The 57,671-nt window shown below is 34.8% G+C and carries 51 protein-coding genes, 1 tRNA gene, 1 other RNA gene, 1 pseudogene and 2 other annotated features (1 of these 56 running past the window's edge); of the genes and pseudogenes, 32 read left to right on the plus strand and 22 right to left on the minus strand.

Translation table 11 applies throughout. The features are described 5' to 3' along the window. The 7 genes from DFR56_RS23080 to DFR56_RS17580 form a co-directional block, all read left to right on the plus strand. A partial coding sequence (locus DFR56_RS23080; protein WP_110396758.1) for a response regulator occupies positions 1 to 512 on the plus strand: 512 nt, incomplete at its 5' end. Positions 513 to 538: 26 nt separating this feature from the next. Then, the gene (locus DFR56_RS17560; RefSeq protein WP_244916571.1) at positions 539 to 1,027 is read left to right on the plus strand and encodes a LuxR C-terminal-related transcriptional regulator; all 489 of its coding nucleotides are present in this window, start codon (positions 539 to 541) and stop codon (positions 1,025 to 1,027) included. Between the two features lie 150 nt (positions 1,028 to 1,177). Further along, positions 1,178 to 1,339, plus strand: coding sequence for a hypothetical protein (locus tag DFR56_RS23085; RefSeq protein WP_158525696.1), 162 nt, complete (start codon positions 1,178 to 1,180; stop codon positions 1,337 to 1,339). A gap of 421 nt (positions 1,340 to 1,760) precedes the next feature. Continuing rightward, on the plus strand, positions 1,761 to 2,606 hold the full coding sequence (locus DFR56_RS17565; RefSeq protein WP_110396759.1) for an ABC transporter ATP-binding protein: 846 nt from the start codon (positions 1,761 to 1,763) through the stop codon (positions 2,604 to 2,606). Next, positions 2,557 to 3,477, plus strand: coding sequence for an iron-hydroxamate ABC transporter substrate-binding protein (locus DFR56_RS17570; RefSeq protein ID WP_110396760.1), 921 nt, complete (start codon positions 2,557 to 2,559; stop codon positions 3,475 to 3,477). The genes DFR56_RS17565 and DFR56_RS17570 overlap by 50 nt, the downstream gene beginning before the upstream one ends. 61 nt (positions 3,478 to 3,538) lie before the next feature. Further along, positions 3,539 to 4,552, plus strand: coding sequence for a FecCD family ABC transporter permease (locus tag DFR56_RS17575; protein ID WP_110396761.1), 1,014 nt, complete (start codon positions 3,539 to 3,541; stop codon positions 4,550 to 4,552). Beyond that, on the plus strand, positions 4,549 to 5,556 hold the full coding sequence (locus DFR56_RS17580) for a FecCD family ABC transporter permease (RefSeq protein ID WP_110396762.1): 1,008 nt from the start codon (positions 4,549 to 4,551) through the stop codon (positions 5,554 to 5,556). The genes DFR56_RS17575 and DFR56_RS17580 overlap by 4 nt, the downstream gene beginning before the upstream one ends. A gap of 273 nt (positions 5,557 to 5,829) precedes the next feature. Here DFR56_RS17580 and DFR56_RS17585 read toward each other — a convergent pair whose 3' ends face one another. Both DFR56_RS17585 and DFR56_RS17590 read right to left on the minus strand, forming a co-directional pair. Further along, positions 5,830 to 7,449, minus strand: coding sequence for a YndJ family protein (locus DFR56_RS17585; RefSeq protein WP_244916578.1), 1,620 nt, complete (start codon positions 7,447 to 7,449; stop codon positions 5,830 to 5,832). Next, positions 7,436 to 8,047: a DUF4166 domain-containing protein gene (locus DFR56_RS17590; protein WP_244916572.1), complete on the minus strand. Its 612-nt coding sequence runs from the start codon at positions 8,045 to 8,047 to the stop codon at positions 7,436 to 7,438. Before DFR56_RS17590 ends, DFR56_RS17585 begins: the two co-directional genes overlap by 14 nt. A 517-nt stretch (positions 8,048 to 8,564) precedes the next feature. Between DFR56_RS17590 and DFR56_RS17595 the strand changes: the two genes are divergently transcribed. Next, entirely contained in the window at positions 8,565 to 9,458 is an 894-nt protein-coding gene (locus DFR56_RS17595; protein ID WP_110396764.1) for a hypothetical protein, read from the plus strand. Positions 9,459 to 9,848: 390 nt separating this feature from the next. Here DFR56_RS17595 and DFR56_RS17600 read toward each other — a convergent pair. The 3 genes and pseudogenes from DFR56_RS17600 to tadA form a co-directional block, all read right to left on the minus strand. Beyond that, a pseudogene (locus DFR56_RS17600) lies at positions 9,849 to 10,100 on the minus strand (hypothetical protein); the annotation flags it as partial. Between the two features lie 147 nt (positions 10,101 to 10,247). Then, positions 10,248 to 10,514: signal recognition particle sRNA large type (gene ffs, locus DFR56_RS17605), an RNA gene on the minus strand. A gap of 126 nt (positions 10,515 to 10,640) precedes the next feature. Further along, complete coding sequence (tadA, locus tag DFR56_RS17610) at positions 10,641 to 11,102, minus strand: tRNA adenosine(34) deaminase TadA (RefSeq protein ID WP_110396766.1); 462 nt, start codon at positions 11,100 to 11,102, stop codon at positions 10,641 to 10,643. 239 nt (positions 11,103 to 11,341) lie between these two features. Here tadA and DFR56_RS17615 point away from each other — a divergent pair, with 239 nt between their 5' ends. Further along, positions 11,342 to 12,631, plus strand: a complete 1,290-nt coding sequence (locus DFR56_RS17615) for a glycoside hydrolase family 18 protein (protein ID WP_110396767.1) — start codon at positions 11,342 to 11,344, stop codon at positions 12,629 to 12,631. Positions 12,632 to 13,575: 944 nt separating this feature from the next. Here DFR56_RS17615 and DFR56_RS17620 read toward each other — a convergent pair. Together DFR56_RS17620 and proC are read right to left on the minus strand one after the other, a co-directional pair. Next, positions 13,576 to 13,863 (minus strand): TIGR04104 family putative zinc finger protein, encoded by a 288-nt coding sequence (locus DFR56_RS17620; protein ID WP_158525698.1) that lies wholly within the window; start codon positions 13,861 to 13,863, stop codon positions 13,576 to 13,578. Between the two features lie 22 nt (positions 13,864 to 13,885). After that, a complete protein-coding gene (gene proC, locus DFR56_RS17625; protein WP_110396769.1) occupies positions 13,886 to 14,701 on the minus strand; it encodes a pyrroline-5-carboxylate reductase in 816 nt (271 codons plus the stop codon). 234 nt (positions 14,702 to 14,935) lie between these two features. Continuing rightward, positions 14,936 to 15,149, minus strand: a binding site (T-box leader). A 273-nt stretch (positions 15,150 to 15,422) separates the two neighbouring features. On the opposite strand from proC, the gene DFR56_RS17630 reads away from it, so the two are divergent. Next, the gene (locus tag DFR56_RS17630) at positions 15,423 to 15,845 is read left to right on the plus strand and encodes a hypothetical protein (protein WP_110396770.1); all 423 of its coding nucleotides are present in this window, start codon (positions 15,423 to 15,425) and stop codon (positions 15,843 to 15,845) included. Between the two features lie 758 nt (positions 15,846 to 16,603). Here the strand turns inward: DFR56_RS17630 and DFR56_RS17635 are convergent. From DFR56_RS17635 to dnaA, 12 genes are all read right to left on the minus strand, one after another. Then, a tRNA-Ser gene (locus DFR56_RS17635) sits at positions 16,604 to 16,696 on the minus strand. Between the two features lie 213 nt (positions 16,697 to 16,909). Next, positions 16,910 to 18,181 carry a serine--tRNA ligase gene (serS, locus tag DFR56_RS17640; protein ID WP_110396771.1) on the minus strand — a complete coding sequence of 424 codons (1,272 nt, stop codon included), beginning with the start codon at positions 18,179 to 18,181 and terminating at the stop codon, positions 16,910 to 16,912. 55 nt (positions 18,182 to 18,236) lie between these two features. Then, positions 18,237 to 18,442 (minus strand) — a binding site (T-box leader). Between the two features lie 196 nt (positions 18,443 to 18,638). After that, entirely contained in the window at positions 18,639 to 19,958 is a 1,320-nt protein-coding gene (locus DFR56_RS17645; RefSeq protein ID WP_242694773.1) for a serine hydrolase, read from the minus strand. A 324-nt stretch (positions 19,959 to 20,282) separates the two neighbouring features. Next, a complete protein-coding gene (gene guaB / locus DFR56_RS17650) occupies positions 20,283 to 21,749 on the minus strand; it encodes an IMP dehydrogenase (RefSeq protein ID WP_110396772.1) in 1,467 nt (488 codons plus the stop codon). Positions 21,750 to 21,886: 137 nt separating this feature from the next. Next, on the minus strand, positions 21,887 to 22,744 hold the full coding sequence (locus DFR56_RS17655; protein ID WP_110396773.1) for an HD-GYP domain-containing protein: 858 nt from the start codon (positions 22,742 to 22,744) through the stop codon (positions 21,887 to 21,889). Positions 22,745 to 22,846: 102 nt separating this feature from the next. Then, entirely contained in the window at positions 22,847 to 25,312 is a 2,466-nt protein-coding gene (gene gyrA, locus DFR56_RS17660; protein ID WP_110396842.1) for a DNA gyrase subunit A, read from the minus strand. A gap of 176 nt (positions 25,313 to 25,488) precedes the next feature. Beyond that, positions 25,489 to 27,408 (minus strand): DNA topoisomerase (ATP-hydrolyzing) subunit B, encoded by a 1,920-nt coding sequence (gene gyrB, locus DFR56_RS17665; RefSeq protein ID WP_110396774.1) that lies wholly within the window; start codon positions 27,406 to 27,408, stop codon positions 25,489 to 25,491. A gap of 96 nt (positions 27,409 to 27,504) precedes the next feature. Continuing rightward, positions 27,505 to 27,762: an extracellular matrix regulator RemB gene (remB, locus tag DFR56_RS17670; RefSeq protein WP_110396775.1), complete on the minus strand. Its 258-nt coding sequence runs from the start codon at positions 27,760 to 27,762 to the stop codon at positions 27,505 to 27,507. A gap of 23 nt (positions 27,763 to 27,785) precedes the next feature. Beyond that, entirely contained in the window at positions 27,786 to 28,904 is a 1,119-nt protein-coding gene (gene recF, locus DFR56_RS17675; protein WP_110396776.1) for a DNA replication/repair protein RecF, read from the minus strand. A 47-nt stretch (positions 28,905 to 28,951) separates the two neighbouring features. Next, positions 28,952 to 29,173 carry an RNA-binding S4 domain-containing protein gene (locus DFR56_RS17680; RefSeq protein WP_110396777.1) on the minus strand — a complete coding sequence of 74 codons (222 nt, stop codon included), beginning with the start codon at positions 29,171 to 29,173 and terminating at the stop codon, positions 28,952 to 28,954. 738 nt (positions 29,174 to 29,911) lie between these two features. Continuing rightward, complete coding sequence (dnaN, locus tag DFR56_RS17685; protein WP_110396778.1) at positions 29,912 to 31,048, minus strand: DNA polymerase III subunit beta; 1,137 nt, start codon at positions 31,046 to 31,048, stop codon at positions 29,912 to 29,914. 300 nt (positions 31,049 to 31,348) lie between these two features. After that, entirely contained in the window at positions 31,349 to 32,692 is a 1,344-nt protein-coding gene (gene dnaA, locus DFR56_RS17690; RefSeq protein WP_110396779.1) for a chromosomal replication initiator protein DnaA, read from the minus strand. A 742-nt stretch (positions 32,693 to 33,434) separates the two neighbouring features. On the opposite strand from dnaA, the gene rpmH reads away from it, so the two are divergent. The 4 genes from rpmH to jag all read left to right on the plus strand — a co-directional run bounded on the left by rpmH (position 33,435) and on the right by jag (position 35,401). Then, positions 33,435 to 33,569, plus strand: coding sequence for a 50S ribosomal protein L34 (gene rpmH, locus DFR56_RS17695; RefSeq protein WP_110396780.1), 135 nt, complete (start codon positions 33,435 to 33,437; stop codon positions 33,567 to 33,569). 78 nt (positions 33,570 to 33,647) lie between these two features. Continuing rightward, complete coding sequence (rnpA, locus tag DFR56_RS17700) at positions 33,648 to 33,986, plus strand: ribonuclease P protein component (protein WP_110396781.1); 339 nt, start codon at positions 33,648 to 33,650, stop codon at positions 33,984 to 33,986. 36 nt (positions 33,987 to 34,022) lie between these two features. Continuing rightward, positions 34,023 to 34,787, plus strand: a complete 765-nt coding sequence (gene spoIIIJ, locus DFR56_RS17705; RefSeq protein WP_110396782.1) for a YidC family membrane integrase SpoIIIJ — start codon at positions 34,023 to 34,025, stop codon at positions 34,785 to 34,787. After that, positions 34,784 to 35,401 carry an RNA-binding cell elongation regulator Jag/EloR gene (gene jag / locus DFR56_RS17710; protein WP_110396783.1) on the plus strand — a complete coding sequence of 206 codons (618 nt, stop codon included), beginning with the start codon at positions 34,784 to 34,786 and terminating at the stop codon, positions 35,399 to 35,401. The genes spoIIIJ and jag overlap by 4 nt, the downstream gene beginning before the upstream one ends. Before the next feature lie 263 nt (positions 35,402 to 35,664). Here the strand turns inward: jag and DFR56_RS23090 are convergent, their stop codons facing one another. Then, a complete protein-coding gene (locus DFR56_RS23090) occupies positions 35,665 to 36,105 on the minus strand; it encodes a hypothetical protein (RefSeq protein ID WP_158525699.1) in 441 nt (146 codons plus the stop codon). A 708-nt stretch (positions 36,106 to 36,813) separates the two neighbouring features. Here DFR56_RS23090 and mnmE point away from each other — a divergent pair. From mnmE to DFR56_RS17755, 7 genes are all read left to right on the plus strand, one after another. Next, positions 36,814 to 38,187, plus strand: a complete 1,374-nt coding sequence (gene mnmE / locus DFR56_RS17725) for a tRNA uridine-5-carboxymethylaminomethyl(34) synthesis GTPase MnmE (RefSeq protein ID WP_110396786.1) — start codon at positions 36,814 to 36,816, stop codon at positions 38,185 to 38,187. Between the two features lie 55 nt (positions 38,188 to 38,242). After that, entirely contained in the window at positions 38,243 to 40,123 is a 1,881-nt protein-coding gene (gene mnmG / locus DFR56_RS17730; protein ID WP_110396787.1) for a tRNA uridine-5-carboxymethylaminomethyl(34) synthesis enzyme MnmG, read from the plus strand. 48 nt (positions 40,124 to 40,171) lie between these two features. Next, positions 40,172 to 40,888 carry a 16S rRNA (guanine(527)-N(7))-methyltransferase RsmG gene (gene rsmG, locus DFR56_RS17735; RefSeq protein WP_110396788.1) on the plus strand — a complete coding sequence of 239 codons (717 nt, stop codon included), beginning with the start codon at positions 40,172 to 40,174 and terminating at the stop codon, positions 40,886 to 40,888. A 163-nt stretch (positions 40,889 to 41,051) separates the two neighbouring features. Beyond that, the gene (noc, locus tag DFR56_RS17740) at positions 41,052 to 41,921 is read left to right on the plus strand and encodes a nucleoid occlusion protein (protein ID WP_110396789.1); all 870 of its coding nucleotides are present in this window, start codon (positions 41,052 to 41,054) and stop codon (positions 41,919 to 41,921) included. 25 nt (positions 41,922 to 41,946) lie between these two features. Next, positions 41,947 to 42,720: a ParA family protein gene (locus tag DFR56_RS17745; RefSeq protein WP_110396790.1), complete on the plus strand. Its 774-nt coding sequence runs from the start codon at positions 41,947 to 41,949 to the stop codon at positions 42,718 to 42,720. Then, entirely contained in the window at positions 42,701 to 43,528 is an 828-nt protein-coding gene (locus DFR56_RS17750) for a ParB/RepB/Spo0J family partition protein (RefSeq protein ID WP_110396791.1), read from the plus strand. Before DFR56_RS17745 ends, DFR56_RS17750 begins: the two co-directional genes overlap by 20 nt. 399 nt (positions 43,529 to 43,927) lie before the next feature. Continuing rightward, positions 43,928 to 44,635, plus strand: coding sequence for a DUF554 domain-containing protein (locus DFR56_RS17755; protein WP_110396792.1), 708 nt, complete (start codon positions 43,928 to 43,930; stop codon positions 44,633 to 44,635). A gap of 5 nt (positions 44,636 to 44,640) precedes the next feature. Here DFR56_RS17755 and yyaC read toward each other — a convergent pair whose 3' ends face one another. Beyond that, complete coding sequence (yyaC, locus tag DFR56_RS17760; protein ID WP_110396793.1) at positions 44,641 to 45,240, minus strand: spore protease YyaC; 600 nt, start codon at positions 45,238 to 45,240, stop codon at positions 44,641 to 44,643. Between the two features lie 976 nt (positions 45,241 to 46,216). Between yyaC and DFR56_RS17765 the strand changes: the two genes are divergently transcribed. The 5 genes from DFR56_RS17765 to rpsR all read left to right on the plus strand — a co-directional run bounded on the left by DFR56_RS17765 (position 46,217) and on the right by rpsR (position 49,071). Further along, on the plus strand, positions 46,217 to 46,417 hold the full coding sequence (locus DFR56_RS17765) for a DUF951 domain-containing protein (RefSeq protein WP_110396794.1): 201 nt from the start codon (positions 46,217 to 46,219) through the stop codon (positions 46,415 to 46,417). Between the two features lie 172 nt (positions 46,418 to 46,589). Further along, complete coding sequence (ychF, locus tag DFR56_RS17770; RefSeq protein WP_110396795.1) at positions 46,590 to 47,690, plus strand: redox-regulated ATPase YchF; 1,101 nt, start codon at positions 46,590 to 46,592, stop codon at positions 47,688 to 47,690. A gap of 316 nt (positions 47,691 to 48,006) precedes the next feature. After that, on the plus strand, positions 48,007 to 48,297 hold the full coding sequence (gene rpsF, locus DFR56_RS17775; RefSeq protein ID WP_110396796.1) for a 30S ribosomal protein S6: 291 nt from the start codon (positions 48,007 to 48,009) through the stop codon (positions 48,295 to 48,297). Positions 48,298 to 48,312: 15 nt separating this feature from the next. Continuing rightward, entirely contained in the window at positions 48,313 to 48,801 is a 489-nt protein-coding gene (gene ssb / locus DFR56_RS17780) for a single-stranded DNA-binding protein (RefSeq protein WP_110396797.1), read from the plus strand. Positions 48,802 to 48,846: 45 nt separating this feature from the next. Further along, complete coding sequence (gene rpsR / locus DFR56_RS17785) at positions 48,847 to 49,071, plus strand: 30S ribosomal protein S18 (RefSeq protein WP_110396798.1); 225 nt, start codon at positions 48,847 to 48,849, stop codon at positions 49,069 to 49,071. 157 nt (positions 49,072 to 49,228) lie between these two features. Here rpsR and DFR56_RS17790 read toward each other — a convergent pair whose 3' ends face one another. After that, entirely contained in the window at positions 49,229 to 49,720 is a 492-nt protein-coding gene (locus tag DFR56_RS17790) for a DUF1189 family protein (protein ID WP_110396799.1), read from the minus strand. A 224-nt stretch (positions 49,721 to 49,944) separates the two neighbouring features. Here DFR56_RS17790 and DFR56_RS17795 point away from each other — a divergent pair, with 224 nt between their 5' ends. From DFR56_RS17795 to DFR56_RS17820, 6 genes are all read left to right on the plus strand, one after another. Next, positions 49,945 to 50,898: a YybS family protein gene (locus tag DFR56_RS17795; RefSeq protein WP_110396800.1), complete on the plus strand. Its 954-nt coding sequence runs from the start codon at positions 49,945 to 49,947 to the stop codon at positions 50,896 to 50,898. Positions 50,899 to 50,923: 25 nt separating this feature from the next. Continuing rightward, a complete protein-coding gene (locus tag DFR56_RS17800; RefSeq protein ID WP_242694772.1) occupies positions 50,924 to 52,894 on the plus strand; it encodes a DHH family phosphoesterase in 1,971 nt (656 codons plus the stop codon). Between the two features lies 1 nt (position 52,895). Beyond that, positions 52,896 to 53,342, plus strand: coding sequence for a 50S ribosomal protein L9 (gene rplI / locus DFR56_RS17805; RefSeq protein WP_110396801.1), 447 nt, complete (start codon positions 52,896 to 52,898; stop codon positions 53,340 to 53,342). Positions 53,343 to 53,960: 618 nt separating this feature from the next. Further along, positions 53,961 to 55,328: a replicative DNA helicase gene (gene dnaB, locus DFR56_RS17810; RefSeq protein ID WP_110396802.1), complete on the plus strand. Its 1,368-nt coding sequence runs from the start codon at positions 53,961 to 53,963 to the stop codon at positions 55,326 to 55,328. A gap of 198 nt (positions 55,329 to 55,526) precedes the next feature. Continuing rightward, positions 55,527 to 56,813: an adenylosuccinate synthase gene (locus DFR56_RS17815; protein ID WP_110396803.1), complete on the plus strand. Its 1,287-nt coding sequence runs from the start codon at positions 55,527 to 55,529 to the stop codon at positions 56,811 to 56,813. Between the two features lie 405 nt (positions 56,814 to 57,218). Next, positions 57,219 to 57,671: the 5' portion of a TetR/AcrR family transcriptional regulator gene (locus DFR56_RS17820; RefSeq protein ID WP_110396804.1), read on the plus strand. Its footprint extends 177 nt past the window's final position; the window shows 453 of its 630 coding nt (coding positions 1–453); it begins with the start codon at positions 57,219 to 57,221; its stop codon lies off the right edge, out of view.

Consider the following 57,671-nt stretch of genomic DNA (forward strand, 5'->3'; position numbering starts at 1 on the left):
CAAATGGTAAAGAGGCACTTGCAAAAATAGAGAAATTAAAACCAGATATCGTGTTAATGGATTTGATGATGCCAGTAATGGACGGAATTGAAGCAACTAGACAAGTAAAAGCAACATTTCCAAATATAAAAGTGATTGTTTTAACGAGCTTTTCTGATCAAGATTATGTTCTACCAGCTCTAAGAGCAGGCGCCATTGGTTATCAATTGAAAGATATTGAACCTAGTGAACTAGTTAAAACAATTCATGCTGCATATCGTGGGGAAAAACAACTTCATCCTACAGCAACAAACACACTTTTATCCCATCTTACCTCAGATGAAGAATCAAGTGAGGCGGAAGCAGGTATTTCAGCATTATCCAATCGGGAGAAGGAAGTGCTTTATCAAATTACGTGTGGAAAAACGAATAAACAAATATCTGCTGAACTTTTTATTACAGAAAAGACTGTAAAAACACATGTTAGTAGTATTTTAAGCAAACTAATGGTAAAGAGGCACTTGCAAAAATAGAGAAATTAAAACCAGATATCGTGTTAATGGATTTGATGATGCCAGTAATGGACGGAATTGAAGCAACTAGACAAGTAAAAGCAACATTTCCAAATATAAAAGTGATTGTTTTAACGAGCTTTTCTGATCAAGATTATGTTCTACCAGCTCTAAGAGCAGGCGCCATTGGTTATCAATTGAAAGATATTGAACCTAGTGAACTAGTTAAAACAATTCATGCTGCATATCGTGGGGAAAAACAACTTCATCCTACAGCAACAAACACACTTTTATCCCATCTTACCTCAGATGAAGAATCAAGTGAGGCGGAAGCAGGTATTTCAGCATTATCCAATCGGGAGAAGGAAGTGCTTTATCAAATTACGTGTGGAAAAACGAATAAACAAATATCTGCTGAACTTTTTATTACAGAAAAGACTGTAAAAACACATGTTAGTAGTATTTTAAGCAAACTACATGTAAATGACCGAACACAAGCAGCAATTTTCGCTATAAAAAATAAACTATTTGAATGAACTACACGCAGATTCAGCCTAAAGTCGTAAAGTTTCTACATGCAAAAGTAGGAACTTTTTTCATCTCCTTTTCATTCCTTCTCCCGAAGACACACCAATTCATTGATTGTATGATAAAAGTAAGATCAAATCGATGGAAGTGGTGAAATCATGAGTAGCTTTCATGAATATGCATTTCGTTATGAAATGGTTAGGAAAAAAGAACAATTAAGACAAATTACGTATGGAGAACCATATATAAGGATTGGAAAACGCCAGAAAAGGAAAAAATTAACGAGAACATTTCTCCGTTTATTACCATTTAAACACTAAAATAATGTACTGGGATTGCCCATATAAAATATTAAATCCTTTTAGATTTAAATCACCTTTACCTATTATCCTATCTTAATAAAGCTAACAAAAAACTCCTAATCAATGATCTCATTCTATCATGATTAGGAGTTTTGTTGAGCCATCAATCACTTTCGTTTATGCTACGAGACCCACTATAAAGTCCTGCAGATCCCCACCAATGGTAGTAACATCAAATACGTTTTGCTGCTCAGTTATTGGTTTCTGTCCCTCTAAATTTATATCTTATCAGTGATTATCTTATTAAACTTATCGTTCTTATAAACGTGAATAGCTACTTGACAATATTAAAATAGGCGATTATATTTAATACTATAGTGAAATTGATAATCATTTTCAATTAAAATAAAGTACATTTCATTTATTTGGAGGTTAAACGATGTCCCGCCTATATACAGATGGCTTACACATTAGTTATGGTGAGCGTTTAATTGTGAAAGACCTTAGCGTAACGATACCAGATAAAAAAATCACTACCATTATTGGTTCAAACGGTTGTGGAAAATCGACGCTCTTAAAAGCAATAACACGTATTATTCCTCACCGTTCTGGTTCCATTATTTTAGATGGAAAAGACATAGGAGAAGAAAATACAAAGCGAATAGCAAAAAAAATGGCTATTCTACCTCAAGCTCCTGAAAGTGCTAGTGGATTAACAGTAGGGGAGCTTGTTTCTTATGGACGTTTTCCGTATCAAACTGGTTTTGGCAGATTAACGAAACAGGATATTGAAGTAATTGATTGGGCATTAGATGTCACAGGCACAATTGATTTTAAGTTTCAGCCAGTAGATGCCTTATCTGGTGGGCAACGCCAACGTGTTTGGATTGCAATGGCATTGGCACAAGAAACAGAGATTATCTTTTTAGATGAACCGACTACTTATTTAGATATGGCTCATCAGCTCGAAATATTGGAACTTTTACAAAAGCTAAATAAGGAACAAGAACGAACAATCGTCATGGTATTACATGATTTAAATCAAGCTGCTCGTTTTGCTGATTATATTATCGCTTTAAAAGTTGGAAAAATCGTTAAAACAGGCACTTGCCATGAAGTGATGAGCCGTGATGTGTTAAGGAAAGTTTTTCAAATAGACGCTGTGATTGGAGAAGATCCACGAACGAACAAACCGATATGTATTACGTATAACTTATTAAAAGGAGAATTCGAAAATGAAAAAGTTAGTCCTATCTATCCTACTACTGCTATTGCTCATCGTTAGTGCTTGTAGCAACAATGATCCTAAAGAAAATACCGCTTCAGATGATACAGAAGACAATGGAACAATTACTTATGAATCAGAAAGTGGTCCTGTTGAAGTTCCAGCAAACCCTGAGCGGGTCATTGTTCTTTCTACATATGCGGGAGACGTCTTGAAACTTGGAGTCAATATTGTTGGGGCAGATTCTTGGTCTCTAGAAAATCCTAATTTTGCGGAAGGGCTAGCAGATGCAGAAGAAGTATCGGATGAAAGCTTAGAAAAGATTATTGAACTTGATCCTGATTTAATTATTGGATTATCAACCATTAAAAATGTTGATAAATTAAATGAAATTGCACCAACGGTTACCTTTACGTATGGTAAAGTAGATTATTTACAACAACATATTGAAATTGGAAAACTATTAAATAAAGAAGCAGAGGCTACAGCTTGGGTAGAAGACTTTGAACAACGTGCCACAGAAGTTGGAGAAAAAATTAAAGAAAAAATCGGTGAAGATGCAACTGTCTCAGTCATTGAAGATTACGATAAACAATTATACGTCTTTGGTGATAATTGGGGGAGAGGGACTGAAATTTTATATCAGGCAATGGGACTTAAAATGCCAAAATCGGTGGAAGAAATGGCATTAAAAGAGGGATACTATGCACTTTCTTTAGAAGTACTTCCTGAATATGCTGGTGACTATATGATTTTTAGCCGTAATAGTGGGGCAGACAATGCTTACCTAGAATCAGACATTTACAAAGATATCCCAGCAGTTAAAAATGATCATGTATTTGAAGTTGAACAACGGTCATTTTATTTTAATGACGCAACAACGTTAGATTTTCAACTCGACTTTTTTGAGGAGAAATTTTTACAAGATTAATGATTGGAGGGATTCACTGTTCTGTAATCCCTCTATTTATATAGAGAAAGATGGAACAATAATGACAAAGCAAATTAATAACAGGAATGATTCATTTATTTATAAACTGATTGTTGCAACGATTGTTTTGCTTTTAATGTTTGTTGCAGCAATTCTTTTTGGTGCTGCTAATACGTCAATGAAAGATATATGGTTGGCTCTCATGACAAACGAGTCTAATGAAGCGATTTCTGTCATTCGTGACATCCGACTACCACGTGAAATCGCTGCTGTCTTTGTTGGAGCTGCTTTAGCAGTATCTGGAGCTATTATGCAAGGGATGACAAGAAATCCATTAGCAGACCCTGGGTTACTTGGGCTTACTGCTGGAGCAAATGCGATGTTGGCAATAACGGTAGCTTTTTTTCCTTCTATTAACTATTTTGGAATTATGATTGCTTGTTTCATCGGAGCATTAATCGGAACTATCATGGTATTTAGCATCGGAGCGATTAAAAAGGGTGGACTTTCTCCGTTTCGTATTGTACTCGCTGGTGCAGCTGTTTCCGCTTTTTTATATGCGATTGAACAAGGTATTGGGATTTATTTTAAAGTTTCGAAAGATGTTTCTATGTGGACAGCTGGAGGGTTAATTGGTACAACTTGGACACAGCTGAAAATGATGGTTCCATTCATTGTACTAGGAATATTTATTGCAATGATTCTCTCCAGACAATTAACGATTCTTAGCTTAAATGAAGAAGTAGCGATCGGACTTGGTCAAAAAATAGCGATCATTAAAACTACTTTATTTGTCGTTATTATCACTTTAGCAGGCACAGCTGTCGCTTTAGTCGGTAATATTGCTTTTATTGGGCTAATGATTCCACATATTGTCCGTGCCATTGTTGGTACAGATTATCGTTATATTATCCCGATGTCAGCGATTATTGGGGCAACTTTTATGCTTTTTGCGGATACGATAGCACGAACAATAAATGCACCATATGAAACGCCTATTATCGCTGTTGTTGCCATCTTAGGTTTACCATTCTTCCTTTTTATTGTTCGTAAAGGAGGAAAAGCATTCATATGATTGATTCACGGTTACTTAAAAAACAACGCATGATTATTCTTATACTTGTTAGTTTAATTGTCAGTACGATATTGATTAGTATGGGGATCGGTTATTCAAGTTTATCATATGATCGAATCATTCCTACTCTATTTGGATCCGGAACATTTAAGGAAGAATTTGTGCTATTTTCTGTTCGTTTACCACGAATTATTATTACGTTATTAGCTGGGATGGCACTTGCTTTATCTGGTGCTATTTTACAAAGTATTACCCGAAATGATTTAGCAGATCCAGGAATCATCGGGATTAATTCAGGAGCTGGAGTCGCGATTGCCATTTTCTTCTTATTTTTTCCAACCGATGTTGGCTCTTTTACTTATTTACTTCCAGTCGTTGCGTTTATTGGGGCTTTTATCACTGTTATATTCATCTATTTATTTTCCTACGATAAACGTACGGGACTACAACCAATCAAGTTAGTACTTACTGGTGTCGGCTTTGCAATGGCATTGTCAGGTTTAATGGTTGTCATTATTTCTTCTACAGAAAGAGCAAAGGTTAACTTTATTGCTAAATGGCTTGCAGGTAATATTTGGGGAACAGATTGGCCGTTTATTTGGGCACTTCTTCCTTGGCTCATCCTCCTTATTCCATTTACACTTTACAAAGCGAATCGATTAAATTTACTCGGCTTAAGTGAACCCGTCGCAATTGGAGTCGGTCTTTCGATTAAGAAAGAAAGAATTATTTTACTCGTAACTGCTGTCGCTTTAGCAGCATCTGCTGTTTCTGTTACAGGTGGGATTGCTTTTATCGGCTTAATGGCACCCCATATGGCCAAGGCTCTCGTTGGTCCAAGAAATCAACTTTTTATACCAATTGCTATTTTAATCGGTGGATGGCTGTTATTACTAGCTGATACAGTTGGTCGTAATTTAGTCGACCCAGATGGAATTCCTGCTGGTATCATGGTTGCTTTAATTGGTGCCCCTTATTTTATGTTTTTATTACTGAGAAAATAAGACCTTTATGCTTTCGTCTAGTTCACTTTTTAAAATTTTACTTTTATGTAACAAGAGGCTGGAACAAAAATATTTCAGCAAAGAAACATCCAACTACGAGTGGATTGTTTTAATAGATGTCCAAGCCTCTTTCTATTTTTCGGGTATTCGGAAAAAAGTGTAGAAAAATAAGCGCCTCTATGCCACCGCAAATAGAATACACTCGCTTTCTACGGGCCAGTGATGAGCCTCACTCGCTTAAATTTCCGCTTGATAATCCCAGTACCCTATTTTTCATCCTGTATAGGCACTTTCATGATAAATCGTATAATGTATCGTTAAAAATGGTATGGAAAAAATCCACATTACATGTCTTGCTTCCAAGTTCCCATTCGCTACTTCACTTACATCAAACTGTTCCTCTATCGGTAATTTAAATAGGCAATCTTTTATTATTAAATAAATACCCGAATCTGCATGGCTACATTGATTATTCTTACTTGAAAGTCTAAGGTTTTGACCAATTTGACTTAATTCCAATATACCGATCATCGATGTCCAAGGTAGCGGCAAGGCAATATTCATATACGTTCTATTTTTCGTTTGATGGGATGAATAAAGGGCGACAAAAGTCGTTTCTCCATCTATTTTACGAATCCATGCCCTCGTTTTATCCCTACCATCAAGTTTTTCTTTTATTGCAACGATATCCCCCGTCATTTCAACCTTTTTCCTTGATAAAGGCAAGTTAATTTGCTTCATCTTGCTACTGATTAGCCGATAAATAAGAGCAAACGGCAGAAACCAAAAATGCCAATTTACATTTGCAAACAAACGGTATTGATTCGTATTTTCATAAAAATCAATAATAGTAGAGGATAATGTTGGACTCCTATTTGGTACATAATTGGATAATTGGTCAACAAGTCCAACATATTTTTTCTTTGTCGTTTTTCCTTTTAAAATCCTCTCATCATTTATCCACTTTCCACGAATTGTACTAATTGGAAATTGGAGCTTTTGTTGATTAGAAGGAGGTAGCTTCATCGCCCACCCAATCATACCGATAAGTGCAAAAAAGACCATATTTGTTATTCCATGAGAACGTAACATGAAGTCAATCGTTATCGAAAATATTCCTGTTACATTACCGAATGCGTACAAGAAAGAAAAAAGAATCGACACCCCTAAGGCAGAAAAAGAGGTACGAATCATCCATTGTTGAATTGTATGTTGAAAAGATGTCTTGAACGATAGAAATATGAGTCCGTAAATGCTAAACATATAAAGAATAACGGATACCAATTCAAGATAGACGGAAAAAGTAATGCCAATCGCTACTATAAATGGCGCTATTAACACACTCATTCCTATCAAATGATATCCTCTTGGTTTATGTAGCCGACCAATAAATCCAGTAAATAACAACAATAGAAATGCGGAATAATGAAAATGAATACTCGTTAGCCAAGTAATGATTGGGGAAAATCCAGTGTTTATGTTTCCTTCATATGCAACATACCAAGCTCCACCAATTGCTAAACAAATGAGCCCCATATCAATTAAAAATTCTTCAAAATGAACAAAACCTCTTTTTAAAAAACGAGAAACCCCGTAAATTGCCACGATTAAAGTAAAAAGAAAATAAATACATGATAAAAGAAAGGGAATCACTTCGGGAACGGTTCCTTTTACAATAGGAATCATAAACAAAGCGATAAATGCTGGGATTGACCAGTAAACCAAACAGGAAGAAATTCGACTTTGATCGTTTTTACAGATGAGATGTAACATAAAGGGGATAAAAACAAATTGAGCAACAGACAACATTAAAAAATACGAAGATGCCTTATTCAATAGTAAAAGGGTGATGATAATAATCATATTAAACATTGCAATGTTACGAAATGTCATCACTTGTAAACTCTCCCTCATACGAAAAAACAAGCCCAATTAACGGATTTTTTACTACAACTTTAATCGTATAAACATCCTTCGTTTCTTCATATTTTTCTAGTACGGTTGCAATTCCTTGTAAAATCATAGGCAACGGGATTTCAATTGATCCCAGTACCATTCGTTGTCTCTTGGATTCAATATACATATATCCTTCCTTTGTCACTGAAAACGATAAATCAGCATATAAAACAGACGGTTCACCTAAATAATCTTTTACAACCTTATTGTCCGAGTCTAATGACATCAGCGCATTAAAATACCTTTCCTTCTTTCCAAAGTAAAAGATTCTTTTCCAATGAATTTGATTCTCCCCATTTATACCGATTCGAGGTGAGTTGATAATCATAAAGGGAATTTGTGTACCTTTTTCAGGAAAAAGTAAGTTATATTTTGTACCTAATAATAAGAATGGGAAAAGCCATTTTGGTCCAGTAATAGTCTTCATTATCCCTTTTCCGATAAACGTTTCTTTATTCAAGGAAGCATATCTTTTTTGTAACATTGGATGAAGTTTGGAAAATTGATCTCCCAAGACTTGTTTATAAATGGACACACGTACCACCTTACCTTTTTCGTCTACAATTTGTAGCTGTGGGGACATCTTTACTATATAAAAGACCAATAATGGAAAGAACAAATAATGCTCCATTGACTATAATTGGATTAAAAGGATGATTCAATGTACTTGGAATCGTATTATTTTAACTGTTCTTCAAAAACTTTAATCATCTGTTCACGTTCTTTTCAATTGCATTAGTAACAATTTCTTCAAGTTCACTCTTAGTTAAATAAACTGTATCAGAATAAGCGCTAGACGTTTTTTTATTCCCTTATCGCCCAAAAGGTTCCGTCTATAATAAATGCGTTGATCTTTATCATTTCATATACTTGATTTAGGGTTATTTAAGTGACTTTAGGTAGGGATGCAAATCGAGTCTATATATTTACTATTATAGCTAAATATTAAAATCCATGCTATAAAGAAATTTGCATGTAAATAGATGGATTATATTGTAATAAAATGTATATATGGTATATAATAGTTATAATCATGAAAAGGGGTTGAAGTCTTGAAGAGAATTATACCTAGAATATTATTAACATCCGCGTTTGTTCTAATGTTTACAAGCATTACAGAACCACTATTAAGTTTGGCTAGCACGCCGATTTCACATGAAGTAGAGCAAGAAGGTTTTGAAGAGGTTTTCTTTGATGATGAAATATCAGATGTAATTGAAGAATTGACTTTGGAAGAGTTTGAGAAAATGACTGATGAAGAGCTAGAAGAGCTTGGATTCATAACTGAACTAAATACTTTTAATGAAGACGTTTTAGCTGATGACTTTGATTTTGAAGCAGCTATAGACAATATGGATCTCTCAAAAATGTCCCCAAAGGAAGAGGAGTTTGCTCTTTTAGTCATTGAGCAGGAAGCTAACTTATCAGGAGCTGAAGATCCTGAATTAATGGAGGATGCACTTATTGATTTTTACGATGGTGATTCTGAAAATTACAACGATCTAGATGCTGTTGAAGAAGAGTTAATTGAAAATTATATTGAAAAGATAGAATCAGAAGAAGTTGCTTGGCTATCTAAAGCAAAGAACATTATATTTGGTTCTGATAAAGTTTATGCAGCTAAAAAGAAAAAAGCTAAATACGCACTCGGTAGAAAATTTGTAGGAGCTATAATCAACACTGCTATAGCTATTGGTTTGGGTGGCGGTACCTATGCTGTTGTACAATTAATTAAAAAGAAAGGTAAAAAAGCTGCTGCACAAGCCATTACTAGACTTGCAGAACATCGAATAAAAAGACTAAGCAAAAGAAACCAGAGAATAGTTGGGTCTTTAGGACATGCTGTCAACTTTGCGATTGCTTACTCAGATATAGGAAACGCTATTACTAGATATATTGATTCAAGAGATAAATATCCTAACAATGGATGGTTAGATGGTTGGTAAGACTCTTAAAAAATAAAAAACTAACTTTAGGTTAGTTTTTTGTTTTTTTCTTTTTTAAAAAAAATCTTATTCCATACCATCCAAAAAAGAATGCAATTAACATATATAAATACCTAAATATAAACTTGATACTAAAAACATTGTCAAAAAAACTACCTAAAAATAAATAATAGTCTATTTTAATCACCCTCCTCTTTAAAGTCTACATATCTAAATATTACCATTTAAACCTTAATAATGAAAATAAAAATTAGGGTGCACTACCATAACATTATGATTTATTATTCTCCAATCAATTTATAAGTAAACGAATTTATATCTTTTTTTATCCATCTACAAGCAGTATTCTGATATAATATTTCAGGAAGAATAAACCATATCTGCATGATGCTGGCCAACACTCTTTCCCCATCCTTCTATCTGAACACCAAACCCAATTTTGGTTTTATACACAAAATGTTGAGGCTCATTTTCTTCTTTAGGTAAATAGGTAATGGATGAAAAGCGTAAATCCCATTTTTCATGTAAATGCGGTTTTTGCGTGTACTCCCAAAGTTTTTCTAAGTTTGTATAAATCGGAACTTCTACATATATTGGCTTATTTTTCAATGGAACCACCCCTGGAAGAACCTTGGATATCATTTAATTAATCATATTGAATGACTTTCTAGATAAAAAGATGATAGCTTTTATACATTATAATACAAATATTATTGGAAAACCTTCTAAAATAAAAAAACCTTTTGCTAGCATGAAAAACTAACAAAAAGTTTTATTTCATATGTAAAGCCATGCACCCACTATCGATGCGACGTCCCTATGCGTTACTTAAGTTCATGGCTCGGCTTAGGAGGCCCCACGGCACACAAGAATAACCACTTACTGCTGCTTCCTTCCGGACCTGACAGGGTTCATGGGTTCCTGTTGCGCAGGATCTAAACGTCAACACCACTCCGTTAAGGCAGACCATAAAATCGCCTCACCTCAAATGGGAATTCAGCCTTGCTATAGCGGATTGCAAGTTACAGGGCACCGCTACCTCCCCACCTAGCACGGCACTCTTCATTATACTTTTATTAGGTTGAAAATGCAATAAATAATCATTTATTGGATGCAATTGACAATTTTTCTATTAAGAAACCAAACCTTTTATAAAAATATCATCATTCTTTTTTAGTTGATTCATTTCTTTTTCTTACGTAAATCACGAAAAAAGTTCGTTAACAAGGTACTACATTCAGACTCAAGAACCCCTTTTTCTATCTGCACTTGATGATTAAACCTATGATCATCTAATAAATTCAGCAATGTTCCAGCACAACCTGCTTTTGGATCAGCTGCACCGTAAACAACTCGTTTTATCCTTGATTGCACAATGGCACCAGCACACATAGGACACGGTTCTAATGTAACATAAAGAGTACAATCTTCTAATCGCCAACTACCAATTTTCCGATTGGCTTCCTCTATTGCAATTAGTTCAGCATGAGATAAAGTTTTCTGTTTCGTTTCACGAATATTAAAGCCCGTTGCAAGGACGTTATTTTCATAAACGATGATTGCACCAATCGGAACTTCACCAATCTTTTCTGCTTTTTTTGCTTCCTCAATTGCTAATATCATATATTTTTCATCTTGATTCATCTTATATCACTTCTAGTCTTTTAGTATATTCTTCTATTTTCTTTCATAAAGTTAATTAACACTACAGGGTAAGCGGAAAATAGTGTGGAAAAAACTTTGCTTTCTCACGACGCAAATGGAATATACACGCTTTCACCAGAGGCACAAGGGCGACAGCTGCTCAGAAGGCACATACCATCAATCCTTTTACTTTTCCACACGATCATCCGAATATCCCACCAAGAAAGGAGGACAATGATTTGCAAATCCATGTTGTTCAAAGTGGGCAAACTTTATTTTCAATCGCCAATACATATAACTCTTCTATTTATGCCATTACGGAAGCGAATGAACTTGAAACTCCAAATTTAGTCGTTGGGCAAGCACTCGTTATTCCGATTGTAGGTCAGTATTATTTTGTTCAACCAGGAGATAGTTTATTTTCCATTGCTCGGCAATTTAATATGTCTGTTGAAGCACTTGCTCGCATTAACAATTTACAAATGAATACTGTTTTACCTGTTGGTCTTCGCTTATATATTCCACCTAGACCACGTAGACCAATTACGGCATTTGGTTATATTGAACCAATTGGTGGTACAGTTTCACCGGTTTTGGAAAATGCTGCAGAAAAAAATAGTCCTTTTTTAACTTTTTTAGCTCCTTTTAGTTACCGAGTAAATCGGGATGGAAGTTTAACAGCTCCACCCTTAAACAGATTCCGAGAAATTGCTGAGAACAACCGAACAAATTTATCTTTTGTCGTTACAAATCTTGAAGGTACTACATTTAATTCAGAATTAGCCCATATCGTATTAACTGTTCAAGCGGTTCAAAATAGAATGATTGATGAAATTATTAATACTGCAACAGCAAACGGCTTTAATGATGTTCATTTTGATTTTGAATTTATCCCTCAAGATGATCGTGAAGCTTATAATGCATTTTTAAGAAAAGTAAAGCCCCGTCTCACCCAAGCAGGTCTACTTTTGTCGACAGCCCTTGCACCTAAAACTAGTTCCACTCAGCGCGGATTATTATATGAAGCCCATGATTATGCGGCCCACGGGGAAATTGTTGATTTTCTTGTACTTATGACTTATGAATGGGGGTATAGTGCTGGCCCACCGCTTCCTGTATCACCAATAAATGAGGTTCAAAGAGTGTTAAACTATGCGATAACTGAAATTCCAGCCAATAAAATTTTAATGGGACAAAATTTATATGGCTATGATTGGACATTACCATTTGTTCGTGGTGAGAGTTTTGCAAGAGCAATAAGTCCGCAACAAGCAATCCGTCTTGCTCGTGAACATCATGTCGCCATTCAATATGATGAAACTGCTCAAGCACCATTTTTTCATTATGTTGATGTTGAAGGTAAAGAACATGTCGTCTGGTTTGAAGACGCTCGATCTATTCAAGCTAAATTTAATCTAATTAAACAATTAGATTTATTAGGGATAGCCTATTGGAAATTAGGTCTTGCCTTTCCGCAAAACTGGCTATTATTAAATGACAATTTTATTATTACCAAAAAGCAAACTTGAAAAGGGTGGGACATAACAAACGTTCACTCCAAAAACGAACGATAAAAGGATAAGGTTAGAATATTCCTTTCGATAGTTTGGCATAAATATGCCGTTATTGAAATAAACTGTGCAGTAATTTAGGGGCTACTGAGCAACTAAAATGTGTTCCACGCTACCGTTGTCTTCCGCGAAGTGTGACATGCTTTCCGCGGGCACGGCTTCAGCCTCCGACGCACAGGACGTGCTAGTGCGGGTGTTGCGACAAGGACGTCGCGAACTTAACCCGCCTCGGAAGAAAACCGCTTCCTGCGGGGTCTTCAGACTCGTGGGACTGGGACTGCGCTTACTCGTCCCATCGAAGACCATTTGCTTTTCCCGCTGGAGTCAGTCACTTTCGCTCCAGACAACTAGAGTAGTTCATTACATATGGCAAAGGTTGTTTGGTAAAACAGTCAAAAGCCCTGCACTTTGGAAAAACGATTATAAACTATTGGTTTAGATGGGATATCTGTTTATTCAGTAGACCCAACGTAGGATGAATAAAAATTATTTTATTACATCCATAACAAATAACAGTAATGATTGACTACACGTTCCTAAGCGAAGGAAATACACGGAGACTCCTGCGGGAGGAAAGGCCTCGGAGAGACCCCGCAATGAGCGTAACGAATGAGGAGGCTCACCAGCCGCCCGCGGTAAAGGAGACACTGTGAAAACAAGCGATAACACAGGTTGAACAGATGTCGCTCTTATGCCCTGTGGTGAAAGCGGAGTGTATTTCCGTAGCGACGGTACGTTCACCACTAAAAGTTACTGCGCAGTTTATTTCTAATCAGCAATATGGTTTTAAAAACACTAAATAAAATCCGAACCAATGTAAGTTTACTTTAAGAAATTTTAATCATCGTTTCTTTATGACCAAAACACTTTTGTCCATCCTCTTCTTCTTTCATCATCACTAGTTAAAAGTAAGGTTCTTCTTCTTTTGTTAATTCCAAGTTAATTGGATATGTTAACAAATAAATAGCAATTAACGATAATCCAATGGCTATCGTACCTATAAAGGGCGTATCGAAAATAGGTAAAATAAATATGACAATAGCCGGAGTTAAAATCATCATCAAAATATCTCTCACTCTAAATTTCCTTATATAATTTTTCTCCCCGCAATATGGACATTTATAACGTAACATATTTTTTAATGAATCTTTATATGTCCATTTCGTGTTACAATGCTTACAAATTGGCAATAAAAGCACCTCCTTCTAGGATTTACTTTTTCTTCCCGAGTTCCATAGAACGCTTTGTTGCATTTTTCACACAATTGACGACTGCCTCTTGAAAGTTATATTCTCCTAAAGTTTGAATCCCTGCTGCTGTCGTTCCATTTGGACTTGTTACATTCTCTCTTAATATTGTAACAGGTTCTTTTGAATATTTTAACATTTCACCTGCTCCAATAATTGTTTGTGTAATCAATTGTTTTGCCGTTTGTTTATCTAAGCCTTCTTCAATCGCAGCTTTTTCCATCGCTTCGACTAAATAATACACATAAGCAGGACCGCTTCCTGAAATCCCTGTTACGATGTGCATTTCTTCTTCCTCGACAACCGAAACTGTTCCAATTGCTTGAAATAGTTGTTCTGCTATTTGAATATGCTCATCTGTCGCATATTCACCTTTTGTAATTGCTGTAGCTGAATATCCGATAGTAGCCGATGTATTTGGCATTGCTCGAATCACCGCTACATCTTTTTCGATATGGGAGGCAATAAATTCAGTCGATATCCCTGCAACGACGGAAATAATTAATTGATTTGGTTGAATATATTTTTTTACGTCTATTATCGCATCTGCCATATCATATGGTTTCGTCGCCAATATAATAATATTTGCATCTTGAATAACTATTTCTTTATTTGTATGTCCAATAATATTATATTTTTCCTTTAATTCATTAAGTCTTGCCTCATTTTCCTTATTAGCTACATATATTTGTTCACTTGGTACATATTTTTTATTTACCATGCCAGCGATGATCGCTTCTGCCATAGAACCTGCACCAATAAAAGAAACCTTGTTTACCATGCCTTATTTACTCCTTTGAACTCAATTTTAATTAGAACACTTGGCATTCGCTAAAGAAAACACACTGATGGACAAGCTATTAGGCGATGTCAGAGACGATGCCTTAGCTTATGTAAATAAGTGATTAACTTATTTACCAATCCTTTAATGGCGAGTGCCATAGTCGCACTTATGCGAGTCAAGAAATTTTTATACTTTCTTGTCTGCAAATGAAAAACCTCATTTCATCCTTTATAAAAGGACGGAAATGAGGTTATTATCCGCGGTACCACCTAATTTGGCTTTTTTAGCCCACTTATCTTTGATAACGCAACAATGCGGTTAGTTTTTTATATGCTAACGACTCCTAGGTAGGTTCAATTATGTCTAATCAAAGGGATCTTTCAGCCGATGAATCCCTATCTCTTTTGGAAGAACAATAATCTACTTGTCTAATCATAGTCTTCAATTATGATTTTAATATTATTTACAAATATATGTTTTTCTGTCTCTTTTGTCAAGTTAAACAAATGGGAATTACCGTAATACGGGGAAGGTGGAAACGAAATACATAAAAGAACTGAAATTATTTTTCTTTGACAGGCTTCTTACACACCACTTTTATTTATATTTTAGGAAAGAGGAAGAAAATTTCAACTATCAAAAGTTATCTTTCGTTCTAATTAAATTATGCTATACTGAAAACAAATGAACTACTATGAGCAGAAAGGGGCATTTTTCTATGAGGTCAGGACCTGCATTAAGACAAATCACATCACATCGTGCTATCCATGACGCGGGGCAAGCACAGGCAAGGGAATTAACAGAAATGATGAAACAATTATTCAATGAAGAACGGGAAGAGGATTGTTTAAAAACAGCCAAAGTACTTATTGAACATTGGGAAGAGAGAATCATTGCCCATGCTGATGCTGAAGATGAAGGTTTTTATCAAGAATTACTTGCAGAAGATAAGATCCCTAAAAAAGATATTTACATGCTAATGCGTGACCATGATTTATTCCGTGAAATTGTTGCCCATATTAAAGAACAAATAATTGTAGAAAAAAAGGTAACAGAACAACATATCCATGAATTTTATGCTTTGTTAACAATCAATCACTTTCATCATAAAGGGGAAGAAGACACATTGTTTCCAGACTAATAAAAGTAAAGTGGCTGGGATAGAAGTGTTTTAGTCATAGAGGAATCCGAACTAAAATTCAAATTTCTTCAATTAGAATTTGTTTATTAGCTCGGTTTTTTCTTTTAACGACTTTTATCAACTTTGTTGCTAATTAGAGATAAACTGTGCAGTAACTGCTAGGTTTTTTTCCGCTACGGACCATTGCTTTCCGTGGGCACGGCCTCAGCCTCCTCGAGAAAACCACTCTGCGGGGTCTTCGGACACGCGCTTTTCCCACAGGAGTCAATGGTCCTTCGCTCCAAACAACCACCAAAATAGTGAAAACAAATGCCTCGTACTATTAACACATCCCAGCGAAGGAAATACACAGAGACTCCTATTGGATAGCAAGGAGACCACCGCAAAGTGATTATCGGAAAAATAATGATTAAGCACATTTATAGCAGCCTGAATATGCGTAGACTCCTGTGGGAGGAAAGGCCTAGATGAGACCCCACAACGAGCAAAGCGAGTGAGGAGGCTCAACAGCCGCCCACGGAAAGCGAAGCATATTCAGGATGCGGTAGTATACGAATCTATCCCAAACTTTTTTATAACCTTTTCATTGGTCTCAAAAGGCGGAGTGCATTTCTGTAGCGATGGTATATTCACTATTTTAAAGTTACTGCGCAGTTTCGTTCAACTAAGTATTAAAGTGCGACAGTTGAAAATAAAAACCCTAGATACGGAACAATTAATCAAGTGTCCTGTATCTAGGGTTGTATTTTAGTTTTAAATGGAGGAGGAAGAGGGATTCGAACCCCCGCGGGCTTTGACACCCCTGTTGGTTTTCAAGACCAATCCCTTCAGCCAGACTTGGGTATTCCTCCGTAGCAACATTATTTAATATACACGAATATTAATAACATGTCAATAAAAAATATCTTTTTTGAATGTGTCTATTTTTTCTCACTCGTGTTATTGTACAACCTTTCATTATCATAACCACTCCTACTACCACATACTATGAGAATACAAACTCTTTTACGAAAACATGTAAAAGCTTCCCACAAATCCATTGGGGGATTTGTGGGACAAATAGTTTAATTAATTACTTCTTTACCACCCATATATGGTTGTAACGCTTTAGGAATAATAACCGATCCATCTGCTTGCTGGTAATTTTCCAAAATAGCTGTAACCGTTCGACCAACAGCAAGTCCTGAACCATTTAATGTGTGAACAAATTCTAATTTCCCATCTCCATTACGATAACGAATTCCTGCTCGACGTGCTTGGAAATCTTCAAAATTAGAACAAGATGATATTTCCCGATACTTATTTTGCGTGGGAATCCATACTTCGATATCGTATTTTTTAGCTGCCGTAAAACCTAAATCACCTGTACACATACTCATTACTCGATACGGTAATTCAAGTAATTGTAAAACTTTTTCAGCTTGATTTGTAAGTTGTTCTAGTGCTTCATAAGATGTTTCTGGCTTTACAAATTGAACAAGCTCTACTTTATTAAATTGATGTTGTCTAATTAATCCACGTGTATCACGACCAGCTGAACCCGCTTCTGATCTGAAACAGGCACTATAAGCAACATATTTTTTAGGCAACTCCGCTTCTGGCAAAATTTCATCACGATAATAATTCGTCACCGATACTTCCGCTGTTGGAATTAAAAAGTAATCCCATTCCTCAATTAAAAAAGCATCCTCCTCAAATTTAGGCAATTGCCCTGTACCAGTCATACTTTGTCTATTCACTAAATATGGAGGAATCATTTCAACATACCCATGTTCATCAGCATGTAAATCCATCATAAAGCTTATTAAAGCGCGCTCAATTCGTGCACCTAATCCTTTATAAAATACGAATCTGCTTCCAGTTACTTTGGCAGCTCGTTCAAAATCAATAATATCTAAATTTGTTGCAATGTCCCAATGTGCTTGAGGTTCAAAAGCAAATTCTGGCTTTTCTCCCCAATGACGTACTTCTATATTATCTTCCTCATCTTCACCAACTGGGACAGATTCATGAGGGATATTAGGAATTGACAACATTAAATGGTCTAATTTTTCATCTACTTCGATAAGTTCCTTATCTAATTCCTTAATCTGCTTGCCCACTTCCTGCATGTCTTCAATCAGATGAGCAGCATCCTTTTTTTCACGCTTGAAAGTTGAAATTTCCTTAGAAGTTTCATTTCGTTTCGCTTTCAATTCTTCAACAGTTGCAATAATTGTTCTACGACGCTTATCTAAATGCCCAAAATTCACAAGTTCAGATAAATCTTCTCCACGCTTTTCTAATCTTTTTGTAATTTCTTCAAATTTAGTACGTAATAACTTACGGTCTAACATTCGAAAACTCCTCCTTCATCATTATTTTCATCAAAAAACTCCCATCCCTAATAAAATTAGGGACGAGAGTTATATTTCCCGCGTTGCCACCCAAATTGAAGATAAAATCTTCCAACTCGCTTGTCTGTAACGGAACATACCGAATTTATTTATCATAAATTTGTTTAAGGATGGATTCATAGTTATTTTTCATCGATTCTCACCAACCATCGACTCTCTTTTAAAAAATATACTATTACTATTTCCTATCATTACATTTAACATATCTTATTCCTTAGAATAACGTTTTCCATAATAAAATGCAAGTATTGTTCAGTAACGATCTGCCTTTTAAGTAACCCCACCGACTGTATGATATATGCAGATGCCCGTTCTGATGTCATTTCACTAACAGCTTCGGCTTGCTTCAGCATTAATGACATTCATAATCATAGTGCCTCTTGAATCCTTCTTAAAATTAGAATAATCCTATAAATTTATCATATAAATTGGTAAAAAACTGTCCGATTGCTCCTAACATGAGACTAAACCAATTTTTCTTAGCTACATCTTGCGTAGTTACGAGATCAACGGAAACTTTTTTCTCATCATCTAGTATATATCCAAAGTCTTCTTCCCCGTCAAATACTAACTCAGCAACTCCAACTTTTTCACCTTTTTTAATCGGTGCTTCTAGTTCTCCATCTTTATTTACCAACTTTTTATCTATCTTATATTCTACTTTGTAATCTTTTTCCGTTCCTTTGACAGTAGGAATGGTAATCCCATCTTTTAAGGCGACTTCTACTTTGTCTTCTTTCCCTTTTGCTACAGGAATAGTTGAGTTATCTTTCACTTTATATCCTGCTGGAAAAACTTCCACATCTTCAAATTGTGAAAAGCCGTAATCTAATAGCTTAGCTGTTTCTTTAAATCGTTCCTCTACACTATTTGTTTTCATAACGACTGTAATAAGACGGCGATCATCTTTTGTTGCAGTAGAAGTGAATGTAAATCCTGCAAGATCAGTGTTCCCTGTTTTTAATCCATCGACACCTTCATAATAATATGGCTTTAAAAATGTTGCATCATGTTTTAACATCCAGTTCCAATTTCGGATCTCTTGTCCATCAAATTTTGTTTCGGGTATACTTGAAATTTCCAGTACTTCTGGATAATCATTCACTAAATGATATGCCAATATTGCTGCAGATTTTGCAGAAAGTAAATTTGTATCATTTGCTTTCGTTCCTTCTGGATGTTTCCCACCAAGTGAATCATTATCTAAACCTGTTGAATTAACAAATTTATAATCGGGTAATTTCAGTTCTTCCGCTTTTTGATTCATCAATTTAACAAATTCGCCTTCTGAACCTGCGACTAATTCAGCAAGTGCTATCGTTGTCGCATTATCTGAATTGATTGCCATCGCTTCGTATAAACTTTTTACCGTGTAATCAACGTTTTGTCTTAATCCTACACCAGAAAAAGCTGTATTTGCAGAAATTGAGTACGCATAATCACTAATTTGTGTCTTCGTATCCCAATTAAGTTCACCTTTGTCGATCATTTCTAAAACGATGTATTCTGTCATCATTTTTGTCATACTTGCTGGAGGTAAAGCTTCATTTTCATCCTTAGCAAAAAGAATTTTCCCTGTATTTACATCAACAATAATCGCAGTCTCTGCTTTCGTCTCCATTGTTTTTGCTTGTATAGAATTCGGTTGTATGAGTAGCAATGCAATGATAGATACTACGAATAAGTATAAGACTTTACTCCTAAAAAAAGTGCCCAATTTCTTTTACCTCCAAGTTTATTTAATAAATAAGCAAGATTATCTTCTATTTTGTTCGTTTTTAGTCTTTTGCTAAGTCTGTAGACCTAACTAGTTAGCCATAGATAATTTTATCATGAAATTATCTATTTTTATATGGTAAATTTATTAAATTATTTTTACATTTGACAATTTCATCATTCAATATTTCAGTTAAACATCTGAACAACGCATTAATTACTAGTTTCCACGCTAGGTGAAAGGTACAATACGCGAATAGTAAGTTTTTTCAGTATCGAATGTTCGGATTTATCCTTGAAAGTAACATGTATGAAATTGACTCAATTAATTAAATGAATAATTAGGTGCTTCCTTCGTTATTTGAACTTCATGGGGATGACTTTCTTTTAATCCTGCATTCGTTATACGAATAAATTGGGCATCTGTTCGTAACGATTCTAAATCAGGTGTTCCACAATAACCCATACCAGCACGTAAACCACCAATTAATTGTTCCATCGTATGAGCTAATGCTCCTTTATAAGCAACTCTTCCTTCGATTCCTTCTGGTACTAATTTTTTCACATCATTATCATCCTGGAAGTAACGATCTTTTGAACCGGATTTCATGGCAGCAATCGACCCCATCCCACGATATACTTTATATTGTCTACCTTGGAAAATTTCCATTTCACCTGGACTTTCTGTCACACCGGCAAACATACTTCCGAGCATGACAGCATGTGCTCCAGCAGCTAAAGCTTTCACTACGTCTCCTGAAAACTTGATTCCACCATCAGCAATTATTGGTACACCATACTTTTTAGCCTCATTTGCACAATCATAAATAGCTGTAATTTGTGGCACTCCAATTCCAGCAATGACACGGGTTGTACAAATAGAGCCTGGCCCAATACCAACCTTTACTATATTTGCACCTGCTTCAATTAAATCTTTTGTTGCTTCAGCAGTAGCAACATTTCCCGCAACAATATTTAAATCTGGATATTTCTCTCTAACTTCTCTTACCTGGTTGATAACACCTATAGAATGTCCATGTGCGGTATCAATTACGATCACATCAACATGGGCTTCAACTAACTTTTCAATTCTTGCCATCGTATCGGATGTAACACCGACAGCCGCTCCCACGATTAAACGTCCCTGGTTATCTTTTGCTGAATGAGGATACTCTGTCACTTTTTCGATATCTTTAATTGTAATTAATCCTCTTAATACATTATCTTCATCAACGAGTGGCAGCTTTTCAATTTTATATTTCTGCAACACTTTTTGTGCTTCCTCTAACGTTGTGCCAACTTCTCCTGTAATTAAATTTTCACTCGTCATTACTTCAGAAATAGCAATCGAATAATCTTCAATAAAACGTAAATCACGGTTCGTTAGTATCCCTACTAACTTTTGTTCTTCCACATTGTTTACGATCGGTACACCTGAGATTCTAAATTTCCCCATTAAATGCTCAGCATCATATACTTGATGTTCGGGAGTTAGGAAAAAAGGATTTGTAATAACTCCACTTTCTGAACGTTTCACCCGATCGACTAGTTCTGCTTGTTCCTCTATCGACATATTTTTATGAATAACTCCAAATCCACCTTGACGAGCCATTGCAATTGCCATATCCGCTTCTGTTACAGTATCCATTCCTGCACTAATAAATGGTGCACTCATATTTAAACTAGGTGATAGTGAAGTACGTACATTCACATCCCTTGGTAATACTTCTGATTTAGCTGGTATCAATAAAACATCATCGAAAGTTAATCCTTCTTTAACAAATTTACTCATTTTCTTCCTCCTCTATAGTCTGTCAAAATAATTTTACCTAATTTACTCTTTCATTGTTATTTAAAATAATAACTTATTTTCGATAAAAGAAAAAGAACTTGCCTATATCGGCTAGCTCTTTCAAAACTATTTACCAATCAACTAACACCATGTAACTCATTCAATAATATATTTGTCATTGTACGATCTAATTTTCCACTTGCTTCTCTCATTAACTGAATTATTTTAGACTTGTCATCCGAATAATGATGATAGAAAAATTCACTTACCGCTATCATTCTTGCATATGGATGTATTTTACTTTCATCAGATTTTGCAGGATATCCACTTCCATCTAAAAATTCATGATGTTGTAAAATTCCCATTTTTGCCTGCTTAGTCAATGTTGGCACATTCTCAACCATCTTATAGGAGTAAATTGGATGTAGTTCCATTTCTTTTATATTATTCGTTACTGTACTCGCATTTAGTTTTGCCATTCCACAATCACTTAACAGGGCAGCAAATCCAATTTGAAGCCAATCTTTCTTTTGGTATTTTAACTTTTTCGCTAAGACGATAGACAGTAAACTAATCGCAACACTTTTATAAAAAAGATTTTCGTGGTTTTTTGTAACATGCATAATCGCCTCAAAAGAGTAGTCGATCGCATGTTCAAAAAGGGAAATACATATTTTTCGAACGGAATACATTTCGACAGGCATACTATTTTCCCATGTAGCAAATAACTTTTTGTATTCCATGACGGCTGTTTCATATTCATCTGCAAGTAATTGACTTCTCTGTTTTTGAATTGGTATAGCAACGTCTGTATTTTCTTTTTCACTTTTGAATAAGGGAGTGACAGAGACCGTTTCAATTAAGAACTTTTCGATAAATTCAATATGCATTTCTGTTAATTCCGTATGTTTAGCAATAATTGGTTTACCTGATTTACCGATAACATCTTGGTCTAATTTCATTCCAGGAGTAAGTCTTTTTGTGGCTATTTCCATCGTAATTCCTCCCTTATCTTTAGAAAACTTGGCTTATCGCCAAGCCTATATGGCGAAAAGCCTTCGTTGCACTTATGCAGTAAATCTTATCTGCTAAAAAAGTTATTCTTCTATACTTTCATCTTCTGCATCTTGGCTATTGTTGTGATGCTCATCATTTGAATCAAGCTCTTCCTCTGATTCATCCTCTTCTTCTGCAATTTTAGCAACTGTCGCTACTTCTTCTTCACCTTGTACGCGAATCAATCGCACTCCTTGTGTATTCCTACCAGTAATCGGAATGCCATCAACTGGAATTCTAATGAGTACTCCATCGACAGTGATAAGCATTAAATCTTCATTACCATTTACAATTTTTACTGTAACGACATGACCTGTTTCATCAGTTAAACGACATACATAATAACCTTTTCCACCACGATTTGTTTTTCGATACTGTGTTTCAAGTGTTCGTTTACCAATTCCTTTATTCGTCACATGTAAAATATAAGCATCTTCTTCCACAATCTCCATGGAAACAACTTCATCATCATTCCTTAGGGAGATACCACGTACACCTGTTGCAACACGTCCCATCGATCTGACGACATTTTCATCAAAACGGATCACATACCCATTCTTTGTCGCAATGACAATATCTTTAGATCCATCTGTTAAACGAACAGATATGAGTTCATCTTCTTCTCGTAAATTAATAGCAATTAATCCACCACGACGAATGTTTGCAAAATGAGGTAAGGATACTCTCTTAGCAAGTCCGGATTTTGTTGTAAAGAATAAAAAGCCATTTTCATCAAATTCACTTATTGTGATGACTGTATTAATCCATTCATCTTTTTCTATTTGTAATAGATTTATTAGTGGTAGTCCTTTAGCGGTCCTACCAAACTCAGGAATTTCATACCCTTTTAAACGATAGACTTTCCCTTTATTCGTGAAAAATAATACGGTATCATGGGTGGAAGTTGAAACTAAATGCTCGACAAAATCGTCCTCATGAGTTCCCATTCCTTGAATTCCACGACCACCACGATGTTGGGTCCGATAAGTCGATGAAGGAAGACGTTTAATATAACCTTTATGGGTTAATGTAATAATGATATTTTCCACTGGAATTAAATCTTCATCTTCAAAGAAGTCTACTCCACCCATAGCTATTTCTGTACGACGTTCATCATTAAATTTCTCTTTTATTTCTATTAACTCTTCGCGAATAATTGCAAGCACTTTTTCTTCATCTGCCAAAATTGCTTTTAATTCTTCAATGAGTTTTAGTAATTCGTTATATTCTTCTTCAATCTTTTCACGTTCGAGCCCTGTTAAACGTTGTAAACGCATATCTAAAATTGCTTGTGCCTGTTTTTCCGATAATTTAAATCGTTCCATTAGACCGGTACGCGCAACTTCTGCTGTTTTTGAATTACGAATAAGTGTAATGACCTCATCAAGATGATCTAAAGCAATTCGTAATCCTTCTAAAATATGAGCACGCGCTTCTGCACGCCTTAATTCAAACTGAGTTCGACGTCTAATAATATTAATTTGGTGATTTAAATAATGTTCTAAACATTGTTTTAATGTTAATACTTTCGGTTTACCATCTACTAAAGCTAACATATTAATACCGAATGTCGTTTGAAGGGCAGTATATTTATATAAATTATTTAATACGACATTTGCATTTACATCACGACGCAAACGCATGACGATTCTCATCCCATTACGATCGGATTCATCATTTAATTCAGTAATCCCATCAATTCGCTTTTCTCGAACTAATTCGGCAATTTTTTCTATTAATTTAGCTTTATTTACTTGATAAGGTAATTCTGTTACTAAAATAGTCGTTGTACCATTACTATTTTCCTCTACTTCTACTTTAGCCCTAAGGGTAATTGATCCACGTCCTGTTTCATATGCTTTACGAATACCACTACGTCCTAAAATAATTCCTGCTGTTGGGAAATCTGGACCATGAACATAATTTTCCATTAATTCATCGACTGTAATAGTTGGATCTTTACTAATCGCGAGCACTGCATCAATTGTTTCACCTAAATTATGGGGCGGAATATTTGTTGCCATCCCGACCGCAATACCTGATGATCCATTAACAAGTAAGTTCGGAAAACGAGCAGGTAAATAAACCGGCTCTTTTTCTGTACTATCATAGTTATCTGTATAATCGATCGTATCTTTATTAATATCACGTAACAATTCCATCGCTAGTTTTGACATTCTAGCCTCTGTATAACGCATTGCAGCTGCCGAGTCCCCATCGACTGAACCGAAGTTTCCATGCCCGTCAATAAGTAAATAACGATGACTAAAATCTTGCGCCATCCGAACCATTGCATCATAAATGGATGAATCACCATGTGGGTGATATTTCCCCATGACATCCCCGACGATACGAGCTGATTTTTTATATGGCTTATCTGCATGCATACCTGACTCATTCATGGCATATAAAATTCGACGATGAACAGGTTTTAAACCATCTCTTACGTCCGGTAATGCACGTGAAACGATCACACTCATCGCGTAGTCAAGAAAGGATGTGCGCATTTCTTCACTTAAATTTATTTGTTCAACATTTAATCGTTCTTCCACTTAACATAAACCTCCCAATCGATGAAATATTAGAAAACTTGGCTTATCGCCCAAAATGGTGAAAGCCTTCGTCGCACTTATGCGAGTCAAGAAATTTTTTACTTTTTTATCTGCGGGAGAAAAATGCTTTTTTATACGTCTAAATTCTTCACATATTCGGCATTCTCTTCAATAAAGTCTCTTCGTGGTTCTACTTTATCACCCATTAAAATATTAAATACTTCATCCGCATCAATCGCATCTTTTAATTCTACTTGTAATAATGTTCTAGAATCGGGATTCATCGTTGTTTCCCACAGTTGATCCGCATTCATTTCCCCAAGACCTTTATATCGTTGTAAATTTGGTTTCGGTGACTCTGGAAGTTCGGCCAAAAGTGATTCTAACTGCTCGTCATTATATACATAATGCAATGATTTTCCTTGCTTTACTTGATATAACGGTGGCTGTGCGATATAAACATAGCCATACTCAATTAATGGTTTCATAAAACGATAGAAAAAGGTTAATAGTAACGTTCGAATATGTGCACCATCCACATCTGCATCCGTCATAATAACGATTTTATGATAACGAGCTTTTGTAATATCAAAGTCTTCTCCTATTCCTGTACCTAGTGCTGTAATCATCATGCGAACTTCATTGTTTGATAAAATACGGTCCAAACGTGCTTTTTCGACGTTTAATATTTTACCTCGTAAAGGCAGAATTGCTTGGAAATGTCTGTCTCGCCCAGACTTTGCAGAACCACCCGCTGAATCTCCCTCCACTATGAATAACTCACTAATCTCGGCGTCTTTTGAGGAGCAATCGGATAATTTCCCGGGTAAATTAGAAATTTCCAAAGCACTTTTTCGACGGGTTAATTCACGTGCTTTTCTAGCTGCGACACGAGCTCGCGAAGCCATCATTCCTTTTTCCACAATAATTCTACCAATGCTTGGATTTTCAAATAAATATTTTGAAAATGCCTCACTAAAAACAGAATCTGTTACAGAGCGGGCATCACTATTTCCTAATTTCGTTTTCGTTTGTCCTTCAAACTGTGGATCAGTATGTTTGACCGAAACAATAGCAGTCATACCTTCTCTAACATCTTCCCCAGTTAAATTTTCATCGTCTTCTTTAAATAAGTTACTTTTCCGTGCATAATCATTGATTACCCGAGTAAGTGCTGTTCTATATCCAGCTTCATGTGTTCCTCCCTCATACGTATGAATATTATTTGCAAACGAAAATAAATTACTGGCGTATCCATCATTGTATTGTAAAGCAATTTCCACAGAGACATCATTCGCTTCACCTTCTGCGTAGATTGGCTCATGTAATACGTCTTTCGTTCTGTTCATAAATTCAACGTATGATTTAATTCCACCTTCATAATAAAATGATTCTTTTTCTTTATCATCGCGTTTATCTTCTAACGTGATCGTAATTTTCCGATTTAAAAATGCTAGTTCACGTAATCGATTTTTTAACGTATCATAATCAAATACAGTTGTTTCTGTAAATATGTCGGGATCTGGTTTAAAATTAATGATTGTCCCTGTTGTATCTGTATCTCCAATAATTTGGATAGCCCCTTGTGGTTCCCCTTTTTCAAAATGTAAAAGGTGAACTTTCCCATCTCGATGCACATACACATCTAAGTGTGTAGATAAAGCATTTACAACAGATGCACCAACCCCGTGTAATCCACCTGATACTTTATAACCGCCTCCACCAAACTTTCCACCAGCATGGAGTACAGTTAAAATTAATTCAACTGCAGGTTTTCCAGACTCTTCATGAATATCAGTCGGTATTCCGCGACCATTATCTTTTACTGTAATGCTGTTATCCTCTTCAATAATGACATCAATTTGATCACAGTACCCAGCCAATGCTTCATCAATACTGTTATCTGTAATTTCCCAAACAAGATGATGCAAGCCCTTTTCATTCGTTGAACCTATATACATACTAGGCCTTTTTCTAACTGCTTCTAGCCCTTCTAATACTTGAATTTGTTCGGCATCGTATGATTGTTCATTCATTAATTTCTCTTCCATTTATAAAATTCACCTACATTCCATAGTTAAAGGTAAAACTTACATACGGTTTTTCTTACTAATCACTCTAACTTCTTAGCAAGCAATTTACTTTATTTATTCTTTTTCTAATTCATTGATTGTTGGATACATTTCTTCTCGATTTTTTAATGTTATTGTTGAAAAAGGACTGTAATAGACAGTATCTTCTGTGAGAATAATTGATTTCGCATCTTCTTGTTTACCAAATACTTGTTTAACTTCTTTTCGTTGCTCAATCATTTTTTTTAGTTCTGAATGAATAAGCTGAAAATCTAAAATAGAAATAATCTGCTTTGATTCAATGACATGATCATTTCCAATATAAATAAACAATCTATTCCACATTCCTTTATTTTTTAATATGGAGTTATCGTACCTTTTTGGACTGAATAAATAGATGCCTGTTTTAATGTATCATGATTAATACCATCTACTGTGGTAGTTGAAACGAAAGTTTGCACTTTTCCTTGAATCGTGCTTAACAAATGAGATTGTCTAAAATCATCTAATTCACTTAGTACATCATCTAAAAGTAAGATGGGATACTCTTTAATTTGCTCATAGATCAAATCTATTTCAGCTAATTTTAAAGATAGGGCGGTCGTTCGTTGTTGCCCTTGTGAACCATACAATTTAACATCTTTATGATTAATATAAAAAATTAAATCATCTCGATGGGGACCAACTAAAGTCGAGCCACGTCTAATTTCGTTTGCTTCTACTTCGGAAAAAGTAGCATAATACTTATTTTCTAGTTTTCCCTCATCGTCATCTTCTAATACTTCAATAGTTGAGGTGTATACAATATCTAATTGTTCTAACTCACGACTAATTTGTAAATGAATCGGAATCGCCCATTTTCTTAGTAACTTTAAAAAGTCAAATCGCTTTTTTACAATGATGGCAGCATGTTTTACTAATTGATCTGTTAGTACATGTAAAAAAGTAATATCTTGTTGTTTTTGATGCTGTAATTGTTTTAATAAATGATTCCGTTGTTTTAGGATTTTTTGATATTGACCTAAATGATAAATATAGATTGGCTCAATTTGTCCAAGTTCCATATCAATAAATCGTCTGCGAACTTGAGGAGATCCCTTTACTAGGGACAAATCTTCAGGTGCAAACATTACGACATTAAGTGCTCCGATATATTCACTTAATCGTTTTTGTTCCAATCGATTTAATTTTGCTTTTTTACCTGTTTTATGAAAAATTAATTCTAAAGGGATTTGTTGATCATTATTTTTACTGATCATTCCCGTTATTTTGGCAAAATCTTTATCCCATAAAATTAACTCTCGATCATTTGCTGTACGGTAAGATTTCGTAAAAGCTAATAAATAAATTGCCTCAAGTAAATTTGTTTTCCCTTGTGCATTTTCTCCAATAATTACATTTACTTTATTATCAAACGAAATATCTAATTGCTCATAATTTCGATAATTTTTAAGCTGTAATTGTTTTATAAACATGCATATTCCTCATTTAATTGCATCTTTTAGTGTGTGTTCATCCTCTTTTAGCCACTTTTTTGAATAACGATGAATGTTTCACCGGTTTTAAGTTTTACGATGTCTTGATGATACAGTTTTCTTCCTCTCCGATGCTCTAATTCCTCATTTACATAAACACCTTCATCATTAATATAAAACTTAATAAATCCGCCTGATTCGAAATGATTTGTTCTTTTTAATAATTGATTTAAAGTAATAAACGTATCATTTATAACAATTTCTTCCATTTAACACATTTCCTTTTCTCTTTATTTTCCTGATTATCGAAATGAGTAATTTACTTTAAATCCCCTTATAACCTATTTTACTATAGTTTTCGTTCGATTGGTAGGAAGACCCCTCTTTTATAGAAAAAACGCTCTAACATACTTAAAAATGATTTTAACGAATTGTATTTTTCTTTCATCATTCATTCCATAAAAAAAATAAAGAGCTTGCCCAGAATAGAAAACTCGTTGAAATGGTGAAACTTTATGACCAGTAAAAATAGTTGGTCATCGGAAAATATTGTGCGAGTATTTTACTTTCTAAATACGAAAATGGAATATGGACACTTTCCATGGGTGGCTGTTAAGGCCTTCTTGAGCTACCGCTCTTGAGGGGTCTCACCGATGCCTTACGTCCCACAGAAGTCTCGCATATTCCATTTGTTAGGTAAGTTTATACCATCTACATTATTATTTTTGCACACGATAATCCGAATACTCATATGATCACATCCGTTTGGCTCTAACGAGACTAGGTTTTATGGATAAACATTAGCCTCACCAAAGGGATTTTTTTCAACGACTTGCCATCTAATGTCAGTAGGGATATCATCTATCATCCTTACTTTTATAGATAACAGTTGGACAGCCTCTTTATAAAAACTATATTAGCAGTTAGGATAACACAAAATTTCCTTCTACATAAGTGTAACATAGGCACTCGTCATGTTTTCTTTTGCGAATGCCAAGTTTTTACTATTAAAATGTTCGAACAGGTAGAATTAGTTGTAAAATTTTATCTTCATCTGGTGTTCGTATGACGAATGGGCGCATAGCACCAGTAAAATCTATTTGTACTCGTTCACTATCGATCGTTCTTAGTGTATCTAACATATACCTAGAACTAAATGAAATTTTTAATTCTTCCCCTTCGATAGACACAGCTCCTAATTGTTCTTTTACATTACCTATTTCAGGTGAATTACCCGAGATTTCAATGATGTTATTTTCTAATGTATCTAAGCGAATAACATTATTTTGGTCCCTACTTGATAAAAGGGCAGCACGTTCAATTGTATGGATCAAGTCTTTCGTAAAAATATGTAATGTCGTTTTACTTTCATTCGGAATTAACCGAGAAGTTTCTGGATAATTTCCGCTTAGCAATCGAGATAAAAAATAAAGATGGTCTGTGTAAAATAGTACTTGATTTTTCAATATCGTCATATGCACTTTTCCGTCATGATCATCAAAAATTTTATTTAAATCTTGTAAGCTTTTCCCTGGAATGACGATGCTATCTGCTTCTAAGTTATTTTCCTTTATATTAATGGAACGTAAAGCAAGCCTGTGACTGTCTGTAGCTGTAAATGTTAATAAATCATTCGTTAAAGAAACATTGACCCCTGTTAAAATTGGACGAGTTTCCATAGGAGATACTGCAAATACAGTTTGTCTGATTAATGTTTTTAAATCTTTAATATTTAAAGTTAAATGATCTTCACTTTGATTTATTTTTATATGTGGATATTCCTCGCTGCTTTGTCCATATAAAGTAAAGACTGCTTTTCCAGATTGAATAATTGTTTTATAGTTGTCTTCTACCGTTACATGTACAATATCCTCAGGCAATTTTCGAATAATTTCTGGAAAATGAGGAACAGGTAATACGATTGACCCAGCAGTCATATCGGTAATAATTTCTTCCTCTTCTTTCATACTCGGGATGTGAGATTGAATCGTTATATCTGAATTACTCCCAGTCAGTACAATTTTTGATGGAGTAACATCAATTTTCATGCCAGTTAATATCGGAATAACGGTTCTAGATGAAATAGCATTAGATACAGCTTGGATACTGTTAAGTAAATATTTTTTTTGAATCTTAAATTTCATTTTGCTCCTCCTTTAAATTTCACTGCATAATTAATTTATTAATAAATAAGTAATAGTAGTAATAGGGCCTGTGAATATGTGGATAAGTCTGTGTAAATCTTTTTGTGCTTGGTTTCACGTATGTTATTAACATGTGAACTACTTTTTGAAAAGTGATTAGTTATACACATGTTCATAAGCGGTTGTTTAAAAGGTCTACTGACAATGACACTTCGTATTTCTTTGGCAGAAAAAAGGTCTTACTACTCACTGGCTAAATGCACAATGTCCTAGGACGGCGATTACTCGTCTTTGAGCAAACTATAATTTACTTTTTAATTCTTCGATATACGCATTTATTTCAGCTTGTAAATCATGATCGGTAGAAATCATATCAGATATTTTTTTGTGAGCATGAATGACGGTCGTATGATCACGCCCACCGAATTCTTGACCGATTTTTGGTAAAGATAAATCAGTTAATTCTCTACTCAAATACATCGCTATTTGTCTAGGATATGCAATTGATTTCGTTCTTTTTTTCGATAAAAATTCATCTACCGTTACATTGTATTTTTCGGCAATAAATTCTTGAATCCCTTTAACCGTTAACTTTTTCGGACGATTATTCGGAATAATATCTTTTAATGCTTCAGCTGCAAGGGCTGTATTGATATCTTGATTTATTAATGAGGAATAGGCAATAACCCGAATTAATGCTCCTTCTAACTCACGAATATTCGTATCAATTTGATTGGCGATATATAGCATCACTTCATTCGATATATCGTTTAACCCTTCTGCTTTCGCTTTTTTTGTTAAAATGGCAATTCTTGTTTCCAGATCTGGAGGGGATATATCGGTAATTAATCCCCATTCAAAACGAGATCGCAATCTATCTTCTAATGTTGGAATTTCTTTTGGTGGTCGATCACTTGAAATAATAATTTGTTTATTTTCCTCATGAAGTGTGTTAAATGTATGGAAAAATTCTTCCTGAGTTTGTTCTTTCCCTGCTAAAAATTGAATATCATCAACGAGTAAAATATCGACATTACGATATTTATTACGGAAGTTGTCTGCTTTATTATCCATAATTGCATTAATAAATTCATTGGTAAATTTCTCCGATGATAAATAAATTACCTTTCGATCGGGATGATATTCCCTTACATAATGTCCGATTGCATGCATTAAATGAGTTTTACCTAGACCAACTCCACCGTAAATAAATAATGGATTATATGATTTTGCTGGAGCCTCAGCAACTGCTAGTGAAGCCGCATGTGCAAACCTGTTGGCTGCACCGACAACAAATGTGTCAAATGTATATTTTGGGTTTAACATTTGTTGGATGTCATTAGTATCAGGAGATTGATTTGTTTTGGTCAGTTCGCCTTGTTCTGCCTCGACATTTTCCTCAATAATTTCAAACTTTACAGAGAGCTCTACACCTGTCATTTCAAATAGTAATGTATCGATGACATCTGTATAACGTTGATCTAACCAATTTTTTGTGAATTCATTGGGAACAGAAATAATCAATATATGATTGTTAATTTCTTTTACCTCTGTTTGGCTTAACCAAGTGTCATAACTTGGTTTGCTTATTTTTGATTTCATTTCAGTCAATATGTAGTCCCATAACTCTTCTATATTTTCCAAGGGTTACACCTCTTTATTTCGTTAAATAATACTGGTTATAAGTGTAAAAATCCTTTCGCAAATTCTCATTAAAATAGGTGAGAAAGGGAAAGGAATGTTCGTTTAATTAACTGCTGATTGTGTTTCTGTGGCTAAAAAATCTTTTTGTGAATAAATAATAAGTCTATTAAAAAATAGTAGACTTATTCACAAGTGGTATTTTTATAAACAGAAGATTGAATATGTTAACATATTATCCACAAGTTGGGGATAAGTGATATTGAATAAAAAGTTATTAACATGTTGAAGCATAATTAGAATATCAAAATTTGTTACAATATGCAATGTTTTTTATAAGGTTATCCATATCTTATTAACCGTGGGTATAAAAATTATCAACAATTGTTATATTTGTGGTTAACTTGTCGATAATTGTTGAATGAGTCATTTTTATTTTATGCACATGTGATTATTTTGTGGATAGTAAAATTCTCTTCAGCAAGTTTATAGATGAAGATGTAAGTTGACTAAAAGCTATTGTTTACGTATAATTATCAAGAAAGTTTTAAGATGGAAACAGAAAATGAAGAGTAGGTTTACTTGGCAGGAAAGTTTCTTACTTTATTTAAATATGTAACTTTGATTACCATTAGGTTGTAACGTCCAGTCATGCATTTAGAGATCTCATTCCTAATTGCATCCTATTTCATATTCGTTTTAGTTTCTATAGATAGATCAATTAGTTTTAGAGGAGGTGCATGAAATGAAAAGAACATTTCAACCAAATAATCGTAAACGTAAAAAAATACACGGATTCCGTGCACGAATGAGTACAAAGAATGGTCGCAAAGTTTTAGCGCGTCGTCGTCGCAAAGGAAGAAACGTATTGTCTGCATAGGCCACTGAAAGTATGTCAGTGGTCTTTTTTCAGTTTTAACCTAATATTTGTTAAGGTAATTTTATAAAGGTGATTGCGATGAAAAAAGCATACCGAATTAAGAATAATAGTGAATTTCAAGAGATTTTAAAGAGTGGTAAATCTTTTGCAAATCGTGAGCTTGTCATATACTATAAAGAAAAACCGTTACAACCTCATTTTAGATTGGGAATTTCTGTCGGAAAAAAAATAGGAAATGCTGTTACGCGAAATCGAATAAAACGATATGTACGTGAGTCATTTCTACAGTTAGAAGAGACGATTTTACCTGAAGTTGATATTATTATTATTGCTAGGAAACCAACAGTACATATGGATTGTAAGCAAATTAAAAGTAGTCTTTCTCATTTATTAAGAAAACAATGTTTGTTTATATAAATAATTCAAGAAGTTTCAGGTAAGGAGGAAAAAGATTTGCGTAAAAAGATGTTTATTTTTCTTCTGCTTATCGGTGTTTTAGTATTATTATCTGGATGTATGGATATTAAAGAGCCGATTAATGCAGAAAGTACAGGCATCTGGAACCATTACTTTGTTTATCCAATGTCATGGTTAATTACATATTTTGCGGATGTTTTTAAAGATAATTATGGTTTGTCTATCGTTGTTGTTACATTAATTATTCGTTTATTTTTATTACCACTGAACGTTAAACAACTAAAAAGTTCAAAAGCAATGCAAGATATTCAGCCAGAAATTAAGGAATTACAGAAAAAGTATAGTTCAAAAGATGCAAACACACAGCAAAAATTACAACAAGAAACGATGGCATTATTCCAAAAACATGGTGTTAACCCACTTGCAGGATGTTTGCCGATTTTCGTTCAAATGCCAATTTTAATTGCGATGTATCATGCGATTATGCGAACAGAAGCAATTGAAGATCATACATTTTTATGGTTTGCACTTGATTCACCTGATTATGTCTTACCTATCATCGCTGGTGCAGCGACATTTTTACAACAGAAATTAATGATGGCAGGTAGTCCAGCAGCACAAAATCCACAAATGGTTGCAATGTTATATTTAATGCCGATCATGATTACAGTTTTTGCATTTTTCTTCCCAGCAGCTTTAGCTTTATATTGGGTAGTAGGGAATATTTTCATGGTTGCCCAAACTTTGTTTATTCGTAAACCGATGATGAAAGATGCTAGTACTGGAGGAGACAAAAAGTGAGAGAAGTAACTGCTAGTGGCCAAACAGTTGAAGAGGCGATTCAATCAGCTTTAGAGCAGTTAAATATTACACGTGATCAAGTCGAAATTGAAGTAATTGATGAAGGAAAAAAAGGATTTTTAGGTATATTTGGATCTGCTCGGGCAGTCGTAAAAGTAAAAGAAAAGAAAGATAATATTTCAGAAGCCGAAGCTTTTTTAACGAATGTTGCTAAAAATATGGGAGTAGATGTAACCGTAACTTCTATGAAGGAAGATAATCATGTTAACTTCCACTTACAAGGTGATAAAATTGCTATTTTAATCGGTAAAAGGGGAAAGACATTAAACTCTTTACAGTATTTGACGCAACTAGTTTTAAATAAAAGTGGGGGACAATTCCATTCTGTAACAGTTGATGCAGAAGGTTACCGCGAGCGAAGAAAAGAAACATTGGTTGATTTAGCTCATAAAATGGCGGATAAAGCAGGGCGCATAAACCGTAAAGTTGCACTGGAACCGATGCCAGCTTATGAAAGAAAAATTATTCATAGTACATTACAAGAATTAACGGGTGTAACAACATATTCAGAAGGGGTAGAGCCTCATCGTCATGTTGTGATCAAACCTTCATAAAATAAAACTCCAGGGTGACTATTCCTGGGGTTTTTATTTTTAGAAAATAAGGAGAGTTAATACATTTTTTCTGTTCACTGGTTAAAAGCACGATGCCAGGACTGCGATTCCATGTTGCAATAAACATAATGCTTCGTAAACAGCGCAACTTTCGTTCTCAGTATAAAAATTTTTGCGAAAAAGGAAAGTTTAGAAGAAGATAGTTTACTCTCTCGAGTTATCCACATGTTGATAATTTATAGGATAAAAATCAATATATATCATTATCTAATGATATCATTATAAATTAATCCATCATTTTTTAGATCAATAATTTTTAATCGTTGGTCATTTTTTATGAAAATGCTTTTATATTTTTTCGAATGGTCATTATCTTGAAAAAGGATGACACGTTTATTAGCATTGTCTGTTTCGACTTTTGCATGTAAATTAGAAAAATCTATATGATCTGCTAATATAGTTGCTTCCTCCATATGAGCGATTGTATCTGGAATGTCTTGTTGCTCATTTTCCGCTTCTTTCTGTCCCTCCTCCTCATTTTCTTGAACAGCTACTTCATTTTGATCGACATTTTGTTCCGTATGTTCTTCTGTTTTAGCTTGTTTTTCACTTTCTTCCTGCTGTTGATCCGTATCTTTTTGAGAACAAGCCGTTATTCCAAGTAATAATGTAGAACTGACGAATAAAATGATTAATTTTTGCATTTTCCCTCTCCAATCTTAGAAAATTAGTACTCGACAAGCTTGTTCGTGAATACTTTAGTTACACGTATGCGAGTCTAGAAAGAATTTATACTTTCTTATCTAAGTCAATTTCATAATAGACTACTTCTAGAATAAAACCGAACAACAAACAAAAGTATAATGTTATCGTTCGTTTTTACATCCTATAAAATTTTGGCAGGAACGGCAGGTGGTCGACTCCTGCAGGAGAAGAGGCCTAGATAAGACCCCGCAATATCGAAAGATTACAGACTAAAACCGCCCTTTGCGGGCAACGTCTGCATACCCCTTGCCGGGGCAGGAGGCTTATCAGCCGTCCGCGGAAAGCGACCACCTGGAGTGAAAGCCTTCTGCTCAAGCAAAATAGTTCGGTTTTTGAAACGCTATATTGAATGATGAAATTGATTCATCTGTATAAAAAAGATATATCTTTTTATACACAAAAATATCGTGATTTTCCAATCATGAGTATTATTTTTTTATCGTTTTTTTCATTTATTTAAAAAAAATTTTAAAAAATAGACAAAGATGAGTGCTAAAAGCTCGTTATTCACATTGTGGATAACTTTGTTTTTTGATAAAATTATGATATTCTATTATATTAGTGACGTTTTGTCGTAAAGTAATTTTCACTATACACAATGTGAATAATAATATAGATCATTTTAATTTTATAGGAGGTGTGTAAAGATGGAAATAGATACGATAGCGGCAATTTCTACACCAGTCGGAGAAGGGGCTATTTCAATTGTTCGTTTAAGTGGACCCGATTCGATTCAAATGGCGAATCAATTATTTAAAGGGAAACATTTAATGGAAGCAAAAAGCCATACAATGCATTATGGAAAAATTGTTGATCCAACATCAGAAGAAATTGCTGATGAAGTAATTGTGTCTATTATGCGTGCCCCTAAAACATTTACTTGTGAAGATGTGGTTGAAATTAATTGTCATGGTGGTTTAATTGCTGTACAACGTATTTTAGAAATGGTGTTAGAGCAAGGAGCCCGTTTGGCAGACCCAGGAGAATTTACGAAACGTGCTTTTCTAAATGGACGAATTGATTTGTCACAGGCTGAGGCAGTGATGGATGTGATTCAGTCAAAAACGAATAAAGCGATGAATGTAGCGCTAAATCAACTAGATGGGAAACTTTCTCGATTAATTAGGAAATTACGACAAGAGTTGATTGAAACGATCGCTCATGTAGAAGTGAACATTGATTATCCGGAATACGATGATGTGGAAGAAATGTCCCATGAATTGATGCAAATAAAAACGAAATATGTAGAAGGAGAAATAAAAAAGTTATTACAAGTCGCAGAACAAGGTAAAATTTTAAGAGAAGGGATTAAAACAGCTATTATTGGTCGTCCAAATGTTGGAAAATCATCTTTAATGAATTCACTCGTTCAAGAGGAAAGAGCGATTGTAACAGATATACCTGGTACGACGAGGGATGTTATTGAAGAATATGTCAATGTTCGGGGAATTCCCCTTAAATTAATTGATACTGCTGGAATAAGAGAAACAAAAGATATTGTTGAAAAAATTGGTGTGGAACGTTCCCGCAAAATGTTGCAAGAAGCCGATCTTGTGCTGTTTATGTTAAATAATAATGAAATGTTAACAGATGATGACCGGATGATTTTTGAATCTCTAGAGCAGTTGAATTATATTGTGATTATAAATAAGGTAGACTTAGAAAGAAAGATAGAAATGGAAGAAATAATGAAGCTGTCTAAAGGGGCAATTATAAGTACTTCCTTAATTAATGATCAAGGAAGTACCGAGCTTGAAACTGCGTTATCAACTATGTTTTTTTCAAATGAGTTAAGTAGTGATGAGGTCACATATGTCTCAAACATTAGACATATTTCATTATTAAAACAGGCAAAAGCGTCCTTGGATGATGCACAACATGCGTTGGCACTAAATATGCCTTTAGATATTGTACAAATAGATGTAACGAGAACATGGGAATTATTAGGGGAAATAATTGGAGATACGGCAAGTGAAAGTTTAATCGATCAATTATTTTCACAGTTTTGTTTAGGGAAATAACATTTGAAGAGTATGATCTTCTGAAAAAACATTGAATGCAGAAAGGGTGAACAAGATGACATATGATGCTGGAAGTTATGATGTAATTGTTGTAGGAGCTGGGCATGCTGGTTGTGAAGCAGCAATGGCAGCCGCAAAAATGGGATCAAAAACGTTAATGTTAACGTTAAATTTAGATATGATTGCTTTTATGCCATGTAATCCTTCACTGGGGGGACCTGCAAAAGGGATTGTCATTAGAGAAATTGATGCCCTTGGCGGAGTGATGGGGAAAGTAATTGATAAAACATATATTCAAATGCGGATGTTAAATACGGGAAAAGGCCCAGCTGTTCGCGCTTTACGGGCACAAGCAGATAAACCATTATATATTCAAGAGATGAAACGGCGAATAGAAAATGAAAAAAATATTACGTTAAAACAAGCTATGGTAACCGAACTTATCATGGAAGATGGACAATGTAAAGGGGTTATTACAGAAGCACATGCTGCCTATTATGCTAAAGCGGTCATTATCACAACAGGTACATTTATGCGCGGAAAAGTGTTAATTGGTGATTTAGAATACGAAAGTGGTCCAAACAATCAACGAGTGTCTATAAAATTGTCGGAAAACTTAGAGGAGCTTGGTTTTGATTTAGTTCGTTTTAAAACAGGTACACCTCCTCGGGTAAATAGTCATACAATTGATTACTCAAAAACTGAAATTCAGCCTGGTGACGATAAACCACAAGGATTTTCATATGAAACGACAGATTATATGACGGAACAAATACCTTGTTGGTTAACTCATACAAATGAGCGGACACATGAAGTAATTAATGATAATTTAACTTTATCAGCGATGTATTCGGGAATGAAGCGAGGGACAGGACCAAGATATTGCCCATCGATTGAGGATAAAATTGTACGATTTCATGACAAACCACGTCATCAAGTGTTTTTAGAACCGGAAGGACGTCATACGGAGGAAGTATATGTACAAGGTTTATCGACTTCATTACCAGAATTTATCCAAACGGATATTTTACGTTCTATTCCGGGACTAGAAAATGCGGAAATGATGCGGCCAGGGTATGCGATAGAATATGATGCTATTCCTCCAACTCAACTTTGGCCTACACTAGAAACGAAAAGTATAAAAGGATTATATACGGCTGGACAAATTAATGGCACGTCAGGGTATGAAGAAGCTGCCGCACAAGGAATTATTGCCGGTATTAATGCGAGTCTACAAAATCAAGGCAAGGACGCATTTATATTAGACCGATCACAAAGTTATATTGGTGTCCTAATTGATGATCTAGTGACAAAAGGTACACGTGAACCTTATCGTTTGTTAACTTCACGTGCCGAATACCGTTTATTATTACGACATGATAACGCTGATATTCGTTTAACAAAATTAGGGTATAAATTAGGTTTAATTTCTGAAGAACGTTACGCAAAATTCCAAGAAAAATTACGACTAATAGATGTAGAGAAAGAACATTTATTTAATGAAATTATTAAAGTAAATGACGAAGTGCAAAAAAAATTACAAGCAGCAAATTCGACGCCACTAAAAGATGCTATAAGAGCGATTGATTTACTAAAACGTCCTGAAGTTACTTTTGAGGTAGTTGAAAAAATCATTGGCGTTCAAGAAATACCAACTGATGTAAAAGAGCAAGTAGAAATTCAAGTGAAGTATGAAGGATATATTAAAAAAGCAAATGATCAAGTTAAACGAATGTTAAAAATGGAAGACAAAAAGATACCAGAGAATATTGACTATGACGCTATCCATAGTTTAGCATTTGAAGCGAGAGAGAAGCTTAAAAAGATTCAACCAATGTCCATTGGGCAAGCATCAAGGATATCCGGTGTAAATCCAGCTGATATTTCTATTCTGCTCGTTTATATCGAACAAGGTAATGTGAAACGAACTTCTTAATTTATATGATCAACATCAGGTTTACGATAAGAAAAAAGGAGACTAAAAATGAATGAGCAACAGTTTGTAGAAACAGTTAAAAAGAATGGTATCGAATTAGATAATGACCAATTAAAGCAATTCGAACTTTATTATGATTTACTAATCGAGTGGAATAATAAAGTGAATTTAACAGCAATTACTAAAAAAAGTGACGTTTATTTAAAGCATTTTTATGATTCGATAACTCCTAGTTTTTATTTTCCTTTTCATGATGTTGTATCATTATGCGATGTTGGAGCGGGTGCTGGGTTTCCTAGCATTCCGCTTAAAATCTGTTTTCCCCATTTACACATTACAATAGTAGATTCTTTAAAAAAACGGATCCATTTCCTAGAAAATGTAACGGCAACATTACAATTAACGAATGTCGATTTAATCCATGCACGTGCGGAAGATTTCGGTCATCAAAAAAAGTTTCGTGAACGTTTTGATGTTGTCACAGCACGTGCGGTTGCCCGAATGTCGGTGCTTTCCGAGTATTGCTTACCATTAAGCAAAGTTGGTGGGACTTTTATTGCCTTAAAAGGAGCTCATATGGAAGAGGAGCTTACCGAAGCTAAAAAGGCGATTAGTGTTTTAGGTGGAAATTTGACAAATAATGAAACCTTTCATTTACCAGTAGAAAATAGTGTTCGTTCAGTCGTTACGATCAAAAAGATTAAAAAGACGGAAAAGAAATATCCTAGAAAAGCAGGTACTCCTGCAAAAAGTCCGATTTTATAAATAAAAAATTAGTAACAATACTTTTTATACTAAATTTATGATAAACTTAACTATACAGGTTAAGTTTCTTTCTTTTTCCTCTTTCAACCCTTCTTTTATGGATAAATTAAATTGTTCCACGTGAAACAATTTATATAATATTTATTAAAAAGGTGATGTTATTATGTTGCAGTCTTTTAATCGACTCTTTACTAGTGGAAGTAAATCAGAAGAACAAGCTGATAGTTACCAAGAAGATGTCGTTCAGTTAAATGTTGATCAAATTATTCCTAATGAGTATCAGCCAAGAACTCAATTTGATAATGAAAAAATAAAGGAATTGGCGCAGACGTTACAAACTCATGGGATGATTCAACCAATTGTAGTACGTGTTAAAAATGATGAACAATATGAGGTAATTGCTGGTGAAAGAAGATTAAGAGCTGCTAAACTATTAGGCTGGGAAACTATTTCGGCAATCATTCGTAACTTAAATGATACAGAAACAGCGTCAATCGCCTTAATAGAAAACATTCAGCGGGAAGAATTATCCGTTATTGAAGAGGCGAAAGCATATGCTCAGCTGATAAAAATGCATTCTTTAACGCAAGAAGCATTAGCACAAAGGTTAGGGAAAAGTCAGTCAACGATTGCTAATCGAATAAGATTATTAATGTTACCAGATGTTATTCAACAAGCATTGATTGTAAAGGAAATTACAGAACGACATGCTCGTGCTTTAATGAAACTAAAAGATGAAAAATTACAAATAGATTTTTACAATAAAATAGTCGAGAAACAGTTAAATGTTCGCGAGACAGACGAATTAATAAAAGATTTTTTGTCAGATGGAGAAACTAAAAAGAAAATACGTCCAAAGTCTAAATTTATAAGTAAGGATGTCCGTATTGCGACAAATACAATTAGAAGGTCTTTAAAGATGATTGCTGATACGGGAATTAATGTCGAATCTGAAGAAGAAGAGTTGGATGATTATTACCAAATAACGATTAGAGTGAAAAAAACGAACCATGATAAAAAACAACAGAAGTAACGTTTTACAATAGGTAGGTGCCATAATGGGTAAAATAATAGCAATAACAAATCAAAAAGGTGGCGTTGGTAAAACGACATCAACTGTAAACTTAGGAGCTAGTTTAGCGCAACTTGGTAATAAAGTTTTATTAGTTGATATAGATCCCCAAGGCAACGCAACTAGTGGTGTTGGAATTAATAAGGGTGATATGGATCAATGTGTATATAATATTCTTGTAGAAGATCTGGATGCGAAAGAAGTGTGTATTCCGACTGATGTTGAAAATCTATCTATTATTCCGGCTACAATTCAACTAGCAGGAGCAGAAATAGAGTTAGTACCTACTATATCACGTGAAGTAAAACTAAAAAAATCTTTAGATGCAATTAAACATAATTTTGATTATATATTAATAGATTGCCCTCCATCTCTTGGATTATTAACTATTAATGCATTAACTTCCGCTGATAGTGTGTTAATACCAGTTCAGTGTGAATACTATGCTTTAGAAGGGCTAAGTCAACTACTTAATACGATACGACTTGTTCAAAAACATCTAAACAAACAATTAATGATCGAAGGCGTCTTATTAACAATGTTAGATGCAAGAACAAATTTAGGAATTCAAGTGATTGAAGAAGTAAAAATGTATTTCCAAGATAAAGTGTATAAATCTATCATACCAAGAAATATTCGCCTTGGTGAGGCACCAAGTCATGGTCAGCCAATTACAGTGTATGATCCTAAATCAAAAGGAGCAGAAGTATATCTTGAGTTAGCGAAGGAAGTGATGGAAGTTGGCGAAACGGTTAGGTAAAGGATTAGGTGCTTTGATTAACGTTGAAGAAGAATCTATTGAGCAACTATCGATTGATGAATGCCGTACTAACCCTTATCAGCCTAGAAAAACATTCGATGCGGATGCAATAGAAGAACTGAAAATTTCCATATTGGAGTATGGGATTATTCAACCATTAATTGTTAGAAGAAGCATCAAAGGGTATGAAATTGTCGCTGGTGAACGTCGCTTTCGAGCTGCAAGGGAAGCAGGACTAAAAGAAATACCAGCCATTATCAAAGATTTTGATGATAAAAAGATGATGGAAATTGCATTACTAGAAAACCTTCAGCGTGAGGATTTAACGGTAATTGAAGAAGCATTAGCATATAAAAATTTAATCAACGAATTACATTTAACTCAAGAAGAATTATCGAATAAACTTGGGAAAAGCCGTTCCCATATAGCCAACACAATGCGTCTATTATCCTTACCGGAGGACATCATTATTTTTATTAGTAATGGGGAGCTGTCGATGGGACATGGACGAGCTTTACTAGGCTTAAAAAACAAGGAGCAATTGCACTCTTTGGTTGATAAAATTAGAAAAAACAATTTAAATGTCCGTCAAGTAGAGCAGATGATTAATGAATTAAATAAACAAAAACCATTGATCAAAAAGAAAAAGAAGCAAAAAGATTTATTTATCCAGCAACAAGAGACTAAATTAAGAGAAGTATTAGGTACGAATGTAAATATACAAAAAACCAAAAATAAAGGTAAAATTGAAATAGAATTTTATACGACTGATGAATTGGAAAGACTGATTAGTATGTTACAACAATAGGTGATGTTTATGTGATAAGACTGACACTATATGTAGATGTAGTCAGTCTTTTTACTTGGCAGATAGAGCAGAGACATAATAAAAACGATCAAATACAAAGACGTAATGCATTACCTTAGCGAAGTATCTTTCTAGAGGCATTTTATGTAGCTACCGTGTTCGGAGTTTTCTTTAACATAAACACTTTTGTCCAACCTCACCCATACATGCTGCTAAGGTAGTCATAGTCCCCGGGGACGTTGCACTTGCGCCTTTGTTTCCTTTTATACTTTCTGGACAAACTCTTCTGTAAAATGCAAACTAAGGGTCTCTTTATTAAAGTTTTACGCCAACTTAGTTTTCTACATGTTTATTAAAATGTTTCACGTGGAACAATTAGTATAGTGAGTGAGGAATATGATGGCTTTATTTGGAACAATCATAAATGGGATATGTATAATCATCGGTTGTATAGTTGGACTATTTATGACGAAAATACAAGAAAAATATAAAGAAACGATCATGCAAGGAATAGGTTTAACTGTTATTTTAATTGGCCTTCAAATGGCTTTTCAAACAAAATCGATTATTATTGTTCTATTAAGTATGTTAAGTGGAGCTTTCATTGGGGAGTTTTTAAAACTCGAACATTTTTTAAATAAAATTGGTTTTTGGGTTGGAAGTAAATTTACAACTACAAATGAGCAAGTTAATATTACTCAAGCGTTTATTACGGCATCCTTATTGTTTGTTGTCGGTGCGATGGCTATATTGGGTGCATTAGATAGTGGATTAAGAGGGGATCATGAAGTTTTAATTACGAAAGGCATTCTTGATGGTTTCGCTTCCTTTGTTTTAACGACGACATTAGGGATAGGAGTCATTTTATCCGTCATACCAGTCGTATTATTTCAGGGAACGATTGCACTGCTTGCAGCTCAAATAGAAAGTATTATACCAGAAGCGATCTTTAATGAGGTTATTGTCGAATTGACCGCAGTTGGTGGATTGCTTATCGTTGCAATTGGATTGAATATATTAAAGCTAACACAAATAAGGGTGACAAACTTGCTACCAGCAATCTTTATGGTAGGTGTTATTCTTTATATCTATCATTCATTTTTTTAAAATTTTTACTTCTTTTTTCTAGCTAAGTTTCTTCTTTGATTTACTTGATAATAGTTTAACCATAAATCCAATTTATTAAGAATGATCGCAAGGGTAAAAGCCATATCATGAACGACAGACAATCTGGTGCTTTGTAAGACTGCATAATCCATAAAACCACCAATGTTTACGACACCAGTTATATATGCATCACCTACGGCCGGAAGTTTTTTGTTTAAGGCTGCACCAGGTTGTAAGGAACCAATCCCACTAATATAACTACCAATTGAACTGTTTTTTCCTAGGGATGCATCAATCGCTATAATGAAAGGATTATCATACTTATCGCTGATTAAATTTGTTTTTTCATGTAAATTAATCGCATGGACAGGGTCATGTAAGGTTCCATATACGCTAATATTAACTGGTTTCATTTGCGATAAGAATGTTCCAGTTAAAGGACCTAAAGAGTCGCCCGTAGAACGATCGGTGCCAATACAAAGTACAATTAAATTAGCATGGTTTTTTGGGAGAAATGTAATTAATAAATCGCTCAAAGCTTTTACCGCAAGCGGATCTTGATAGTGAACATAATGTGTTTCGTTTTTCTTTAACGAGCTATCCATTTCGAATACTCCTCCGATACTTTTTATCTAGTATACGTGTAACGGTAATACAATATACATGTAAATAGACTTCAGATAGCATCTATTAGAAGCAAATAACGGTAACACTACTATCATAAAATTTTAGTAAATGAGTTGTTCGCTTTACTGTTATGTGTTTGCTTGTAAGTAGGATGAACTTAGTGTAATAATTTACACATAAAACGAAAAGTAATTTAGAGGATCGTAACGGATTGAGAGAGTTTTTGGAAATATATGAAGGAACAAAGCACTTTCGATAACAATAGGGAAGGCTCTACGTAAAGTAATTGTTATTATAATAACTATCATTGGTAAGAAAATAGCAACTACAGTAGTAAAATATATTTTAAAAGAAATAAGGTATTCTATGAGTCAATTTCATAATAGACTACTTCTAGAATAAAACCGAACAACAAACAAAAGTATAATGTTATCGTTCGTTTTTACATCCTGTGAAATTTTGGCTAGAATGGCAGGTGGTCGACTCCTACGGGAGAAGAGGCTCAGATAAGACCCCGCAATATCGAAAGATTACAGACTAAAACCGCCCTTTGCGGGCAACGTCTGCATACTTCTTGCCGGGGCAAGAGGCTTATCAGCCGCCCGCGGAAAGCGACCACCTGGAGTGAAAGCCTTTTGCTCAGCAATATCATTCGATTTTTGAAGTGCTATATTGAATGATGAAATTGATCCTATACTAGAGAAAAAAACATTTCATGGTTAGTTGCTACAATCATAGTGGAGCAAGTATTGTATGTATGGCTGTTGATGTAATGGCCGAAATTTAATGAAAGCTGGTTTTTCATTCTATTTTAGAACCATTTTTCGAATGGTGATCTTGGTAATTTTAGAAGGAAGGAAAGAAAGGAATAGATGTATAGTAAGAGAGTCGATATTCCTTTACCCAAAATTGTCGTATATTTACAGGCAGAAAAGTCGAAAGGGGGAGATGTAAATGGCTGATAAGCAGTTTTCATTAAATGATATTGTTGAAATGAAAAAACAACATCCATGTGGTGAAAACAGATGGAAAATCATCCGGATGGGAATGGATATTCGCATAAAATGTTTAGGCTGTGAACGAAGTGTCCTCATACCGAGAAATGAGTTTGCCAAAAAACTAAAAAAGATTATAGAAAAAGCCCAAAATGAGTAAACATGGATGAAAGCTACCTTTAAAATGTCATTTTGTCTATAGCATAATTGCATTTTGCATGATGACAAGATAGCTAAAATACAGATCTACCAAGTTGTCACATAACATAATAAAGATTATAATACAAATGAAGTTCACATGAACGCAAGAACCCAAGGAGTGGAACATTGAAATGTCATTAACAGCTGGAATAGTTGGTCTTCCTAATGTTGGAAAATCAACCTTGTTTAACGCAATTACAAGAGCAGGTGCAGAATCTGCAAATTATCCATTTTGTACGATTGACCCGAATGTAGGTATCGTTGAAGTGCCTGACGAAAGATTGATCAAACTAACAGAAGTCGTAAAACCGAAGAAAACAGTACCAACAGCTTTTGAATTTACGGATATTGCTGGCATTGTAAAAGGAGCTAATAAGGGAGAGGGATTAGGAAATCAATTTTTGTCCCATATTAGACAAGTTGATGCCATCTGCCAAGTGGTACGTTGTTTTGAAGATGAAAATATTACACATGTATCCGGTAAAATTGATCCAATCGACGATATTGAAACGATTAATTTAGAATTAATTTTAGCAGATTTAGAAACTGTTACACGAAGATATGATCGTGCAGAAAAGCTTGCACGACAAAAAGAGAAAGAAGCAGTGCAAGAATTTAATGTAATGAAAAAACTGAAAGAAGGACTAGAAGAAGAAATTCCTGCTCGTGCAGTTCCTTTAACAGAAGAAGAAATGAAAATCGCAAGACAATTACATTTGTTAACGGCAAAACCAATACTTTATGTCGCAAATGTGAGTGAAGATGATATTACTAATAGCGACGACAATGAATATGTTAAGCAAGTCAGACAGTTTGCAGAAAAAGATAATGCAGAAGTAATTGTCGTTAGTGCAAAAATTGAAGAAGAGATAGCAGAATTAGACCAAGACGAAAAAGAAATGTTCTTACAAGAGTTAGGAATAGAACAATCTGGCTTAGATCAATTAATTACTGCTTCATATGAGTTACTAGGTTTAGCGACTTACTTTACCGCTGGAGAACAAGAAGTACGTGCATGGACATTTAAAAAAGGAATGAAAGCCCCCCAAGCAGCTGGAATTATTCATACAGACTTTGAAAGAGGGTTTATACGGGCAGAAACAGTCTCATATGAAGATCTAATGGAAGCAGGGGCGATGGTTCAGGCTCGTGAAAATGGTAAAGTTCGCTTAGAGGGGAAAGATTACCTCGTGCAAGATGGAGATGTGATTCATTTCCGATTTAATGTATAGACGGATGAATGATCATACTAAAGGTTCAAATACATGTAAACCTTTTAAAACTAGAGTCGGGTTGTCCTGACCTGCCAATCCTCAATAACATAAATATTGTATATTGAGGACTCTAGCGACACCATTTGGGTCCACGAGGTGTATTTGGAACCGCGGATAAAAAAAGAGTAAAGTATAATGTAAAACGGTTTTATAAAAGATTTGTTATTTAAATAGAATTTTGATATAATTTTCATCTGTGGGTAATTATTTAATTACTCCTTGCTCTATTACCCTTGAGTTTTAGAGCCGCAGAGACCAAAAGGAGGTGCGTAGGATGAGAGATTACGAAATCATGTATATCATCCGCCCAAATATCGAAGAAGAAGCGCGAAAAGGTACAATTGAGCGTTTTAACGGAATTTTAACTGATAATGGGGCAACGATTGATAAAGTAGATGAAGTAGGTTCACGTCGTCTAGCTTACGAAATTAACGATTTTCGTGATGGTTATTACGTCATTATTAACTTTACTGGCGATCAAAGTGCAGTAAATGAATTTGACCGTCAAGCTAAGTTCTCTGACGATATTATTCGTCACATCGTTATTCGTGTAGATGAACAATAAGAGGGAGTGATTCTAATGTTGAATAGAGTCGTTTTAGTTGGAAGACTAACAAGAGATCCCGATTTACGTTATACACCAAATGGAGTAGCGGTTGCGAATTTTACAATTGCTGCAAACCGACCTTTTAGAAATCAGCAGGGTGAACAAGAAGCTGATTTTATCAATTGTGTCGTTTGGCGAAAAACAGCTGAAAACTTAGCAAATTATATGAAAAAAGGTAGTATGATTGGTGTTGATGGTAGAATTCAAACAAGATCATATGAAGGACAAGACGGGAAAATGGTATATATTACAGAGGTTTTGGCTGAAAACATTCAGTTTTTAGAGTCAAGAGGTGCTTCACAATCTCAACAAAGAGGCTCATCTGGATATAATCAAAATGATGCTTATCAACATCAACAAGCACCAGCCCAACCATCACCTCAAATGGATCAACCGAAATCGAATCCATTTCAAAATGATGGTGAACAAATTGATATTTCTGATGATGATTTACCATTTTAAAATAAATGAAATGATATAGAAGAATAAAGCAAAGGAGTGATTTTTATGAGACGTGGTCGTCCAAGACGTCGAAAAGTGTGTTATTTTACAGCGAACGGAATTACACATATCGATTATAAAGATATAGATTTATTAAAAAGATTTATTTCAGAACGCGGTAAAATTCTTCCACGCCGTGTAACAGGTACATCTGCTAAATACCAAAGAAAATTAACGATTGCTATTAAGCGTGCTCGTTCAATGGCATTACTTCCATTCGTTAGTGAATAATAGATAAAATAAAATTCCTTTTCAAACTCTCATGTAATGTAAAGAGAAGATGGAAAGGAATTTTTCATTCGTGAATGGTTATAGAGGTTGTTCAAAAAGTCTGGTAAAATGATACTGCGCATTTCTTATCTGCCAAAGCGCGGGCTAGGGCATTTAATCATGATGAATGTCTAACTCTTTTCGGATAGATTAAGATAATTTTAATGATAACGGTAAAAATATATAGCACACAAATGATAAGAAATAAATGATTCAATGGATAAAAAAATGAAAATAATGTAAATAAAAAGAGCGGCAAAGTCGTTGTAAAAGCTGCCATTTTCCATAAAATAGAGAAACGTAATTTTCTATTAAGCATTTTAGTAATTAAGGAAGCAATATAGGCTAAAATCGACAATAAACTAAAAATGATTACAACTAAAATCAAGTAATAAAAGATAAAAAAATAAATAAGTAAAAAGAAAGTTTGAATAGGAACGGCGGACTGTTCAAGTAAGATTTGTTCCAATAATGCTGGAACAGATGCTAAAGCGAGTAATATAAACATATATATAACTGTAATATCCATTCCAACCCGATTTAGTGCAAATACTGCCTGTTTTTGCGGTAATTTAATACTTTGCTTACAAGCATTCCAAAAAACCTTCATCGCTACTCTTCCTTCGTCAGTATTTAATCTAACAATTACTATACCATGTTTTACATACCTTCTGATAGGAATTGATATACAAAATAGCGTCCCTAAAAAAACAATTTCATAAATTAGACAGAAATGATGTAATGTGCTTGAAAGAGATAGCCTTCAATAACAAATAATAAATAAATCTGATATTATATGAGGATGAGGATTTAATTTAAATTTGAGGTGTCATTATGAATCAATCGAAAAAAATTACAGATGGAGCATTACTAACCGCAGTATATATAGCTTTATTATTGATCGTTGTGTTTGTCCCTGTTGTCGTCTCATTCGGTATATTTATTTTACCGATTCCGTTTATACTATATGCATCGAGACATGGTTTTAAACCAACAATCATTATGTTCCTCGTTGCGCTACTATTATCACTTGTTTTTGCAACGGCAGTTTCATTACCACTTACCGTTTTAGCGGGTATTGGTGGAATGACAATAGGTTCAGCAATCCATCGTAACTTAACTGCCTATGAGACATGGGCGCAAGGAACAGTTGGGTTTATTATTGGTATTGTCATCGTCGTTTTATTGTTACAACTATTATTGGGTATAAATATTTATAATGAAATGGATGTTGCTATTGAAGATTCCGTGACGATGACGAAAACGATTATGGATCAAATGGGCCTTGGAGGACCAGAAACAGATGAACAAATAGAACAATTGGAAAAACAAATGTATGACTTTAAGGATATCATCCCTTCAAGTATTGCAGCAATCAGTATACTATTAGCATTTTTAAGTCAGTGGCTCAGTTATAAATTGATGAATCGTATTGAGAATAAACGATTAGCATTTCCACCTTTTAAACAGTTAAACTTCCCAATTGCTATCATATGGATTTATTTTATAGCATTGATTCTCGGATTGATCAATTTAGATCCTGACGGTGCAATATACTTAGTTGTTGCAAATGTGATGGCTTTAACTATTATTCTTATTGCTATTCAAGGATTTTCATTTATCTTTTTCTATGCAGATCATAAAAAAGTACATAAAGCTGTCCCAATAACGATACTCGTCATCTCGCTTTTATTTCCATTCTTATTTCTGTTTATCATTCGAATAATTGGTATAATTGATTTAGGATTTTCATTAAAACGTCGATTAGCTAATGGAAATAAAACGTGAATTTAGCTTATAGGAGTTGAACATTTTGGAGCACTTTTTTAAAACAAAAATAGTGAGTAAGCAGTTATGGGTGACATTTGTTCTCTCTTTTATCATGTTATGTTTCCTATTTTATTACCAATGGATCATTGGGTTATTATTTACAATCTTGTTCCTTACTGTATTTTATTATGTGAAGCGGGAAGAAGAAAGAGATAGGGAAAAACAAAGAAATTATATATCTAAATTATCCTTTCAAGTGGAGAATGCGGGAAGAACGATCTTTTTAAATTTGCCAATTGGGATTCTTATTTATGATCAAGATTTTCAGATTGAATGGGCCAATCCATATATGGCTGAAATAACACATGGAGAACCATTATTGAAAAAGTCACTTGATACATTTTCAGATAATTTAATTTCACAAATAAAAGCCGATAAAGAAGAAATATGGCTTACAATTAATCATTTACAGTTTAAAACGAAAATAGATCATTTTAATCGTACTTTATTTTTATTTAATCGAACCGAAGAGGCTCAGCTTGAAAAACGTTTTAATGATGAAAAAGTGGTCATCGCTAATATTTATTTAGATAATTATGAAGAGATATCCCGTAATATGAATGACAATATAAAAAGTCAGTTAAATTCATTAATTACTTCAACATTAAATAAATGGGCAGACGATTATCATTTTTATTTAAAAAGGACATCACAAGATAGGTTTCTAGCAGTTTTTACACAAGAGACGTTAGCGCTCTTGGAAAAGTCACGGTTTGAAATATTAGATGAAATTAGAACGCTCCATATAGAAGAAGTACAAAGAAATCCGATCACATTAAGTATTGGGGTAGGGACAGGAAATGTTCCCATCCCTGAATTAGCAAAACTTGCTCAATCTAGTTTAGACTTAGCACTTGGGCGTGGGGGCGACCAGATCGCTATTAGAGATGAAACAGGGAAAGTTCGCTTTTATGGTGGAAAGACAAATCCGATGGAAAAAAGAACCCGAGTGAGGGCGCGAGTCATTTCCCATGCATTAAAGGAATTAGTGAGTGAAAGTGATAATGTGATCATTATGGGTCATAAAGGACCAGATATGGACTCATTAGGATCAACAATTGGAGTGTTAAATATTGCTAAGTCTAATGATGTAGAAGGTTATATTGTTTTTGATGAAGATGATATTACAACAGGAGTTTCTAAAGTAATTGATAAAGTGAAACAAGAGGAAAGCTTATGGAAGCATTTTATTGGCCCTGAGGAAGCGGAAGCAATTTATACGAGTAGAAGTTTAATTGTTGTCGTTGATACACATAGACCTTCCCTTGTTGCACATGAAAAATTGCTGCGAAACGCTGAATATAAAGTAGTGATCGATCATCATAGACGTGGAGAAGAATTTATTAATAACCCTACTCTTGTTTATATGGAACCTTATGCTTCTTCTACTTCGGAACTCGTAACGGAACTGATTGAGTATCAACCGAATAAAAAGAAGCTAACAACACTAGAGGCAACTACATTACTTGCGGGAATCATTGTCGATACAAAAAGCTTTGCCCTTAGAACTGGTTCAAGAACATTTGATGCAGCTTCTTATTTACGATCAAAAGGGGCTGACCCAGTACTCATTCAGAAATTTTTAAAAGAAGATTTGAATACGTTAAGAAAAAGAAATAAATTAATTGAAAAAGCATCTATTTACCACGATTCTTTGGCGATTGTGAAAGCAGATGGTGACTTATATGACCAAATTATTATTGCCCAAGCAGCCGATATTTTATTAACGATTGATCATGTGACGGCATCATTCGTTATCGCAAATCGAAGTGATGAGACAGTCTCCATTAGTGCTCGCTCTTTAGGAGAGGTAAACGTTCAATTAATCATGGAAGAAATGAATGGTGGTGGTCATTTAACCAATGCTGCTACCCAATTACATGGAATGACTACTGACCAAGCAGAAGAAAAACTAAAAGAAAAAATTAAAGAATATTTCGAGGGGAGAACATAAAATGAAAGTAATCTTTTTAAAAGACGTAAAAGGAAAAGGCAAAAGAGGAGAAGTAAAAGATGTGCCAGTTGGATATGCAAACAATTTCTTGTTTAAAAACAATCTTGCTGAAGAAGCTACACCTGGAAATTTACGAAAATTAAAAGCCAAGCAACAAAAAGTGGCCGAACGGGAAGAAGAAGAAAAATCTCAGGCGGAAGAGTTAAAAAATAAATTGGGAGAAATAACTGTTAGTATGAAAGCAAAATCAGGTCAAGATGGACGTCTTTTTGGTTCGATAACGAGTAAACAAATTGCTGATGTCCTCAAAAAAGAATACAAAATAACAGTGGACCGTAGAAAAATTGAATTAGATGAACCGATTCGTACATTAGGACATACGAAAGTACCTGTAAAACTTCACCAAGAAGTAAACGGAACAATTAATGTTCATGTAGTAGAAGAATAACTCAAAGGGGAATCGGAAAATAGCGTGGAAAAAACTTTCCTGCTCACGACATACAGGGTGCTAGTGTCGGCGTGGAACCAAACGAGAGCAAGTCAATGATCAGTTTGTGCACAAAATCACTAGATCATGATGATGAAGGGTATTTCCAGGATAAATTGGAACTATGCTGATCGTGATAGAAGTGCAAAGAGTTTGACTGTTATACCAAAAAACCTTTGCACATAAGTTGATGCTAGAACCTTATTGAAATGAACTACTCTAGTTGTCTGGAGCGAAAAGTGACTGACTCCAGCGGGAAAAGCGCGAGTCTGAAGACCCCGCAGGAAGTGGTTTTCTTCCGAGGCGGGTTAAGTACGTGACGTCCATGTCGCAACACCCGCACTAGCACGTCCTGTGCGTCGGAGGCTGAAGCCGTGCCCGCTAAAAAGCACTGTCACATTTCGCGGAAGACAACGGTAGGATGGAACCTATTTTAGTTGTTCAGCAGCCCCTAAGTAAGCATATACCATCTATAATTTTACTTTTCCACACAATAATCTGAATACCCAATTAAAATTAACTCCTTTCATTCAAGAAAGGGTTATGACTTAGAGCCCTTCTAAATTAAGGAGGAATAAAATGACTGAAGCATTAGGGAACCGAACACCACCACATAATATTGAGGCAGAACAAGCGGTTATTGGAGCAGTATTTTTAGAACCCGAAGCATTTTCAACAGCAGCAGAGCGAATTGGTCCAACTGATTTTTTTAGAGCTAGTCATCAAGTTGTTTTTGAGGCAATGTTTCAACTATTTGAAAAAGGTGAACCGATTGATATTGTAACCGTAACTACATTGCTATCCAACTCGCAGAAATTGGACATAGCTGGAGGAGTAACGTACTTAACGGATCTTGCAAGCTCTGTTCCGACCGCAGCTAACATTGAGTATTACAGTCAAATTGTAGAGGAAAAAGCGTTATTACGCCGGTTAATAAAAACAGCAACAGATATCGTTACGGAAACCTTCTCCAATGAAGATGAAGTCGAAGGAGTATTAGACGAAGCTGAAAAAAGAATATTAGAAGTGTCGAGCAGGAAAAATGTTAATGCCTTTAAGCCGATAAAGGATGTACTCATTGACGTATATGATAATATTGAAAAATTGCACCATGCACAAGGGGACATAACTGGTATTCCTACTGGGTTTCGTGATTTAGACCGTATGACTGCTGGATTTCAACGTAACGATTTAATTATTATCGCTGCAAGACCATCAGTAGGAAAAACTGCTTTTGCCTTAAATATCGCTCAAAATGTAGCGATTAATACGGATGAAAATGTAGCAATTTTCAGTTTGGAGATGGGAGCAGACCAATTAGTTTCACGGATGCTTTGTGCAGAAGGAAATATTGACTCCCAGCGACTGCGTACAGGGAAACTAGAACAGGAAGATTGGGGAAAATTGACCATGGCCATGGGAAGCCTGTCCCACGCTGGTATTTTTATTGACGATGCACCCGGAATTCGTGTTAGTGATATCCGGTCAAAATGTAGAAGATTAAAACAAGAGCATGGACTTGGAATGATTATTATCGACTACTTACAACTTATTCAAGGTAGTGACAATTCACGTGAAAACAGGCAGCAAGAAGTATCGGAAATCTCAAGGTCATTAAAAGGATTAGCAAGAGAATTAGAAGTTCCACTCATTGCCTTATCACAATTATCACGGGGAGTTGAATCAAGACAAGATAAGCGTCCAATGATGTCTGACTTGCGTGAATCAGGTAGTATTGAGCAAGATGCTGACATTGTTGGATTTTTATACCGTGATGATTATTATGATACGGAATCAGAACAACAAAATATTATTGAAATTATTTTATCCAAACAACGTAATGGTCCGACAGGGACTGTAGAACTTGCGTTTGTGAAAGAATATAATAAGTTTGTTGATTTAGACTTTCGCTATGGAGAAAGCGATGTACCGCCCGTACCGGTATAAAGCCTACCATATAAATGATAAAAGACTTCTTTCAAGGTAGATTCGTTGCAAAACAAAGCGAAAAAGGATATTTACAAATAATTCACGAACGTTTAAAGAACTTTTCATGTAAACGTTCGTGTTTTTATTGACTTGATTCATAATTATTGATACACTTACAAATGTAATTTATTGATTAAATTTTAGTGGAGGTGCACGATGTCCTCAGTAGTTGTAGTTGGTACACAGTGGGGTGATGAAGGAAAAGGTAAAATAACCGACTTCCTTTCACAAAATGCAGAGGTTGTAGCTCGTTATCAAGGTGGGAATAATGCAGGTCATACGATCGTTTTTGATGGTGTTACGTATAAGTTACATTTAATTCCTTCAGGTATTTTCTTTCCAGAGAAAATAAGTGTGTTGGGAAATGGAATGGTCATCGATCCGAAAGCTTTTGTCGAGGAATTAACATATCTTCATGGCAAAAATGTTTCTACAGATAATTTGCGAGTAAGTAATCGTGCCCATGTAATCCTACCTTACCATTTAAAATTAGATATCCTACAAGAAGAAGAAAAGGGTATTCATAAAATTGGGACAACGAAAAAAGGAATTGGTCCTGCATATATGGATAAGGCAGCACGGTGTGGTATTCGTATTGCCGATTTACTTGATAAGGATGTATTCAAAGAAAAATTAATGCAAAACTTAAAAGAGAAAAATCGTCTATTTGAAAAGGTATATGAAGTTGAGCCAATTCAAGTGGAAGACATTTTAGAAGAATATTATGAATACGGACAACAAATGGCGAAGTATGTTTGTGATACTTCTGTCGTACTAAATGATGCACTTGATGAAGGACGCCGTGTGTTATTTGAAGGTGCGCAAGGTGTCATGTTAGATATTGATCAAGGAACTTATCCGTTCGTTACTTCATCTAACCCAGTAGCAGGTGGCGTCACAATAGGTTCAGGTGTTGGACCATCTAAAATTTCAACTGTTGTCGGTGTGTCAAAAGCTTATACGACCCGTGTTGGAGATGGACCATTTATTACGGAACTTACGGATGAAATTGGTGATCAAATTCGTGAAGTTGGTAGGGAATATGGAACGACGACAGGAAGACCACGTCGTGTCGGTTGGTTTGATAGTGTTGTTGTTCGTCATGCCCGCCGTGTAAGTGGAATTACCGACCTATCCCTTAATTCTATTGATGTATTAACAGGTATAGAAAAATTGAAAATTTGTATCGCTTACAAATACAATGGCAATATAATAAAGGAATTTCCAGCAAACTTAAATATTCTTGCGAAATGTGAGCCAGTATATGAAGAGTTACCAGGTTGGACAGAAGATATAACGGGAGTTAAAAGTTTACACGAGCTTCCAGATAATGCGCGTCACTATTTGGAACGAGTCGCTCAATTAACGGAAATCCCTCTATCCATTTTTTCTGTTGGTCCAGACCGAACACAAACAAATGTTGTAAGAAGCGTGTATCGATAAGCGCTTCTCGTTTGCACAGATAAAAAGTCATCCTCTCACTAAGAGTCAGATAGTGGGAGGTTTTTTATTTACGTTTATAAACTGTACTTGTATATGCAAATTTATAAAAAAATTGTACTATCTACTGCAATAATGAGAATTTTGTTTGAAAAAGAGTCTAAAAAAAGGTTTAAAGCTATGAACAAACGCAGTTCTTTTTCATCATTACGTAACAAGAGATCCAAATCATCGGGTGTACTAGTACGCCTTTAGAAAGGATGATTTTCACATCCGAACATCTTCACAAGGTTAAGATGTGATATTTAAAGTGATGAACAATCAATTTTCAATTTGCCTTGACAAATCAAAACCCCTACTACAATAATAAATAATATGCTCAAATATCTCTGATTAGGAGGCAAGTAATTGGAGAAAGAAAACAATGTGTTTCAAAACTTAAAAAAAGCTGAACGCGAAATGCGCAAACAATTAATTATCAACGCTACCCTAATTCTTTTAAGTGAAAAGCAAATAGCAGAAGTTAGTATGCGAGATATTGCGAAAGAAGCAGGTATCTCTCCTGCTTTAATCTATCGCCATTTTAAGGATCAGGATGAGTTATTTATCGAAGCTTTTGATCAAAAAAGCAAAGAGATGATTGCGGCTTTTGAAGCAATTATTTCTAAACAACAAATAGTGTCTATTGAAAAGATCGGTAAAGAGTTTATTTCATATCTTTTAAATAATCCTCTTTTCTTTAAAATGATGACTTACTTTATGCTTGATCATACCCTTATGGAAGAGCATCTAGAGCGTTTCAATACGACTATTCGAGAATTACTTTCTATTTTTGATACTGGCTTTAAACATAGCGGAATA

The sequence above is a fragment of the Pseudogracilibacillus auburnensis genome, assembly GCF_003201975.1.
Classification (GTDB): Bacteria; Bacillota; Bacilli; order Bacillales; family Amphibacillaceae; genus Pseudogracilibacillus; species Pseudogracilibacillus auburnensis.

Excerpts from the sequence above, each read along its gene's own strand:
- DFR56_RS17655 (WP_110396773.1), bottom strand. The coding sequence starts at position 22,744 with ATGGAAATAGCCACAAAAAGACTTACTCCTGGAATGAAATTAGACCAA.
- DFR56_RS17680 (WP_110396777.1), bottom strand. The coding sequence starts at position 29,173 with ATGGAAGAAATTGTTATAAATGATACGTTTATTACTTTAAATCAATTA.
- DFR56_RS17580 (WP_110396762.1), top strand. The coding sequence starts at position 4,549 with ATGATTGATTCACGGTTACTTAAAAAACAACGCATGATTATTCTTATA.
- DFR56_RS17585 (WP_244916578.1), bottom strand. The coding sequence starts at position 7,449 with ATGACATTTCGTAACATTGCAATGTTTAATATGATTATTATCATCACC.
- rplI (WP_110396801.1), top strand. The coding sequence starts at position 52,896 with ATGAAAGTAATCTTTTTAAAAGACGTAAAAGGAAAAGGCAAAAGAGGA.
- DFR56_RS17745 (WP_110396790.1), top strand. The coding sequence starts at position 41,947 with ATGGGTAAAATAATAGCAATAACAAATCAAAAAGGTGGCGTTGGTAAA.
- proC (WP_110396769.1), bottom strand. The coding sequence starts at position 14,701 with ATGGTAAACAAGGTTTCTTTTATTGGTGCAGGTTCTATGGCAGAAGCG.
- mnmG (WP_110396787.1), top strand. The coding sequence starts at position 38,243 with ATGACATATGATGCTGGAAGTTATGATGTAATTGTTGTAGGAGCTGGG.
- tadA (WP_110396766.1), bottom strand. The coding sequence starts at position 11,102 with ATGAATCAAGATGAAAAATATATGATATTAGCAATTGAGGAAGCAAAA.
- DFR56_RS23090 (WP_158525699.1), bottom strand. The coding sequence starts at position 36,105 with ATGCAAAAATTAATCATTTTATTCGTCAGTTCTACATTATTACTTGGA.
- DFR56_RS17795 (WP_110396800.1), top strand. The coding sequence starts at position 49,945 with ATGAATCAATCGAAAAAAATTACAGATGGAGCATTACTAACCGCAGTA.
- DFR56_RS17565 (WP_110396759.1), top strand. The coding sequence starts at position 1,761 with ATGTCCCGCCTATATACAGATGGCTTACACATTAGTTATGGTGAGCGT.
- DFR56_RS17630 (WP_110396770.1), top strand. The coding sequence starts at position 15,423 with ATGAGGTCAGGACCTGCATTAAGACAAATCACATCACATCGTGCTATC.
- serS (WP_110396771.1), bottom strand. The coding sequence starts at position 18,181 with ATGTTAGACCGTAAGTTATTACGTACTAAATTTGAAGAAATTACAAAA.
- DFR56_RS17815 (WP_110396803.1), top strand. The coding sequence starts at position 55,527 with ATGTCCTCAGTAGTTGTAGTTGGTACACAGTGGGGTGATGAAGGAAAA.
- gyrA (WP_110396842.1), bottom strand. The coding sequence starts at position 25,312 with ATGCGCACATCCTTTCTTGACTACGCGATGAGTGTGATCGTTTCACGT.
- DFR56_RS17575 (WP_110396761.1), top strand. The coding sequence starts at position 3,539 with ATGACAAAGCAAATTAATAACAGGAATGATTCATTTATTTATAAACTG.
- recF (WP_110396776.1), bottom strand. The coding sequence starts at position 28,904 with ATGTTTATAAAACAATTACAGCTTAAAAATTATCGAAATTATGAGCAA.
- guaB (WP_110396772.1), bottom strand. The coding sequence starts at position 21,749 with ATGAGTAAATTTGTTAAAGAAGGATTAACTTTCGATGATGTTTTATTG.
- yyaC (WP_110396793.1), bottom strand. The coding sequence starts at position 45,240 with ATGGATAGCTCGTTAAAGAAAAACGAAACACATTATGTTCACTATCAA.
- dnaB (WP_110396802.1), top strand. The coding sequence starts at position 53,961 with ATGACTGAAGCATTAGGGAACCGAACACCACCACATAATATTGAGGCA.
- rpsF (WP_110396796.1), top strand. The coding sequence starts at position 48,007 with ATGAGAGATTACGAAATCATGTATATCATCCGCCCAAATATCGAAGAA.
- rnpA (WP_110396781.1), top strand. The coding sequence starts at position 33,648 with ATGAAAAAAGCATACCGAATTAAGAATAATAGTGAATTTCAAGAGATT.
- DFR56_RS17560 (WP_244916571.1), top strand. The coding sequence starts at position 539 with ATGGATTTGATGATGCCAGTAATGGACGGAATTGAAGCAACTAGACAA.
- mnmE (WP_110396786.1), top strand. The coding sequence starts at position 36,814 with ATGGAAATAGATACGATAGCGGCAATTTCTACACCAGTCGGAGAAGGG.
- rpmH (WP_110396780.1), top strand. The coding sequence starts at position 33,435 with ATGAAAAGAACATTTCAACCAAATAATCGTAAACGTAAAAAAATACAC.
- ssb (WP_110396797.1), top strand. The coding sequence starts at position 48,313 with ATGTTGAATAGAGTCGTTTTAGTTGGAAGACTAACAAGAGATCCCGAT.
- gyrB (WP_110396774.1), bottom strand. The coding sequence starts at position 27,408 with ATGGAAGAGAAATTAATGAATGAACAATCATACGATGCCGAACAAATT.
- DFR56_RS17790 (WP_110396799.1), bottom strand. The coding sequence starts at position 49,720 with ATGAAGGTTTTTTGGAATGCTTGTAAGCAAAGTATTAAATTACCGCAA.
- dnaN (WP_110396778.1), bottom strand. The coding sequence starts at position 31,048 with ATGAAATTTAAGATTCAAAAAAAATATTTACTTAACAGTATCCAAGCT.
- rsmG (WP_110396788.1), top strand. The coding sequence starts at position 40,172 with ATGAATGAGCAACAGTTTGTAGAAACAGTTAAAAAGAATGGTATCGAA.
- DFR56_RS23085 (WP_158525696.1), top strand. The coding sequence starts at position 1,178 with ATGAGTAGCTTTCATGAATATGCATTTCGTTATGAAATGGTTAGGAAA.
- rpsR (WP_110396798.1), top strand. The coding sequence starts at position 48,847 with ATGAGACGTGGTCGTCCAAGACGTCGAAAAGTGTGTTATTTTACAGCG.
- DFR56_RS17570 (WP_110396760.1), top strand. The coding sequence starts at position 2,557 with ATGAAAAAGTTAGTCCTATCTATCCTACTACTGCTATTGCTCATCGTT.
- DFR56_RS17755 (WP_110396792.1), top strand. The coding sequence starts at position 43,928 with ATGGCTTTATTTGGAACAATCATAAATGGGATATGTATAATCATCGGT.
- ychF (WP_110396795.1), top strand. The coding sequence starts at position 46,590 with ATGTCATTAACAGCTGGAATAGTTGGTCTTCCTAATGTTGGAAAATCA.
- DFR56_RS17765 (WP_110396794.1), top strand. The coding sequence starts at position 46,217 with ATGGCTGATAAGCAGTTTTCATTAAATGATATTGTTGAAATGAAAAAA.
- noc (WP_110396789.1), top strand. The coding sequence starts at position 41,052 with ATGTTGCAGTCTTTTAATCGACTCTTTACTAGTGGAAGTAAATCAGAA.